56 protein-coding genes, 5 tRNA genes and 1 riboswitch (1 of these 62 cut by a window edge) are annotated in these 57,210 nt (G+C 49.1%); of the genes, 35 read left to right on the forward strand and 26 right to left on the reverse strand.

The features are described from left to right. Positions 1-221: 221 nt before the first annotated feature. Complete coding sequence (locus tag AC3WQT_RS04760; protein ID WP_492702682.1) at positions 222-1,124, reverse strand: pseudouridine synthase; 903 nt, start codon at positions 1,122-1,124, stop codon at positions 222-224. A gap of 192 nt (positions 1,125-1,316) precedes the next feature. On the opposite strand from AC3WQT_RS04760, the gene gltX reads away from it, so the two are divergent. The 5 genes from gltX (at position 1,317) to AC3WQT_RS04785 (ending at position 3,672) form a co-directional block, all read left to right on the forward strand. Further along, a complete protein-coding gene (gene gltX / locus AC3WQT_RS04765; protein WP_492702683.1) occupies positions 1,317-2,711 on the forward strand; it encodes a glutamate--tRNA ligase in 1,395 nt (464 codons plus the stop codon). Between the two features lie 66 nt (positions 2,712-2,777). Next, positions 2,778-2,853, forward strand: a tRNA-Ala gene (locus AC3WQT_RS04770). A 30-nt stretch (positions 2,854-2,883) separates the two neighbouring features. Next, positions 2,884-2,959, forward strand: a tRNA-Glu gene (locus tag AC3WQT_RS04775). 69 nt (positions 2,960-3,028) lie between these two features. Then, a tRNA-Glu gene (locus AC3WQT_RS04780) sits at positions 3,029-3,104 on the forward strand. 133 nt (positions 3,105-3,237) lie between these two features. Continuing rightward, positions 3,238-3,672 carry a DUF1801 domain-containing protein gene (locus AC3WQT_RS04785; protein ID WP_492702684.1) on the forward strand — a complete coding sequence of 145 codons (435 nt, stop codon included), beginning with the start codon at positions 3,238-3,240 and terminating at the stop codon, positions 3,670-3,672. Between the two features lie 55 nt (positions 3,673-3,727). On the opposite strand, the gene AC3WQT_RS04790 is transcribed toward AC3WQT_RS04785, so the two are convergent. After that, the gene (locus AC3WQT_RS04790) at positions 3,728-4,780 is read right to left on the reverse strand and encodes a sulfate ABC transporter substrate-binding protein (RefSeq protein ID WP_492702685.1); all 1,053 of its coding nucleotides are present in this window, start codon (positions 4,778-4,780) and stop codon (positions 3,728-3,730) included. A gap of 233 nt (positions 4,781-5,013) precedes the next feature. Between AC3WQT_RS04790 and AC3WQT_RS04795 the strand changes: the two genes are divergently transcribed. Then, the gene (locus tag AC3WQT_RS04795) at positions 5,014-6,588 is read left to right on the forward strand and encodes a thioredoxin family protein (protein ID WP_492702686.1); all 1,575 of its coding nucleotides are present in this window, start codon (positions 5,014-5,016) and stop codon (positions 6,586-6,588) included. Between the two features lie 92 nt (positions 6,589-6,680). Here AC3WQT_RS04795 and AC3WQT_RS04800 read toward each other — a convergent pair whose 3' ends face one another. Then, a complete protein-coding gene (locus AC3WQT_RS04800; RefSeq protein WP_492702687.1) occupies positions 6,681-8,246 on the reverse strand; it encodes an ABC transporter substrate-binding protein in 1,566 nt (521 codons plus the stop codon). 313 nt (positions 8,247-8,559) lie between these two features. Next, positions 8,560-8,853, reverse strand: coding sequence for a hypothetical protein (locus AC3WQT_RS04805; RefSeq protein WP_492702688.1), 294 nt, complete (start codon positions 8,851-8,853; stop codon positions 8,560-8,562). Positions 8,854-9,138: 285 nt separating this feature from the next. Between AC3WQT_RS04805 and AC3WQT_RS04810 the strand changes: the two genes are divergently transcribed. The 3 genes from AC3WQT_RS04810 to AC3WQT_RS04820 all read left to right on the forward strand — a co-directional run bounded on the left by AC3WQT_RS04810 (position 9,139) and on the right by AC3WQT_RS04820 (position 11,722). Beyond that, the gene (locus tag AC3WQT_RS04810; RefSeq protein WP_492702689.1) at positions 9,139-10,170 is read left to right on the forward strand and encodes a methionine ABC transporter ATP-binding protein; all 1,032 of its coding nucleotides are present in this window, start codon (positions 9,139-9,141) and stop codon (positions 10,168-10,170) included. Next, entirely contained in the window at positions 10,170-10,829 is a 660-nt protein-coding gene (locus AC3WQT_RS04815; protein ID WP_492702690.1) for a methionine ABC transporter permease, read from the forward strand. Before AC3WQT_RS04810 ends, AC3WQT_RS04815 begins: the two co-directional genes overlap by 1 nt. Before the next feature lie 83 nt (positions 10,830-10,912). Further along, positions 10,913-11,722: a MetQ/NlpA family ABC transporter substrate-binding protein gene (locus AC3WQT_RS04820; protein WP_492702691.1), complete on the forward strand. Its 810-nt coding sequence runs from the start codon at positions 10,913-10,915 to the stop codon at positions 11,720-11,722. Between the two features lie 79 nt (positions 11,723-11,801). Here AC3WQT_RS04820 and AC3WQT_RS04825 read toward each other — a convergent pair whose 3' ends face one another. The 4 genes from AC3WQT_RS04825 to gloB all read right to left on the reverse strand — a co-directional run bounded on the left by AC3WQT_RS04825 (position 11,802) and on the right by gloB (position 17,234). Then, a complete protein-coding gene (locus AC3WQT_RS04825; RefSeq protein ID WP_492702692.1) occupies positions 11,802-14,192 on the reverse strand; it encodes a fused MFS/spermidine synthase in 2,391 nt (796 codons plus the stop codon). A 330-nt stretch (positions 14,193-14,522) separates the two neighbouring features. Further along, positions 14,523-15,098 carry an elongation factor P gene (locus AC3WQT_RS04830; RefSeq protein WP_110254008.1) on the reverse strand — a complete coding sequence of 192 codons (576 nt, stop codon included), beginning with the start codon at positions 15,096-15,098 and terminating at the stop codon, positions 14,523-14,525. 115 nt (positions 15,099-15,213) lie between these two features. After that, entirely contained in the window at positions 15,214-16,410 is a 1,197-nt protein-coding gene (earP, locus tag AC3WQT_RS04835) for an elongation factor P maturation arginine rhamnosyltransferase EarP (RefSeq protein ID WP_492702693.1), read from the reverse strand. 11 nt (positions 16,411-16,421) lie between these two features. After that, positions 16,422-17,234: a hydroxyacylglutathione hydrolase gene (gloB, locus tag AC3WQT_RS04840; RefSeq protein WP_492702694.1), complete on the reverse strand. Its 813-nt coding sequence runs from the start codon at positions 17,232-17,234 to the stop codon at positions 16,422-16,424. Here gloB and AC3WQT_RS04845 point away from each other — a divergent pair. The 4 genes from AC3WQT_RS04845 to AC3WQT_RS04860 all read left to right on the forward strand — a co-directional run bounded on the left by AC3WQT_RS04845 (position 17,212) and on the right by AC3WQT_RS04860 (position 20,380). Beyond that, on the forward strand, positions 17,212-17,985 hold the full coding sequence (locus AC3WQT_RS04845) for a methyltransferase domain-containing protein (RefSeq protein WP_492702695.1): 774 nt from the start codon (positions 17,212-17,214) through the stop codon (positions 17,983-17,985). The two genes, gloB and AC3WQT_RS04845, sit on opposite strands and share 23 nt — an antisense overlap. After that, positions 17,978-18,412, forward strand: coding sequence for a ribonuclease HI (rnhA, locus tag AC3WQT_RS04850; RefSeq protein WP_492702696.1), 435 nt, complete (start codon positions 17,978-17,980; stop codon positions 18,410-18,412). Before AC3WQT_RS04845 ends, rnhA begins: the two co-directional genes overlap by 8 nt. Before the next feature lie 84 nt (positions 18,413-18,496). Further along, positions 18,497-19,321 carry an AraC family transcriptional regulator gene (locus AC3WQT_RS04855; protein WP_492703112.1) on the forward strand — a complete coding sequence of 275 codons (825 nt, stop codon included), beginning with the start codon at positions 18,497-18,499 and terminating at the stop codon, positions 19,319-19,321. 90 nt (positions 19,322-19,411) lie between these two features. Further along, positions 19,412-20,380 carry a DMT family transporter gene (locus AC3WQT_RS04860; RefSeq protein ID WP_492702697.1) on the forward strand — a complete coding sequence of 323 codons (969 nt, stop codon included), beginning with the start codon at positions 19,412-19,414 and terminating at the stop codon, positions 20,378-20,380. A 72-nt stretch (positions 20,381-20,452) separates the two neighbouring features. On the opposite strand, the gene AC3WQT_RS04865 is transcribed toward AC3WQT_RS04860, so the two are convergent. Beyond that, positions 20,453-21,253, reverse strand: coding sequence for a MipA/OmpV family protein (locus AC3WQT_RS04865; RefSeq protein ID WP_492702698.1), 801 nt, complete (start codon positions 21,251-21,253; stop codon positions 20,453-20,455). 416 nt (positions 21,254-21,669) lie between these two features. On the opposite strand from AC3WQT_RS04865, the gene AC3WQT_RS04870 reads away from it, so the two are divergent. Genes AC3WQT_RS04870 through AC3WQT_RS04895 form a run of 6 tightly spaced genes read left to right on the forward strand, consistent with a single transcriptional unit; the run spans position 21,670 to position 27,021 of the window. Beyond that, the gene (locus AC3WQT_RS04870) at positions 21,670-22,704 is read left to right on the forward strand and encodes a ferritin-like domain-containing protein (RefSeq protein ID WP_492702699.1); all 1,035 of its coding nucleotides are present in this window, start codon (positions 21,670-21,672) and stop codon (positions 22,702-22,704) included. Positions 22,705-22,721: 17 nt separating this feature from the next. Then, complete coding sequence (locus AC3WQT_RS04875; protein ID WP_492702700.1) at positions 22,722-24,419, forward strand: PQQ-binding-like beta-propeller repeat protein; 1,698 nt, start codon at positions 22,722-22,724, stop codon at positions 24,417-24,419. After that, positions 24,412-24,951, forward strand: coding sequence for a manganese efflux pump MntP (locus AC3WQT_RS04880; protein ID WP_492702701.1), 540 nt, complete (start codon positions 24,412-24,414; stop codon positions 24,949-24,951). The genes AC3WQT_RS04875 and AC3WQT_RS04880 overlap by 8 nt, the downstream gene beginning before the upstream one ends. A 17-nt stretch (positions 24,952-24,968) precedes the next feature. After that, positions 24,969-26,270 (forward strand): PQQ-dependent sugar dehydrogenase, encoded by a 1,302-nt coding sequence (locus AC3WQT_RS04885; protein WP_492702702.1) that lies wholly within the window; start codon positions 24,969-24,971, stop codon positions 26,268-26,270. Continuing rightward, positions 26,267-26,491, forward strand: a complete 225-nt coding sequence (locus AC3WQT_RS04890; RefSeq protein ID WP_492702703.1) for a hypothetical protein — start codon at positions 26,267-26,269, stop codon at positions 26,489-26,491. Before AC3WQT_RS04885 ends, AC3WQT_RS04890 begins: the two co-directional genes overlap by 4 nt. A gap of 32 nt (positions 26,492-26,523) precedes the next feature. Beyond that, positions 26,524-27,021, forward strand: a complete 498-nt coding sequence (locus AC3WQT_RS04895) for a lipocalin-like domain-containing protein (protein ID WP_492702704.1) — start codon at positions 26,524-26,526, stop codon at positions 27,019-27,021. 19 nt (positions 27,022-27,040) lie between these two features. On the opposite strand, the gene AC3WQT_RS04900 is transcribed toward AC3WQT_RS04895, so the two are convergent. From AC3WQT_RS04900 to AC3WQT_RS04915, 4 genes are all read right to left on the reverse strand, one after another. Beyond that, positions 27,041-27,520, reverse strand: a complete 480-nt coding sequence (locus AC3WQT_RS04900; protein ID WP_492702705.1) for a GNAT family N-acetyltransferase — start codon at positions 27,518-27,520, stop codon at positions 27,041-27,043. An 18-nt stretch (positions 27,521-27,538) separates the two neighbouring features. Next, positions 27,539-28,459 carry a hypothetical protein gene (locus AC3WQT_RS04905; protein ID WP_492702706.1) on the reverse strand — a complete coding sequence of 307 codons (921 nt, stop codon included), beginning with the start codon at positions 28,457-28,459 and terminating at the stop codon, positions 27,539-27,541. 92 nt (positions 28,460-28,551) lie between these two features. Beyond that, the gene (locus tag AC3WQT_RS04910) at positions 28,552-29,100 is read right to left on the reverse strand and encodes a cytochrome b (RefSeq protein WP_492702707.1); all 549 of its coding nucleotides are present in this window, start codon (positions 29,098-29,100) and stop codon (positions 28,552-28,554) included. A 93-nt stretch (positions 29,101-29,193) separates the two neighbouring features. Beyond that, entirely contained in the window at positions 29,194-29,589 is a 396-nt protein-coding gene (locus tag AC3WQT_RS04915) for a VOC family protein (protein ID WP_492702708.1), read from the reverse strand. Positions 29,590-30,004: 415 nt separating this feature from the next. Here AC3WQT_RS04915 and AC3WQT_RS04920 point away from each other — a divergent pair, with 415 nt between their 5' ends. From AC3WQT_RS04920 to AC3WQT_RS04955, 8 genes are all read left to right on the forward strand, one after another. After that, a complete protein-coding gene (locus AC3WQT_RS04920; RefSeq protein WP_492702709.1) occupies positions 30,005-30,811 on the forward strand; it encodes a TonB C-terminal domain-containing protein in 807 nt (268 codons plus the stop codon). 15 nt (positions 30,812-30,826) lie between these two features. Beyond that, positions 30,827-32,104, forward strand: a complete 1,278-nt coding sequence (gene tolB / locus AC3WQT_RS04925) for a Tol-Pal system beta propeller repeat protein TolB (protein WP_492702710.1) — start codon at positions 30,827-30,829, stop codon at positions 32,102-32,104. Positions 32,105-32,148: 44 nt separating this feature from the next. Continuing rightward, positions 32,149-32,676, forward strand: coding sequence for a peptidoglycan-associated lipoprotein Pal (gene pal / locus AC3WQT_RS04930; protein WP_492702711.1), 528 nt, complete (start codon positions 32,149-32,151; stop codon positions 32,674-32,676). A gap of 95 nt (positions 32,677-32,771) precedes the next feature. Beyond that, complete coding sequence (gene ybgF, locus AC3WQT_RS04935) at positions 32,772-33,533, forward strand: tol-pal system protein YbgF (protein ID WP_492702712.1); 762 nt, start codon at positions 32,772-32,774, stop codon at positions 33,531-33,533. Positions 33,534-33,705: 172 nt separating this feature from the next. Then, positions 33,706-33,781: transfer RNA gene (locus AC3WQT_RS04940), tRNA-Lys, on the forward strand. Positions 33,782-33,846: 65 nt separating this feature from the next. Beyond that, positions 33,847-33,922, forward strand: a tRNA-Lys gene (locus AC3WQT_RS04945). 170 nt (positions 33,923-34,092) lie between these two features. After that, positions 34,093-34,974: a class I SAM-dependent methyltransferase gene (locus AC3WQT_RS04950; RefSeq protein ID WP_492702713.1), complete on the forward strand. Its 882-nt coding sequence runs from the start codon at positions 34,093-34,095 to the stop codon at positions 34,972-34,974. A gap of 151 nt (positions 34,975-35,125) precedes the next feature. Then, entirely contained in the window at positions 35,126-36,583 is a 1,458-nt protein-coding gene (locus AC3WQT_RS04955; RefSeq protein WP_492702714.1) for a Ppx/GppA phosphatase family protein, read from the forward strand. Between the two features lie 61 nt (positions 36,584-36,644). On the opposite strand, the gene AC3WQT_RS04960 is transcribed toward AC3WQT_RS04955, so the two are convergent. The 13 genes from AC3WQT_RS04960 to AC3WQT_RS05020 all read right to left on the reverse strand — a co-directional run bounded on the left by AC3WQT_RS04960 (position 36,645) and on the right by AC3WQT_RS05020 (position 47,165). Then, positions 36,645-37,163, reverse strand: coding sequence for a hypothetical protein (locus AC3WQT_RS04960; RefSeq protein WP_492702715.1), 519 nt, complete (start codon positions 37,161-37,163; stop codon positions 36,645-36,647). 159 nt (positions 37,164-37,322) lie between these two features. Further along, the gene (locus tag AC3WQT_RS04965) at positions 37,323-39,452 is read right to left on the reverse strand and encodes a TonB-dependent siderophore receptor (RefSeq protein WP_492702716.1); all 2,130 of its coding nucleotides are present in this window, start codon (positions 39,450-39,452) and stop codon (positions 37,323-37,325) included. Positions 39,453-39,520: 68 nt separating this feature from the next. Next, positions 39,521-39,619, reverse strand: a riboswitch (TPP riboswitch). Between the two features lie 49 nt (positions 39,620-39,668). Then, entirely contained in the window at positions 39,669-40,565 is an 897-nt protein-coding gene (gene rarD, locus AC3WQT_RS04970) for an EamA family transporter RarD (protein ID WP_492702717.1), read from the reverse strand. An 82-nt stretch (positions 40,566-40,647) separates the two neighbouring features. Further along, the gene (locus tag AC3WQT_RS04975) at positions 40,648-41,550 is read right to left on the reverse strand and encodes a cobalamin-binding protein (protein WP_492702718.1); all 903 of its coding nucleotides are present in this window, start codon (positions 41,548-41,550) and stop codon (positions 40,648-40,650) included. Beyond that, positions 41,550-42,389, reverse strand: a complete 840-nt coding sequence (gene panC / locus AC3WQT_RS04980) for a pantoate--beta-alanine ligase (RefSeq protein ID WP_492702719.1) — start codon at positions 42,387-42,389, stop codon at positions 41,550-41,552. Before panC ends, AC3WQT_RS04975 begins: the two co-directional genes overlap by 1 nt. Positions 42,390-42,428: 39 nt before the next feature. Beyond that, the gene (locus AC3WQT_RS04985) at positions 42,429-43,286 is read right to left on the reverse strand and encodes a segregation and condensation protein A (protein ID WP_492702720.1); all 858 of its coding nucleotides are present in this window, start codon (positions 43,284-43,286) and stop codon (positions 42,429-42,431) included. A gap of 39 nt (positions 43,287-43,325) precedes the next feature. Further along, on the reverse strand, positions 43,326-43,535 hold the full coding sequence (locus tag AC3WQT_RS04990) for a DUF3460 family protein (protein WP_110253987.1): 210 nt from the start codon (positions 43,533-43,535) through the stop codon (positions 43,326-43,328). A gap of 105 nt (positions 43,536-43,640) precedes the next feature. Next, complete coding sequence (locus AC3WQT_RS04995) at positions 43,641-44,222, reverse strand: LOG family protein (RefSeq protein ID WP_492702721.1); 582 nt, start codon at positions 44,220-44,222, stop codon at positions 43,641-43,643. Then, positions 44,219-44,890: a TetR/AcrR family transcriptional regulator gene (locus tag AC3WQT_RS05000; RefSeq protein WP_162041829.1), complete on the reverse strand. Its 672-nt coding sequence runs from the start codon at positions 44,888-44,890 to the stop codon at positions 44,219-44,221. Before AC3WQT_RS05000 ends, AC3WQT_RS04995 begins: the two co-directional genes overlap by 4 nt. Positions 44,891-44,952: 62 nt before the next feature. Continuing rightward, positions 44,953-45,471 carry an RDD family protein gene (locus tag AC3WQT_RS05005; protein ID WP_492702722.1) on the reverse strand — a complete coding sequence of 173 codons (519 nt, stop codon included), beginning with the start codon at positions 45,469-45,471 and terminating at the stop codon, positions 44,953-44,955. 4 nt (positions 45,472-45,475) lie between these two features. Then, on the reverse strand, positions 45,476-46,177 hold the full coding sequence (locus AC3WQT_RS05010; RefSeq protein WP_492702723.1) for a DUF3106 domain-containing protein: 702 nt from the start codon (positions 46,175-46,177) through the stop codon (positions 45,476-45,478). A gap of 2 nt (positions 46,178-46,179) precedes the next feature. Next, positions 46,180-46,596: a DUF3619 family protein gene (locus tag AC3WQT_RS05015; protein WP_492702724.1), complete on the reverse strand. Its 417-nt coding sequence runs from the start codon at positions 46,594-46,596 to the stop codon at positions 46,180-46,182. Further along, entirely contained in the window at positions 46,593-47,165 is a 573-nt protein-coding gene (locus AC3WQT_RS05020; protein WP_492702725.1) for an RNA polymerase sigma factor, read from the reverse strand. The genes AC3WQT_RS05015 and AC3WQT_RS05020 overlap by 4 nt, the downstream gene beginning before the upstream one ends. A 538-nt stretch (positions 47,166-47,703) precedes the next feature. Between AC3WQT_RS05020 and AC3WQT_RS05025 the strand changes: the two genes are divergently transcribed. From AC3WQT_RS05025 to AC3WQT_RS05060, 8 genes are all read left to right on the forward strand, one after another. Then, positions 47,704-49,419, forward strand: a complete 1,716-nt coding sequence (locus tag AC3WQT_RS05025; protein ID WP_492702726.1) for an acetolactate synthase 3 catalytic subunit — start codon at positions 47,704-47,706, stop codon at positions 49,417-49,419. Continuing rightward, positions 49,419-49,910, forward strand: a complete 492-nt coding sequence (ilvN, locus tag AC3WQT_RS05030) for an acetolactate synthase small subunit (RefSeq protein WP_162041823.1) — start codon at positions 49,419-49,421, stop codon at positions 49,908-49,910. The genes AC3WQT_RS05025 and ilvN overlap by 1 nt, the downstream gene beginning before the upstream one ends. Positions 49,911-49,969: 59 nt before the next feature. Continuing rightward, positions 49,970-50,986: a ketol-acid reductoisomerase gene (gene ilvC / locus AC3WQT_RS05035; protein ID WP_162041822.1), complete on the forward strand. Its 1,017-nt coding sequence runs from the start codon at positions 49,970-49,972 to the stop codon at positions 50,984-50,986. A gap of 357 nt (positions 50,987-51,343) precedes the next feature. Further along, positions 51,344-52,207 carry a CDP-diacylglycerol--serine O-phosphatidyltransferase gene (pssA, locus tag AC3WQT_RS05040; RefSeq protein ID WP_492702727.1) on the forward strand — a complete coding sequence of 288 codons (864 nt, stop codon included), beginning with the start codon at positions 51,344-51,346 and terminating at the stop codon, positions 52,205-52,207. 501 nt (positions 52,208-52,708) lie between these two features. Then, the gene (locus tag AC3WQT_RS05045; RefSeq protein WP_492702728.1) at positions 52,709-54,247 is read left to right on the forward strand and encodes a 2-isopropylmalate synthase; all 1,539 of its coding nucleotides are present in this window, start codon (positions 52,709-52,711) and stop codon (positions 54,245-54,247) included. Positions 54,248-54,385: 138 nt separating this feature from the next. Next, positions 54,386-54,655 (forward strand): 30S ribosomal protein S15, encoded by a 270-nt coding sequence (gene rpsO / locus AC3WQT_RS05050; protein ID WP_110253976.1) that lies wholly within the window; start codon positions 54,386-54,388, stop codon positions 54,653-54,655. Positions 54,656-54,870: 215 nt separating this feature from the next. Beyond that, positions 54,871-57,027, forward strand: a complete 2,157-nt coding sequence (gene pnp, locus AC3WQT_RS05055) for a polyribonucleotide nucleotidyltransferase (protein WP_492702729.1) — start codon at positions 54,871-54,873, stop codon at positions 57,025-57,027. Positions 57,028-57,174: 147 nt separating this feature from the next. Then, a protein-coding gene (locus AC3WQT_RS05060; RefSeq protein ID WP_492702730.1) for an NAD(P)H-quinone oxidoreductase crosses the window boundary here: on the forward strand, positions 57,175-57,210 show its beginning. The gene runs 945 nt beyond the window's last position; only the first 36 of its 981 coding nucleotides appear in the window; it begins with the start codon at positions 57,175-57,177; the stop codon falls past the right edge of the window.

Genomic DNA, 57,210 nt, shown 5'->3' on the forward strand with positions numbered 1-57,210 from the left:
AAGACCGCAATATTACTGCTTTAGGGACTTGCTGTCAACCCGTTTGCCTGTGTAGCCCTCTAAGAACCTGTTTGCGATCTTACTGCGCGAGCGTGATCGGGGGCCATGTGCTGCTCAAAATGCTCATGTACCAGAGTACATTCCGCTTTTTGCGCTGCGTTTTTGTTACCCCAACCCCGCTGACGCTCGCTACAGATCGTAAAAGGTTCTGAGGAAGGTAATCACAGCGACTTTCTGCTTTCAAAATAGCGTTGCTGACCAGTAATCGGATCATCAAAGCAGATGGATTTTGCCAGTAACTGCAAAGGCGCAGAAAAGTCATCCGCCTTGCAGGGGAGGGCGAAGGGATAAAATGCATCATTCAAGATAGGCGCGCCAAGGCTGCTCATGTGCAGGCGCAATTGGTGTTTTCTACCGGTCACTGGCTGCAATTGGTACAGGCTATTTTCGCCACGTCTTTCCTTGATATCGACCAGGGTTTCTGAATTAGGCATGCCTGCCACTTCGCGCATGACAAAGAACTTTTCTGCTTCTTCCATGTGGCTGTAATGACGTAGCGGGAAAGACAGTGCTGGCAGATGCTTCGCTACTGCGTGATACGTCTTTGCCATGCTTTTACGCTGGAATAGGGATTGATACTGCCCACGGGTGGCTGGATTGTGCGAAAACAGCATGACGCCTGCCGTTTCCCTGTCCAGCCTGTGTATGGGGGTCAGATCCATCAAGCCTGTATTTTTCTTCAGCCTGACCAGCAGGGTTTCCTGCAAAAATCGTCCTGAAGGAATGACAGGCAGGAAATGCGGTTTATCTACTACCAGCAAGTGCTCATCCTGGAACAGGACTTCTTCATGAAACGGGATGGGTGTTTCATTTTCTATTTCGCGATAATAGTAAATACACATGCCGCGTTTGACCATGCTATCGGCAAACAAGACTTTGCCATGCTGATCAACCACCTCTTGTTTGTCCAGCCGTGCTTGCCAGGTGCTGGCACTCACATCAGGGAAATGATCTTGCAAAAAACGGAAGACATTGTCCCAATGACCTTCTGGTATCCATATGTAACTGGGGGCGATGCCATCGCGTACAGGTAGTGGCAGAGGTGGGGCTGACTGGGCTTGCATGTCTGATCGTTTATCGGGTGGACTATTGGCGTCGCCATATTATCATGCAGGCATTGACCCGGAGTTCAGTAGGTTAGCCGATATCATGAAAGTATCCGTCCCGGATGTTAAAACGGTAAAATGCTGGTTTTAACCATTATCGCGCTTTTGCATGTCAGCTTCATTGGCAGCAGGGCGCAGGCTTGTGATCTCATGACTGTACGTACCCGTTTCGCTCCCAGCCCTACCGGCTATCTCCATGTTGGCGGTGCCCGCACTGCCTTGTTCAGTTGGGCATTTGCCCGTCATTTTGGTGGCACTTTCGTGCTGCGCATCGAAGATACCGATCTTGAACGCTCTACGCCTGAAGCCGTGCAAGCGATATTGGAAGGTATGAACTGGCTGGGCTTGCAGCATGATGAAGGTCCGTTTTATCAGATGAAGCGCATGGAGCGTTATAGCGAAGTGCTGGCTGACATGCTGGTAAAAGGTACGGCCTATCACTGCTATTCCTCACCGGATGAAGTTGAGGCCATGCGTGAGCGGCAGCGTGCAGCAGGTGAAAAACCGCGTTATGACGGTACCTGGCGTCCTGAAGCTGACAAGACTTTGCCAGCTATTCCGGCTGACCGCAAACCGGTTATACGTTTCAAAAATCCCCTGGACGGTGAAGTCAGCTGGCTGGATGTCGTCAAGGGACAAATCACCATAGGTAACCGTGAACTGGATGATCTGGTCATAGCCCGCCCTGATGGCACGCCCACTTATAACTTCTGCGTCGCGGTCGATGACTGGGACATGCAAATTACCCACGTTATCCGTGGTGATGATCATGTTAATAACACGCCACGCCAGATCAATATCTTGAATGCACTGGGCGCGACCCTGCCGCATTATGGCCATTTGCCTATGATCCTGGGTGCGGATGGGCAAAAGCTGTCCAAACGTCATGGTGCTGTTAGCGTCATGGATTACCCACTGCAAGGCTACCTGCCTGAAGCCATGCTCAACTACCTGGCACGCCTGGGCTGGAGCCATGGTGATGACGAGATATTCTCCATGGAGCAAATGTGCAGTTGGTTTGATTTAAGCCATTTGTCTGGTTCTGCTGCCCAGTTCAATCCTGAAAAACTGGCATGGATCAATAATCACTACATCAAGGCAGCCGACAATCAGCGCCTGGCTGATTTGATCGCACCGCAAATGTTGAGCGAAGGCGCGCAGTTCGACAATGCCCCGCCATTAACAGCTGTGATCGCGCTGTTGAAAGAACGCGCCAATACCACAGTGGAACTGGGACAGGCGGCCATGCTGTTTTACCGCCAGCCAGCCGCAGATCCGGCATTGATGACTCAGCATGTGACTGAAGCCGTATTGCCGGCCTTGCGCCAATACGCCGAGCTGTGCAAAACCGTGGAATGGAATAAGGCAGCCCTGTCTGCTGCCATGAAACAAACTCTGGCTGACTTCTCGTTGAAGATGCCGCAACTGGCCATGCCTTTGCGCCTGCTGCTCACAGGCCAATTGCAAACACCATCCATCGATGCAGTGATAGAGTTGTTTGGCCGTGAAGTGGTTTTGCAGCGTTTGAGCGTTATTGCTGCTTAGAAAGCGGTAGGGGGCTTTACATCCGGGTAAGCTTCCCCTATAATCTCGTTTCTGTTCTGCAGCGTCGGGGGTATAGCTCAGCTGGGAGAGCGCTTGCATGGCATGCAAGAGGTCAGCGGTTCGATCCCGCTTACCTCCACCAAAAAATGTGGCAGAGCAGAACATACTTGTTGTCCCCATCGTCTAGAGGCCTAGGACATCACCCTTTCACGGTGAGTACAGGGGTTCGAATCCCCTTGGGGACGCCAATCAACTTCATCAAGTTATTGTGGACAACAAGTTGTTAGCGATTTAGGTCAGTAACACGGACAGAATCTGTCCCCATCGTCTAGAGGCCTAGGACATCACCCTTTCACGGTGAGTACAGGGGTTCGAATCCCCTTGGGGACGCCAGTAAGTTCTCGTTAAGAGAGAGAAAAAAGCCTTGAGAAATCAGGGCTTTTTTTGTTTTTGCGGTATGCTTTTCTCTTCAGTTTATTTCGACATAAGCATTCAGCACGATGTGTCAGCGAGGAGGAGGGGAGAAATGGATAAAATTAAAAATCCACAGGTCGCCAAAGTATTCAGCAACTACCCAACGCATATACGGTACAAGCTGATGTACCTGCGTCAATTGGTTTTGGATACCGCATCAGAATGTAAGTTTGCCGACACGCTGGAAGAAACCCTGAAATGGGGTGAGCCAAGCTATCTCGCGAAGACTGGCAGCACCGTCAGAATGGATTGGAAGAGTTCAGCACCAGAGCAATACGCCATGTATTTTCATTGTCAGACGCGGCTGCTTGATACATTCAAAGAGCTTTATAGCGATAAGCTAAAGTTCGAAGGTAACAGAGCAATTATTTTTCATCTGGACGATGAAATCCCGGTTGATGAAGTGAAGCACTGTATTCTTTTGTCACTGACTTATCACGACAGAAAACATCTTCCCATGCTCGGTGTATTAGGAAAAACCAAATAAATGTTTTACTTGAATTGATTTCTGTCGTGCCGTCTATCTTGAGATTAATACAAACCTATTTTTTTACATAGATACGGTCAAACTCACCACCATCATCAAAGTGTTTTTTCTGTGCCTGCTTCCATCCACCGAATACATCATCGACAGTAAACAAATTCACAGTCTTGAAAGAAGCGGCATATTTTTTTGCCGCGATTTCTGAGCGTGGGCGCAGGTAGTGTTTGGCAATCAGGTCCTGGCCAGCTTCGGTGTATAGGAATTGCAGATAAGCAGTCGCGACTTTGCGGGTGCCCAGTTTGTCTGCGACTTTATCGACTACTGCGACCGGGGATTCTGCCAGGATGGAGATTTTTGGATAGACAACTTCAAAGTTGTCACCAAATTCCTGGCGCACCAGTTGTACTTCATTTTCAAATGTCACCAGTACATCACCAATTTCACGTTGTGTGAAAGTGGTGGTCGCACCACGTCCACCGCCGTCAAGCACCGGTACATTCTTGAACAGGTTTTCCACGAGTTGCCTGGCTTGCGCTTCCGTGCCACCGTTCTTGATGACTGAGCCCCAGGCGGCCAGGTAGCTATAGCGACCATTGCCAGACGTTTTTGGATTGGGAATGATGACTTTCAAGCCGGGTTTGCCAAGGTCGTCCCAACTGGCGATATGTTTGGGATTGCCCTTGCGCGTCAGGAACACCATGGTCGAATAAAACGGTGCAGCATTATTCGGGAATTGCTTGGCCCAGTCTTGTGGCAATAAACCTTTGTCCGCCAGGATGTCGATATCATTGGCCTGGTTCATGGTCACTACCGATGCTTCCAGTCCATCAATGACGGAGCGGGCCTGTTTGCTTGAGCCACCATGAGACTGGTTGACGCTGATGCTTTCGCCGGTTTTCCTTTTCCAGTCAGCGACAAAGGCTGGATTGATATCCTTGAACAATTCCCGCGTCACATCATAGGACGCATTCAGGATGCCAGTAGCAGCCTGTGCCGTACTGTAGAAGGCGAACAGGCTGATGCCTGCGATCAACAAGGTTGCAGTAAAAGTGGTGCGGCGCTGGCGTTGGCGTGTTTTGATTAATTGTTTTACATGGGCGATTTTGCTCATTTTTTACTTTCCAGTTTCAGATCAGCCATCATGCGTAATAATGCCTGGCTTGTGAACGATGATATTTTTACTTACTTAGATAGAAATGGCATAAGCGGGCTGTGCTTTCTTTGCTGGAGAAAAACAAATATGCATGCTCAAAATTAGTCTGATATCGGACCATGTTCGCCGCACAACAAGTACATTAATTTTGTTACACTGAGTGCCTGATATATTTATCCGGGTCCAAATCCATGAAGATGACTTCCTCCCTGATGCTGGCCTTATTGGCTACGAGTGCGGCTACAAATATTGCATCGTTTCCAGCTTATGCTGCTGACAACAAAGCGGCCAGTGCCTCTGCTCACGCTGCACAAGCCGGTATAGACTGGCGCAAAGACAATAATGTGGATGCGGCTTTTGCCCAGGCGAAAGCCAGCAACAAGCCCTTGTTCCTGTATTGGGGGGCAATCTGGTGTCCGCCTTGTAATCAGGTGAAGGCAACGATCTTCAATCGTCAGGAATTCATCGATAAATCACGCCACTTCATTCCCGTATATCTGGACGGCGACACGCCAGGTGCGCAAAAATTTGCTTCGCAATTCAAGGTGCGCGGCTATCCGACCATGATCTTGTTCAAGCCTGACGGCACCGAGATTACCCGCCTGCCTGGGGAAGTTGATTCTGAACGCTATCTGCAAGTCCTGACCCAGGCCCTGAATACTTCACTGTCGGTGCAGGAAACGATGAAGCTGGCGCTGGCGGGCAACAAAAACCTCAAGGAAGAAGACTGGAGTTTACTGGCTGACTATTCATGGGATGATCCTGAACAAAAACTGGTACCCGCTAAAGAGCTGGTTGCTACCTTGTTGAAATTATCTGAACTGAGTCCTGCTGGCTTGCATGCGACACGTTTGTACCTGCGCGGTATTTATGCAGCAGCCACGGCAAAGCCTGGTCAAACCTTGCCAACCATAGACAAGGCACAGGCAACAGAGAAAGTCTTGAAAGCCATCGCTGACGCAAAAACAGCGCGTGACAATATGGATCTATTGAGCAACGCAGCTGGCGAAATCACAGAGTTTCTGACCACGGCCAAATCAGAATCGCGCAACAAGCTGGTACGTGCCTGGAACATTGCCCTGGTCAAGCTAGCTGATGATGCCACGATCTCCAAGACCGACAGGCTGGGCGCAGTTGGTGCCCAGGTAGCCTTGGCTAGTCTTGACAATGCCAAGCCAGAAGCAGCATTGCAAAAGGATGTGCAAAAACGCGTAGGCTTGATAGAGCAGGCAACTACCGATGCTTATGAGCGCCAGTCTGTCGTCAATGCTGCTGCGCATGCGCTGGGTGATGCTGGTTTGCTTGATGATTCTGACAGCTTGCTCAAGGCTGAACTCAAGCGTTCACATTCACCTTACTATTTCATGTCTACCCTGGGTTCAAATGCCAAGAAACGTGGCGACAAGGTGGGCGCAGCAAACTGGTATGAGCAGGCTTATAACGCCGCCAAAGGCCCGGCCACACGTTTGCAATGGGGTTCCAACTATGTCAGCAATCTGGTTGATCTGGCACCGAATGATGATGCACGCATAGAAAAAGCAGTACAGAACGTCTTTGGTGAAGCAGCAAAAGTCGATAATGCCTTCTATGAGCGTAACCGCGCTTATCTGGAAAAAATGGGTAAAAAACTCACAGACTGGAATAAGGAAGGCAAGCACCAAGTTGCTTACCAAAAAGCCCGTACGCAACTTGATGGCATTTGCGGCAAGTTACCTGCGAGTGATCCGCAAAAAGCAGTTTGCCAGGGTGTGCTGAATAAATCCTGATCAGCTAAATTAAGGTAAATAAAAATCCCGCGATTGCAAAGTCGCGGGATTTTTCTTTGCTTCATTAATTTGCTTAATTAATTTTGCTTCATTTAGTCTGGCTTGAATTGATGCGCAAAAGTAAATTCATCCGTTCTTGCTTTGTAATTCAAACCTTTGCGCAATGCCCAACTGGCATATTGATGGTGCAAAGGTATAACGGCGTAATCTTGCATGGCTGTGGCCATTGCTTTCCTGGCAAAGCCTTCTCGTTTGTCGGCTTCGACAGAAGCCAGGGAAGATTCTATCGCCTCATCCACCGCACGATTGCTGTATTTACCCCAGTTCCAGCTACCCCAGCCATTCTCGGCGTTGACGGTACCTAAAGTTGTGCGCAGAGCAAAATCACCGGCAAGTGAACCCCAGCCCAGCAAAGCCATGCTGTAATCGCCTTTTGCTGCCTTGGGGAAGTACACCGCCAGCGGTTGTGTCTCTACCTTGGCCTGTATGCCCACCTTGCTGAGAAATTGCGCCACTGTCTGCACAATTTGTTCATCATTGATATAGCGGTTATTCGGCCCGTGCAAGGTGATGGTAAAGCCATTTGGGTAACCAGCTTCAGCCAGCAATTTTTTTGCACCTTCGGGATCGTAAGCTTCCACCTTTAAACTATCGTTGTAGCCAAACACGCCAGGGGCGACGAGATTGGATGCGGGCACTGCCAGGCCTTCCAGTATCCGTTCTGTCAATGCCGTGCGGTTGATGGCCTTGGCAATGGCCTTGCGTACACGTATATCCTTGAGCGGATTGGCAGCAAGGGGTTTGCCAGCTTTGTCGGTGATAAAAGGTGAGACCCTGGCCTGATGATCAAGTTGCCAGAACAGGGTGCGCCAGGAAATTTTTTGTTCCAGCTTGAATTTGGCATTGTTTTTGAGCTTGCTCAAATCTGCTGGCGGTATGCTTTCTATGGCATCAACATCACCAGACAACAGGGCGGCCATGCGTGGTGCACCTGCAGTGATGATGCGGAAGGTGACTTTATCCCAGGCCGATTTCTCGCCCCAGTAAGCATCATTTTTTGTCAGTTCAACGGCATCGCCGCGTTTGAAGCTGGCAAATTTATAAGGACCTGTGCCTATTGCTGCCTTGCCGCTGTTGAAATCATCCGTGCTGGCCTGCAATGCAGCTTTTTTTGAGATGATGAAGACAGAACTCATGTCCAGTGGCAGTGGGCCATACGCAGTTGCAGTCTTCAAACGTAGCGTGTACGGGTCAACAATTTGTTTGCCGACGATTTGCTTGGTAAAGCTGGTGTAAGGACCTGGGCTGTTCTTTATCTGCGCTGGGCGGTCTAGGGAAAACACGATATCTTCTGCCGTCATTTCGCTGCCATCATGAAACTTCACACCATGGCGCAACTTGAATTCCCAGGTAGTGGGATTGATCGCCTTCCATGAGAGTGCCAGACCAGGTGCAACCCGCCCGTCAGAGTCAACACTGACCAGTGCCTCGAACAAATGCGAAGCCATGGCGTTATTCGGGCCGCTATTGAAATAATGCGGGTCCAGAGAGTTCACATCCGCCGCCAGGCCAATTTTTAAATTGGCAGCAAAACTGAAGCTGGCCGTTGTCATAAACAATGCGGCGATGGAAGTGGCGAGTAGATTTTTTATATTCATAAATTGCATTATTAACGTGATGTACTTCTGGCACTGTCTGATGGCGCACAGAGTGAGAAACCGTTGCAAAATTAACCTGGCGTTGTTGCGCCACCTTGCCGTACTAAAGTATTGTCTGAGCCGGCGACGCCTGGCCGGGGGCGCTTGACCATCTTAGTTTTGCAGCAGTTTCTTAGAGCTTAGCATTCGCTGGCATTATGTGCTGATCACTTGTCTTTGCTGCAAATAATCTTTGCTTATGAGCTTATGACAGATTTGGGAAATAAAAAACCGCCAGGCATTTCTGCTGGCGGTTTTCGAGGCGAAGACTAATTCAGGCTGTAGTATTAATCCTTGTTCCTGTTATCTGACCACTGGTATTGACCACGGGTTTAGGCTGATCTGGCGGCGGTTCGGGCGACTTTGCTGCCTGCTTGCTCAACTGTGCTTGCTGTGCAGCTTGCGCATCTGTGACCCTTTTTGCATCTGCAATGGCATCAGCCGTGCCGGAATCCCTGTCAGGTGCAGCGCCTATGGTTTCACTATTTTGTTTTGCGCGCGCTTCTGCAGCTTGCTGAAGCAACTGCTGGGTTTGCGCTGAACTGGAAGAATTGACTGAAGTTACCATTATTGCACTCGCTTTTTGCTCACATGGAGCGAAGATTGAAACTCATTCCAACATAGTATTCTGGCTTGGAATATACAAGCGATTTAAACACAAAATCACGTTTCTTGCTTTAGATAAACTTGGTGGAAGGCAAGTTAATCATTTGTTTTTCATCTGAGTTTCATCCGATTTTCTTCTTACTTTAGACATTTTTTTGTATATACAAATTCGATTATATGATTGGAAAAGCTTGATTCCTTTCGTTACAGTGCTCCCCATCGGTTACATATTTTGTTTGGGAAATCAGTGTTACGTATTGAGCAATTAGGTAAGTATTACAAGGTCAACGGTCAGTCAGTGCTGGCCCTCAACAATATCAATCTGGAAATTAATAAAGGACAAATTTTTGGCATCATAGGCCGCTCAGGTGCGGGTAAAAGCACCTTGCTGCGAACTTTGAATTTGCTGGAGCACCCCAGCCAGGGCAAGGTGTGGATAGAAGGCGAAGACATCACCGCATTTGACGGGCCGCAGTTGCATAGTTTGCGCCAGCGCATAGGCATGGTCTTCCAACATTTCAATTTATTGTATGCAAAAACCGTCTCTGAAAATATTGCCTTTCCTCTCAAATTGAGCGGGAAATATACAGCACAGGAAATCCAGGCAAGAGTTGTCGAACTGCTTGAACTGGTGGGTTTGCAAGACCAGGGTGGCAAGTATCCTTCGCAGTTATCGGGTGGGCAAAAACAGAGGGTGGGTATTGCCCGCGCGCTGGCAAATTATCCCCATCTCTTGTTGTGCGATGAAGCGACTTCTGCACTTGACCCTGAGACCACGCAGGCCATCTTGCACCTGTTATTGGATATCAATCAAAAGCTGGGTCTGACCGTCGTTTTGATTACACATGAAATGCAGGTGATACGAACGATCTGCGACAGGGTAGCAGTGATTGATGCCGGTGAAATTGTTGAGCAGGGTGAAGTTGTCGATGTATTCCTGCACCCTCAGCATGCAGTGACGCAAAGCCTGGTTGCTGAAAATCAGGCACTGGATTTGTCAGCGCTTGAACGCAGTGATCAGGACCCGGATCGTCATTTGCTGCGCCTGAGTTATGTTGGTGCCAGCACGAATGAGCCCATCATTACACGCATCGCAGCACAGACAGGGATTGATATCGCGATCTTGCAAGGGGTGATAGGACGCATCAAGAATACGCCGTACGGACAGTTGCTGGTTGAGTTGCATAGTACGGAAGAGCAGTCTGAGGTTGTGGAGAATCTGTTCATCAATGCAGGTGTCAGGGTTGCAAGAATCAGCGCAGCGGCAGGAGTGCATTGATGGACTTCTCTCAAATTGACTGGAGTGATATCGCACTGGCGACACTCGATACTTTAACCATGACAGGTGCCTCGCTGCTATTCACGGTGCTGCTGGGTTTGCCTTTGGGTGTATTGCTGTTTTTGACGGGTAAAAAACAATTGCTGGAACAGGGAGTGCTCTACGCGGTGTTGTCTGTCGTGGTGAATATTTTACGTTCCATCCCTTTCATTATTTTGCTCATCGTGCTGATTCCTTTCACATTGCTGTTAATGGGAACATCGCTGGGAGTACCGGGCACGATACCGCCGCTGGTAATAGGAACAACACCATTTTTTGCACGCTTGGTGGAAAACGTTTTGCGTGAAGTGGATAAGGGAATTATCGAAGCCTGCCAGGCCATGGGTGCCAAGACCTGGCAAATTATCTGGCATGCCTTGTTGCCGGAAGCTTTACCGGGTTTGCTGGCAGCAGCGACTGTAACGACGATAGCCCTGGTGTCTTATGCAGCCATGTCGGGAGTGATTGGTGGTGGTGGCCTGGGTGACCTGGCGCTGCGTTATGGTTACCAACGTTTTCAAACCGAAGTCATGGTGGTCACGGTATTTATTTTGATTGTACTGGTGCAGTTGCTGCAGTTCGTGGGCGACAAGCTGGTGTTGAAATTCACACGTAAGTAAATTGCTAAATAACTAGCGAAATAAGTAGCTAAGTAACTAGGTACATAACTAAGTAAGTTTTTATTTTTTAAATTGGAGCCTGTATGTCTTTTAACTTGAAACGCCGTTTCTCACTTATTCTTGCAAGTGGCCTGATAGCCGCTGCTGTATTTTCACCGGCAGCATTTGCAGTGGAAACCTTGAACATTGCTGCCAGCCCTGTGCCGCATGCAGAGATACTTGAATTTATCAAACCGCAACTCGCCAAAGAGGGTGTTGATTTGAAAGTGAAGGTTTTCACTGACTATATACAGCCGGCAGTGCAGGTCAATGAAAAACACCTGGATGGCAATTTCTTTTTGCATCAGCCATACCTGAATGAATTCAAGAAAAGTCACAAGAACGATATAGAAGTACCTATCGCCAAGGTGCATGTAGAGCCCTTTGCTGCCTACTCAAGCAAGTACAAAAAACTGGCTGACTTGCCAGACGGCGCTACGGTCGCTATTCCAAATGACCCATCCAATTCAGGCCGCGCCTTGCTGCTGCTGGCCAAACAGGGTTTGTTGAAATTGAAGGACCCCAAAAATATCTCTGCTACCCAAAAAGATATTATTGAAAATCCGAAGAAATTGAAATTCAAGGAGCTGGAAGCCGCAACTCTGCCACGTGTATTGAATCAGGTTGATCTGGCTTTGATCAATACTAACTATGCGATAGAAGCAAAACTCAATCCTGTGAAAGATTCTTTGTTTATTGAAGATGCAAATTCACCATATGCAAATTTGCTGGTGGCACGTGAAGACAATAAAAACAGCCCGGCATTCAAAAAACTGGTTGCCGCTTTGAATTCACCTGAAGTTAAAAAATTCATCGAAGATAAATACAAGGGAGCGGTCGTACCTGCTTTTTAATCGTTCGTTGATATAAAAAACATCCCTGCAAAATTTCTTTTGCAGGGGTGTTTTTTTGAAGCTCAACTTTTGCCGCCTGTTATCTGTTGAGCGATGCAGGTTCAGTCGCTGCCTGTTTAAGTGATGGTTTTGACGCAAAGCTTTTCAGATAATCAAGATTGTCTCTGAAATCAACCTCTCTCATCGCATTGCCTTTTGGCGTACTGTATTCCAGTAAGAGATTGTTGTCATTTGACAGCAGTAATTCCTTGGATGAAATCATGGACTTGACTTGCTCTGGGTTCAGTATCAGTGCTTCGGAAATACTTCGTATTCCATTGGGATACAGATCCAGATATGCTTTCATCTTCGCATTCGTGCTCATGGACAGCAGGCGCTCTTGCTTTTGACTATTTGGAAATGCACCTGGACTATTGCTGCCTATCATGACACCTTGCGTACCTACTGCGTATACCCATACATAGCGAAATGTATTGGATGCACTGGCGATGATGACATCTAAATCTCGTTTTGACATGTGCTTTAGCTGTATCCATTGTTTCAATATGCCATCGCCATTGAGTTTTTTTGCCGCTAAAGCATAAAATTCCTGATTGTAAAGTGATGCTGCGCCAGCAAACCAGATGGACGTGAGTTGTATGGCAATCAGGTCGTACTTGTCATGCGTCAGTGATAAATAATTTCTGCCATCGGTGTAAAAAAAAGATACACCTGTTTGTGACGCAACGTGCTGATTAACGTCGGCAAAATGGCGATTGGAAATATTTACCAAGTCGCGGCTCAGGTCGACGACTTCCATGGATTTGAAACCGGATTCATGTATCGCCATCGCCGTAATACCCGTGCCGTATCCTATTACCAGGGCCTTATCATAATTGTTCAGGTGGAGCACGGGAATAAGTCCGTAACCTATCTGAGGCGCCATTTCAGTGCCCCGTTCCATGGCATTATTGCCCTGGAATTTACCATTGGTAGTAAGGGTTTTAAATTCTTTGCCCTCTATGCCTTGTGCCACGACCGCGGTCAGGCCGCCATCGGCACTTTCTGCATGATCTATCATTTTCCAGCCCGCATAATAAGTAGATCTGAAATAAGTATTGATGCCAGTGGCGATGACATTCAAGTCCAGTTGTTTGGGACAGACAATCAAAAGTACTGTGGCGGCAATGGCGCTGCCATACTGCTGGAATGCCGGGGCAGATTTATCGCGTGTATTCCATGTGGAAATCAGCAGCAACACGAAAGCGACAATGCCGCATAGCAGGCTGGTATGAAATCCACCGATGGCAGGCAAGAGTACAAATCCCGCAAGCAATACGCCAGCGATGTTACCCAGGGTATTAATGGCTGACGGAAAACCTATGCCATCATGCCGCCCTCTGGACGCAATGTTCATGCTGACAGGGTAGAGGGCGCCGATCGCGAATGCCGGTGGCAGCGCAATAATGATGGCGGGAACCGCACGCAAGAACTCACGGAGCCAGAACGAATATGGAACTGAAATTTGTGCCAATCCATAAAAATACAGAGAAGAAAGGTGCCACAAAAATGTAGAGCACAAGATAGTGCAGGTCAGCAAGAACAAGGCTTCGTTCAAATGTTCATTGGCTGAGCGCCTGGATGCCTTGCCTGCATATCTGCCACCCAGAGCCAGGCCCGCGAGAAAGCAGGTCAGCATAAGGGAAAATGCATATGTGCTATTGCCTATGACAACGGCGAGTAAATGGATGGTCGAGACTTCCATCATCATCGTGAGTGCACCTACGACAAGCAAGACAAACAGACCAAAGCGGTGTGAGCCATGTAAATGTGGATTCGCTTGCCCATGTTTTTCTGCTGGTAATGCATTTGAAGCTTTTGCCTCACTAACCAGCAAGAATGCCAGTAAGGCCACCAGAATATCAATTGCTGAAGAAAGCCAAAGCGTTCCATTCATACCCAGCGCAGGAATGATCAGGTAGCCTGACAATAAGGCACCAGACGCTGCACCAAAAGTATTGGCGGAATAAAACCAGGATATAGAAGCGATACAGGATTTGCTGTCTGCAATGGCACGCACTAGCAAGGGAAAGGTCAGGCCCATCAGGATGGTAGGAAAAAGCAAGACTAGTGCGCCCAGTAAAACCTGATAAATGACGAGAGCAGCAGAATCAGGCCTGTAGCTTATTGCAATCATCAGATAGATATCGTGTGCGAAAGAAAATATGTAGGGCGTGCACAGGCAATATAAAGCGATAGCCAATTCTGCCATGGCATACATACGCACAGGAAAACGTGTTCGTTTAGTCAGACCTGCACCTATCGCTGCGCCGATTGCCATTCCTGCCATGTAAATCGCCAGGACGGTATAAGTAGCGCTGGACTGGCTGCCAAATACCAGGGCAAGTTTTTTTGCGAAATAAATCTGATAAGCGAGTGCAGCAAAACCAGAGGCAAAGAAAATTCCAAACAGCGTGTTGATTTTTTTCACAGGTATATTTTTTTATAAGGAGCGTTGCCCGGACGCTTGTTAATAAGCGGTCTATTCTTTGCTTATCATATCGTCTTAATGACCGGTTTTAATGAATGATAGTAAAAATAATTTGATATTAAATTTATAATTTTAGATCATTAAGTGATTAGTAAGCACAGTGCTTGCATATCCTTACCGTAGGATTCTTGATGCTTTTAGAGTGGATTGTAGCGGTGCTGATGAGTGGCTAAGGTTGTGCAGGTATTGAGGCCAGGGAGGAGGGGAGCAGGCAAAAAAAACGCCGCTATATTCAGCGGCGTTTTTTGCACGGTCTTTACGTCTTATTGCTTAGTTACGTACGACTTTTTTGTATTCGTTAGTGCGTGTATCGATTTCGATCATGTCGTCCTGGCTGACGAACAGTGGAACTTGAACGATATGGCAATATTCTTCGATCGCGTTTTCGATCTTGGCTTCTTTCAGGACGTTGCCTGAAGTGTTGCCTTTAACTGCTGGTTCAGAGTAAATAACCTGACGAACGATGGTTGTAGGCAATTCAACAGAGATAGCTTTACCGTCATAGAACACGGCTTCGCATTCCATGCCATCTTTCAGGTAGTTGATGGATTCGCCCATGTTTTCTGCTTCGATTTCATACTGGTTGTATTCTTGATCCATGAATACGAACAGTGGGTCAGCGAAGTAAGAATAAGTAACTGGTTTTTTGTCCAATACAACTACGTCAAACTTGTCGTCGCCACGGAAGACGTTTTCTTGTGGGCTATTAGTCAACAGGTTTTTCATTTTCCACTTGTAAGTGAAACCTGTACGGCTGGAGCCGTTGACATCAGAGCGCAATACGATCATTGGTTTGCTGTCGACCATAATGATGTTGCCAACACGAATTTCTTTTGCAAATTTCATAGCGAGTATACGTAAAAAGTAGGTTGCATAAAAATCATCTGTTGCCTACTGGCAAAAAATCACCGCAAGCCCACGTTTGATTGAGATTTAAAACAGGTTAAAAATTAACCCAACATTATACTGCATCTTTTTGGCTTGCTACCCGAAGTGTATTGACGAACTTTAATAAATTGCCCGTCATATCCCCATTTTCGTGCATTTTTTCCTGCCAGCCGTCAGAAAGCCGTGTAATTTCAGACAGGTCGGCTTGAAAGGTTTGCCATATTTCTGGCCAGTCCAAGGGCGGATGGCTGACACCATTCCAGGCATGTGACAAGGCAATCAGGCTTGCTGTCGCAGATGTAGTGGTTTTTAAAAATGCATTCAATTTCACATGATGCAGGTTTTCATCCTGAGGATAGATATGCCAGATGAAGGGTTTGTTAGCCCACTGCGCCCGCACGAATGAGTCTTCACCACGGACAAAGTTGACATCGCAAGCCCACAGCAATTTGTCGTAATCGGCTTGCGGGATGAAGGGCAGTACACGTACTGTCAATGCACCTTGACTGCAACTGACACCTGCTTTGGATGCTTGCCCCAGAAACGCTTCGATTGCTTCACTTGCGACGCCTTCAGGCACCAGGCAAGTCATGGATTGATCGCCGGTTCGCCATGTTCTGAGCAAATCAGCTACAGGTGCATGCGGGTAACAAAACAGCGATACTTTTGTGCTATTGATCTCGGTTTCAGTCAACCCCAATTGCCTCAGGAAGACAGCGACAGCCTGAGTATCAGCTTGAAATGCGGCTCTTTCATGGTCCAGGCTGGCTTCGCGCAACAGGCCACCGGTTTTGTTGTTGAAGCCAGGAAAAAAGAAATGCTTGGTCAATGACAAGGAAGGATGCGGCGAAGGCAGGGTATGGCAGCCTTCCACCCATTCTTCAGCCGTCAAACCCTCAAGATTGAGCCAGACCGGGCGCGGATCACACTTTGCCATGGCCTGGATATAGCCAGGCGGTATATCACAGGCAAAAAATTCTATGACGATATCGGCAATATCGGCCACATTAAATGTACCCTGCTGATCACGCCAGTGTCTGACGGTAACGCCCGCAATTTCCTGCACTTCAGCATCAATATTCACTTGCGGGCAGATCCGCTGGAAACTGCGCAAATCGTCCACCCATAGTGCGACAACGATGCCATGCTCCCGCTGCAGTTGCCTGGCCATGCGCCAGCAAATGCCTATATCGCCGAAGTTATCGACCACCTTGCAGAAAAGGGCCAAAGATTTTGCTGTGGGGTTTATATTTTTTTCTGTTGAATGCATTGCAATGTTTCTTAAAAACGGTTTTTCCATTCACGCAAGGCAGCGAAATGGCTGACTTCATTTTGTGCTGCAGGAATTTTGCCGCTTTCCAAAAGGCGGCTGATGACTGTACTTTCGCGGCTGCGCAAGAATGGATTGGTCTGTTTTTCCAGTCCTATCTGGGTAGGCACGGTAGGTATGCCTTGTTCACGTCTGGCTTGTTCACGTTTGATGCGCTCCAGCAAATCCTGGTTGCCAGGCTCGACCTCTTTGGCGAAGCGCAGATTGGACAAGGTGTATTCATGGGCGCAATATACAGCCGTATCATCAGGCAAAGCGGCCAGTTGATCGAGCGAATGCAACATCTGTGCAGGCGTACCCTCGAACAGGCGGCCACAGCCACCGGCAAACAGGGTGTCACCACAAAACAGCCAATGCTGCTCAGGTGCGAAGTAAGCAATATGCCCTAAGGTATGTCCGGGTACATCCAGCACTTTCAATTCCAGATTGATGCCGGGCACAGTCACTACATCATCTTGTTTCAGCTTTTGCGTAACGACAGCTATCTTGTCATTGGTGGGGCCAAACACCGGTACAGTCGCATGTTCCAGCAGGCGCGGGACACCGCCAATATGATCTGCATGGTGATGAGTGAGTAAAATAGCGGACAATGTCAGTTGGTGCTGTGTCAGAGCTTGTAAAATTGGCATGGCATCGCCAGGATCAACCACGACAGCATGCTGGCCGTCATGGATAATCCATAGATAATTGTCGTCAAAGGCGGGGACAGTCAATATACTCAGGGAATTCTTCATATCAGGCATGGATGCTTTGGAAAAAAACATTATAGACCTCGGAGCTTGGTTAGAGCTGCCAGCCGGTAGCTATATCCGTCAATGGGAGCAGGCCATGCTCGATAAATTGACGGTGGACATCTTTGGTTTCAATGCCTTACAGATAGGTTTGCCGCAAATTGATGCACTCGCAGCCAGCCGCATGCCACATCGCTGGCTGACCAATTCCGGTATGCCGGATGAAAATCAGCCCGGGCACAAGCGCCCTGTCGTTGTTATTCATGATTTTGCTGAGCTGCCCTTTGATGCGCACAGCATAGATTTGATCGTTTTGCCGCATGTGCTGGAATTTGCTGAGGAACCGCATCAGATATTGCGCGAGGTCGAGAGGGTATTGATACCTGAGGGGCGGGTCATTGTCACCGGCTTTAACCGTGCCAGCCTGTGGGGGGCAAGGCAGGCAACCGGGCGTTTGAGCAAAAATTATTTCTTGCCCAAAGAAGGCGAATTCATCAGCCCACCGCGTTTGAAAGATTGGCTGAAATTATTGAATATGGAAGTGGGTAGCAGCGATTTTGGTTGCTATGCCCCTCCCGTTAAATCGGAAAAATGGTTGCAACGTTATCGTTTCATGGAAAAAGCAGGGCAACGCTGGTGGCCTTATTTTGGCGCAGTGTATATATTGCAGGCCGTAAAAAGAGTAAAAGGCATGCATTTGATAGGGCCCGCATGGAAACAAAAGCGGGTGTCCAGTGCACATGCCTTGCCAGTTGCAAACAAATCAAAAGAATCAAATGGATAATATAGAAATTTACACAGATGGTGCCTGCAAAGGCAATCCCGGTGTTGGTGGCTGGGGTGCTTTGCTGGTGGCTGGCAATAAAGAAAAAGAATTATTTGGTGGCGAAAAAGAAACGACGAATAACCGCATGGAATTGATGGCGGTGATACAGGCGCTGGGTGCATTGAAGCGTCCCTGTCATATCACTCTGCATACTGATAGTCAGTATGTATTAAAGGGCATCACTGAATGGATTACAGGCTGGAAAGCCAAGGGCTGGAAAACAGCTTCCAAGGCGCCGGTAAAAAATGTCGACCTGTGGCAGCAACTCGATGTTGCACGTGCCATCCATGAAATCGACTGGCGCTGGGTGCGTGGTCACACTGGCCACCCTGGTAATGAAAGAGCCGATCAACTGGCTAACCGAGGCGTTGAATCGGTATTGTAAAAGCAGGCAAGATATCTCATGGACATAGCGAACATCCATACCAGCATACAACAAGGCCTTCAGCACAATGAAGGCGCTTTGTCCATGTCTGGTGTGCCTGAAAGCTTTGAACATGCGAGCGATCGTGCTGAATTCAAAAGAGCGCAACATCGCCCAGGTGTAGAGCTATACCGCGCCCATATCGTTGCTCATGCCTTTGAACCGCATACGCATGAAGCATTTGGCCTGGGTTCTATCGCCAGCGGGGTGGAGCGTTTTCGTTATCTCGGTAGCGATCATCTGGCCCCGCAAGATTCGGTAGTGATGATGAACCCGGATGAATTGCATACCGGCAGGGCAGAGACTGATACCGGCTGGCGCTACCGCATGATGTATATAGACCCTGAAGTGGTGGCAGAAGTGACGGGTGAGCGTGGCTGGTGGTTCAAGGATGCCGTTGCCCGTGATGCCATCAGTGCGCGCAAACTGGGTGTCATGCTTGAACAAATCTGGCAAGCCACTGACAAGCTGAGTTTTGACAGCCTTCTGTTTGATATCCTGTCTGAATTCAAGCGCTTTGCAAGTGCGCCGCAAGCACCTGCATCTCTGACCAAGCAACGTTTCACCGCCGTGCTCGATTACATGCGCGCCAGTATGGCTGAGCGCATCAGCCTTGAGCAACTGGCTCTGGTTGCAGGCTTAAGTCCTTTTCATTTCTTGCGCAGCTTCAAGGCGCAATATCATGCTACGCCACAGCAAATGCTGATGGCCTTGCGTCTGTATGAGGCAAAATGTCTGTTGGGCAAAGGCTTGCCTCCGGCGCAGGTGGCAGCTGCAACTGGCCTGACAGATCAGTCTCATTTGAACAAGGCTTTCGTGCGCCGCTATGGCGTGACACCTGCACGTTATCAGCAGCAGATGCGCGCATAAATTACTGCTTCGATTGCTTGTAAGCGCAATCTGGTACAAGACTGCCATTCCATGATGTTCTAAGCTGGCTCTTTTTCAAGGGTGGACTTTATGGGTATCGGCGTTTTATATGCAATGGCAGCAGGTTTGATGTGGGGTCTGGTATTTATCGGGCCTTTACTCTTGCCTGAATACCCGGCGGCTTTACAATCATTTGGCCGCTATCTGGCATTCGGCTTGATTACTTTACCTATAGCCTGGATGGACAGGCGACAATTGCGTTTGCTGAACAAGTCAGATTGGATAGAGGCATTGAAGCTGGCAGCGGTCGGCAATATCCTCTACTACCTTTGCCTGGCCAGTGCCATACAACGCTCTGGTGCGCCGCTGCCCACCATGCTGATAGGGACGCTACCGGTCGTTATCGCCATCACTGCCAATTACCGTAATGCCCAGCGCGATGGCAGCATTGCCTGGAGGCGCATGCTGCCATCGCTATTGATTATTTTTGCTGGCGTTGCCTGCGTCAATAGCGTGGAAATAGCTGCATTGCGGGCAGCTTCTGACAAAGATATCCAGACCTATATCATTGGTGGTTTATTCGCCTTGGTTGCCGTTGCCTGCTGGACATGGTATCCCTTAAGAAATGCTGACTGGCTGCGTCACCACCCTGACCGCAACCCCAGGGTCTGGGCCACTGCGCAAGGTATCGCCACTTTACCACTGGCCTTGCTGGGCTATGTGGTGCTATGGATATACATGAGTGTGACCGGACAAGACTTTTCCATGCCGTTCGGACCCCGGCCACAATACTTCATCACTCTGATGCTGATCATAGGTTTGTTTGCCTCATGGCTGGGCACGATGTGCTGGAATCAGGCCAGCCAGCGCTTGCCTACCAATCTCGCAGGGCAACTCATCGTGTTCGAAACACTGGCAGCGTTGGCCTATGCATTTATTCTCAGTAAGCGCATGCCAGAGCCCATGGTTTTGCTGGGAATTATTTTATTGATTGTTGGCGTTGTCACTGCCTTGCGCGTCAAACCAGTGACTGCCGCAGTGCCATCTCCGGCCCATTAATGATACAGGCCCTGATGATAATGTCTCTCTATCATCACGGCCTGTACTCAAGCAAGAATTACGTTCTAAAAATCAGAAAGCATAATTGACCGTAGTCATCAATATCGGGCTTGTTTTCTTTTTCGTCAGTGGACTATCCGCAGCGTCACCCATCACTTGCGATACACCGGCGGCACTGCGTACTGACCAGTTTTTATCTATCACGTGTGTCCATGCAACTGTTGCCATCGCCTGGGAGAAACCTGCTTTAGGAGCAAAGGTTTTATAACCGGAGTTGGTGCTTTGCGTCGGCGTCACGCCAAAATAAGTCTGGTTATATTTCGCATCGCTGTAAGTCAGGTTGCCCGCAATTTCTACTCTGTCTGTTGCTGTCTGGAATACAGGTGCTGCCAGACCAAATTTGTAGGCATTGCCATTTTCTCTGTGCGACAGTGCCAGGTTGGCATCAATACTTGCCTTGATGCCTGGGCCAAATGTAGTGCCTGCATGCAGGTTGGCTGTTGCTGAGCCAGAGATATTGCCCATGCCTTTCAAATCATCTGAACTGAACAAAGATTTTGAATCGCGTGAATCTTCGCGGCCTGGACGATAACCCAAGGCTGCGCTGAATGAGAAATCATCTACTTTCGTACCGAAACCCACACCACGCATGGTGCTGGCAAAGAAACCGTTCTTGTTTTGGTATTCAGCAAAGATAGCTGGGCCAAAGCGATTTTTCTTCGCGCCTATATATTCGGGTGCATAGAACACACCAGCACCTACCACTGCCGTTGACTCAGGCTCTTGTGCCGTTTTGTCTTGTGCATGGGCAGAAAATGACATCGCCATCAAGCTGGAGAAAGCGATGGCTGTCAGTTTAAAAATATGTTTCATGGTGATCCTTTAATCAATATAAGCAATGGAAGCTAAACATTCCTGGCAGCATCTTCGCCGCACAATTACTCTCCGGCGGAGAGCTCGGAGCGAAGTCTCGCAAATTAAAAAAAACTATGCCAATGGAAAATCGCAGGCCCTGTGTGCTTGCACAGCAAGTATTGAAATCCGGTACTTATGATGGATTTTCAGCAAGCAGGGGATTTGGAAAGTAGCGGACAGATGCCATGCTTTTCTGGCATGAGTTACATGAAAGATACAGGAGTGTGATTTTTTATTTGTTTTTTAGATAATCACTTGCGCATTTTGCAATCATGATGGATGATGTTAAATAGACTATTAAAAATGTTAAATATGTCTTTCAAATTACAGGAAGACATTAAGCGTTAGTGGACTGTTACCCATCGGGAGAATTCATGATTCGCCTCAAACATGCATTAATTGAATGCCATGACAATAGCTTCGATCATCGCTTGAAGTTGCTTAAGCATTCCATGCAAACTGCGATAGAGCTTGAGCATTCCACCATCCCGCCTTATCTGTATGCCTTGTACTCGATCAAGACAGACCAGAATCTGGAAATAGCCCATCTCATCAAGTCCATCGTCAAGCAGGAAATGTTGCACATGTCGCTGGATTGCAATGTCCTCAATGCCATCGGTGGGCATCCAAAAATCGATCATCCCCGTTTTATTCCTCACTACCCGGGCAACTTGCCAGGTTCTGTGGAAGACAGTTTGATTGTGCCCCTGGCCGCGCTATCCAAGCAATTGGTGCTGGATGTATTCATGGTGATAGAAGAGCCGGAAAAAACCATGGATGGCGATACGCCACCAGCGGAAGGCGTGACCATAGGCGAGTTTTATGCGCACATCAAAAAAGAGATATGCGAACTGTCCAAGATGGGCAATATTTTTACTGGCCCGCCAGAAAAACAATTGGTGACAGGCTTCAGGGAATTGCAAAACAAGGGTGTCTACGATGAGGCAACGGCGCTGGCTGCGATAGACATGATCGTTGAGCAGGGCGAAGGCAGTGATATCAGCCCTCTGGACCCTGAGCATGAACTCGCGCATTACTACAAGTATGCAGAGATTTATCATGGCCGCAAGCTGATCGCCAATCCCACACCAAAACCAGGTCAGCCAGCCTGGGTATTTGAAGGCCACCGCATAGAGTTTGATGCCTGCGGCATTTACCCCGTTATCAGCAATCCAAACCGGCATAGCTATGGCGGCAAGCCGCGTATTGCCGATTTGAACCTGACTTTTAACCGTACTTACTCTGACATGTTGCGCAAGTTGCACAATGTCTTTAACGGCCAGCCTGACAACCTTGCCCTGGCTTTGCTGTCCATGCAGTCACTCAGAGAGCAGGCACAGTTGCTGATGACGCAGGAAGTCGTACCTGGCCAGACTGCTGGCCCCACATTTGATTATATTCCCGCCTGATATTCTGGAGAGCAGCAATGACGCAAACTAACTGGTGGATGTTTCATGGCGATACTGCGCACACGGGTGAAGTGCAGGGTAGTGATATCAGTCGTGACACACTTGATCAATTTAAATTATTGCACGATATAGCCATCCCTGGCCCGGTCCTGTCCGTGCCTGCTATTGTCGACGGTTATCTATACGTAGGACTAGCCAATAATCATGAGTTGCCTGGTGCGAATGGTGGAAAGTTCATGAAGATAGAATTGTCCAGCGGCATGACGGTGGCGCATTATGAATGGCCGATAGATCCCACTGAGGGTGATACGCATGGCTTCATGGGCATGGGTTGTACGCCGGCTATCTGGGACAATAAAGTCTATTTCAGCGCCTTCAATGGCAAGTTCTATTGCCTGAATGCGACAGACCTGAGTTTGAACTGGGTCGTGGATTTGCGCCATGCTGATCCTGATTTCAATCAGCCTACATCCAATCTTGGCGATGTTTCGGCAGGTGTGCCTGCAGCGGGCTGGTCATCTCCGGTGGTAGCGGCTGCAGACGGCAGTAATGGCCTGGTTTTTGTTGGCATGGGGGAAGGCGAAAACCCCGGCTGCTTTGGCTTTATTTATGCGATGGATGCCCAGACCGGGCAAGTGCAATGGATATACTGCACTTGCCAGTACGAAGAAGGTGTACCCAATTTACCCAATGTCTTGCCGCCAGAATCTGTGAGTGGCACCTTGCCAGCCATGTATTCCATCGGGCCGAATAATCCTGCCATACGCGGTGCTTCGGTCTGGTCGTCTATTGCTTACGATGAGCGGCTCGATCGCCTGTACTGCGCAACCGGCAACCCCGTACCTGACAGTTCCTTGCCCAGCAAGGGGTTTTCCAACGGCATCCTGTCGCTGGATGCATCCAGCGGCGAATTCCGCGGCTTTAGCCAGCCTCCGGCAGAAAGCAGTTATCGTGCTACTGACGTCGATGTTGATTTCGGTGGCTCACCGACACTAATGACGATCAATGGCCGCCGCATCGTCACTGCTGGTTGCAAGAATGGTGGTTTCTTCAGGTTTGATGCAGCGACGCTGGAATTGCTGAACTGGCGGCAGTTGCTGCCTTTCTATAACGATGGCACTCAGATACCCACGGTAGATCCGCATGTCTCTCCCAATGACCAGCGCATGGACCCCTATGTGCCAAATCAGGAGTCAGATGAAGAAGACCAGGAAAATTATTCCGGTACCTATAGCACGGCAGCGGTGCACACTGCGCTGGGGCGTTTGTTCATAGGGGTGGGTGGCAATAATTATCACAATGTCGAAGCGGGCATTGATTACCGCACGACCCCCTTCATGCGCGCCCTGGATTGGGAAACCCTGGAAGATGCCTGGGCCATGGATGACAGTGACCCGCGCCTGTATATAGAGTCACAACCACCCATGTACAGAACACCAGGTGAGTCAGGTTTGAGTTCACCTGTAGTCGTCAATGATCTGGTGTTCTTTTCAACCTCCAAAGTGGCCGTGTATGCCTTTGATGTCTATAGCGGAAAAATGCTTTGGCATGATGATCTGGGTGACCAGACTGGTGGTATGAATGGTGGCTATGGTTATTGCCTGGGGCCGGCAGTGGCAGGCAATTACATGGTGGCTGGTGCGCTGGTATTTGGTAAACAGGGCGGAGTATTACGTATCTATGGTTTGAAGGATAAGGAGGAACAACATGCTTGAAGTTATCTTATTTGGTATCGTTGCCGGGCTGGATAATTTGCAGGCCAGTACTTCCCTTGGTCTCTTACCCATGCAGCGCAAACGCATGCATATGCTGGCAATCGCGTTTTGTGCCTGTGAACTGGGTGCTGCCATACTGGGGTTGTTTCTTGGGCATGGCCTGACCGCGATGCTTGGTCCGATTGCATCAAGCATCGCACCATTTGCCATGCTGGCTTGTGGCATCGCTATCTTGTGGCTGGCCTGTCGTAGCGAATCTAAAGGCTTACCCGAATTTGTAAATCACCAGGCATTTTTATTTGGCTTGCCTCTGGCATTGAGTCTCGACAATGTCATCGCCGGTGCCGGTGTCAGCTTTTCCAGTGCACCTGTGCTGACATCGGCCATCATCATTGGCGTTATCAGCGCTGGCATGGCTTGCTTTGGCCTGTATTTCGCCAACTGGATACGCAATTTTTTACCCAAACGCGTGGAATTGCTGGCCGGTGCCTATATGTGCTTTCTGGCCGTGCGCATGATGTATAACGACTGACTGGCGAGCACTTCACAATGCCAAAAGACCAGAGCGAACGCACGGCTATGCATGCCTATGTGCGCAATCTAAATTTCCCCAGCAGCGTGGCAGTTTCTCCTGCGGGGCAGGTATATATTGCTGAAACGGGTTTGCCATTTGATGGAGCTGCCAAGGGCGGGCGCATACTGGGCATCAATGAAGATGGCAGTGTCCGGGAATTATTGAATAATTTGCGCCAGCCAGTGAACGGCCTGGTCTGGCATGACAACAGCCTGATCATCTCCGAAGGTGGTTACCCAGGCCGTATCAGCCGTCTTGATCTACATACAGGTGCGTGGACAGTATTGCTGGATGACTTGCCTGGCTTTGGCAATTACCACACTAATATGGTGGCGGTAGGACCAGATAATAAAATGTATTTTGGCCAGGGTGCCATGACCAATAGCGGCATTATAGGAACAGATTCGCACGACCTGGCGTGGTTGCGCGAAACCAGACATGCGCCTGATATACCTGGCTATGACATTGAGCTTGACGATCATGTTGCGACAGTTACCGCCCCTGAGGGTCAGCAAATTTCTACCAGCGCGTTTGCCCGCTTTGGACAGGTGCATGCAGGTGGAACCCGCTTGAAAGGCCAGACACCATGCACCGCCAGCATCATGCGTTGCAATCTGGATGGTACAGGGCTGGAACTGGTCGCCTGGGGGATACGCAATGCCTTTGGTTTGCTGTTTCTGCCGGACGGCAGGCTCATTGCGACTGAGCAGGGCACGGATGTACGCGGTGTGCGGCCAGTCTGGAATTGTCCTGACTTTTTGTTTGAGGTAAAACCTGGTGCCTGGTATGGCTGGCCAGATTATCTGGGTGGCCTGCCGATCAATGCGCCTGTTTATCGCAATCCGCAAGGTGAGGGGCAAGCATTTGTATTGCGCAATCATGCAGAATTGCCAGTACCTGAAAGGCCTTTGCTGGCCTTCGATGTTAACGCCTGCGCAGTCAAGATGGCACAGATACCTGCCGGATTGCGTCATGCCGGTGATCTCATCGTCGCCCAATTTGGTGATGAACGTCCCATGACCGGGCCACCGGGCCCCAGGGTAGGGCGCAATCTTATTCGGGTTGATGCCAGTGACTGGAGCAAACATAGCTTGCCTGCATTGGCATCTGTACCCTGGCACCGGCCCATTGATGTCGCCTTCTCGCCTGATGGCAACTTCATGTATGTAGTTGACTTTGGCGACTTTGAATTCACTGCAAAAAAAGATATACGCGCACGTGCCGGCAGCGGCTGTGTCTGGAAAATTCCTGTTGATAATATGGAGCTGACATCATGAGCCAGGTTTCATTTGAAAAAGATATTGCACCTTTGTTCAATCAGTTTCGTGCCTCCATGATGTGGCGACTGGACCTGACCAAATATGATGACGTCAGGCTCAATGCCAGCATGGTGTTGAGTCAACTGCAGGGCGGCATGCCGCCACCGCCTTATCCACCTTTTACAAAAGAACAGGTTGCGATGTTCCAGACCTGGATTAATGAAGGTTTCCCAAAATAGTCAGTTGATTAAATTTGCAGAAGGAGTTTCAAATGAGCCTCAATGCACAAACCCTTATCGGTAGCTGGGAAATGGTCGAAGCCTGGGATATCGGTGACGACCCCAGCGACCCGACCAAGAAAACCTACCCATGGGGCAATCCATCTGCAGGTTACTGGGTCTATGACAAGAGCGGCCACTTCAGCCTGATGATCTCGCAAAATCCGCCTCTGGCGATACCTGTAGACCCTTTCAGTGGTCAGCCACAATCATCCTGGCTGACACCACAAAAACCCTGGGAAGTCCCGCATTCCCTGCTGATAGACAGTTTTGCCACTGCCAGCCCATATGCCTATTTCGGCACCTATACAGTGGAAATGGATACCCATCACCCTCATCTGGGTGGCACGATAGTCATGAATGTATTTGCCGATGTCATGCGTGCCTATACAGGCACAGTGCAAAAGCGTAGTTTTGTCTTTGATGGCAAGGATTACCTTAACGTAGGCACACCGGGTCAGTACTTGCGGCGTCTGAAGCGCCTGACCTGATTTATGGCCAGCGAGTAGCTCAGGGCATGGATGAGCCAGCCAGCTTACGCAAAGCCTCGCCCTGTACACGGCGTACCATCATGTGGCTCGCCTCCACTGCGCCGATGGAATCATAAAACTCTTTGCTCATTTGTTTGTCCCTGACTGTCAGCCATTCTATTCTGGAGCAGCCTTCATCGACAGCGATACTGGCAAGGTATTGCATGATGGCGAGCCCCAAACCCTGACGGCGAAATTCCGGGCGTATGTAGATAGCTTGCATATACATGTCGCGCACGCCTGTGAAGGTGCCCCATTTCCAGGAGTAAATGACAAAGCCAGCAATGGCTTCATTCGCCACCATAAATTTGGCGGTAACAGCAGGGTTTTCACCAAATAGCGCCAATTTCAGAGCTGCTGCGTCTGTGCGTATTTCTGCGACGCCGTCACTATGTCCCAAGGCGATGAGCATGTCCAGCAAGACATCGATATCCGCTATTGTCAGGTCTTTTAATCGCATTATTCTTTGGCGACCACTTTACTGTGCAGTTATTTCTTGCGTTGTCAGACAGGTTTGTAGCGCCATTGCTAGCTGTCCTGGTTCGTCAACATAGAGATAAATCTGCTGAACATCAGTTTTTTGTAATTGAAAATGATTTATCTGCACCTGCGCATTTGCATGCAGCCTGATGAGCAGATTTGGTTTGTCAAAAGGCGTGATGACGACAGAATTTTCTGGATAATCCAATTTTTTCCATGATGGCTGCTTATCATCGGCAGCAAATCTTTCACAACTACAAATGGCTGCGTAAGGAATCACACCTGAGCTTCTGCTGCCAAGTTGCAGGTTCAAGGCGTCAGCCGTCAATACATGACAGCTGTTCTTGACCCAGTAACGGTCACCAAGTAACCAGACCATGGAATACATGGTCAGCGTCAGCATGATGCCATGCACGAGCGTGCGAGTATGCGCGTTGGGTGCTATCAAACTGACCATCAGGGCTGAGAATGGTACTTCAGTGGCGAGGGCAAGCAGAATGACTATGAAGATAGTGCTGTAACTACCCTTATCCCAAAAACCAAAGATCTTGCCTGAGGCAGGTGCTGCAGGTGTGGTTCTTGTCAGCCATTGCCAGCATCCTGCCCACATTGTGCGCTCCAGGCGCAATACAGCTGGAAATTCTGGAGGCAGAAGCGCGGCGAGAAATTGCCGCCAATTGCCGCCGTGCTGCCGGCTTGCCTTTGCCCTGTATATGGCAGCAGGTGCTTCCAGCAAGTCTTTCAAGACAATCATGAGCAACAAGGTAATCGTCGTCACCTTCTTTAGCAGCGCTGCATGTGATGGCAATGCGAGAGTCAGCGAGAGACTCCCTATGAAAACCATCATCAGTATTTTTAGAAAGCCAAACCAGCTCATCCCTGTCAGTTGCTGTCTTAGCGTAGAAATGGCACGGTGCATGGTTGCGGCTTTTTAAAAATGAATTGTTGGCGTTCAAAGAAGATGCATGCAGCAATTTTTCAACATCATAAATATCTCTTCCATATGATAAATTATTTGCCCAACATGCGCTTTAAGGTGGCATCTTTATCGATGAAGTGGTGTTTGAACGCGCCAGCCAAATGCAAAAGAATGGCAGCAATCAGTATGTAGGCAGTTGCCTGGTGCAGGCTTTCACCAGTTTTTGCCCAGAATTCGCTGTAGGCTAATACCTGGTCGGGGTCGCCAGGCATATGCTGGGTTGGTACGATGACCAGGCCAAATACGCCAAAGCCATGACCGCTGGCACCTGAGAACAGCATGCCGGTGATGGGTAAGGCTAGCGTGGCCATGATCAATACCCATTTGACGAGCTTTGCCATTCGCTGCTCAATTTGGGAATAATCTGCCGCTGCTGCAGGCCAGCCATTTCTGATGCGCCAGATGACACGCAACAAGGCGACAAAAAAGATCAGTACGCCCATGGATTTATGTACTGGATATAAAGCCCAGGCCTCAGCACGCGTCATATATACGCCCACAGCACATAGGGCCATAATGACGACCGCTGTGATCCAGTGCAAAGAAATAGTGATCTTGCCGAGCTCGTTTGCTTTGTCCATTATCTTATTCTTCCATCTGCTAAAGATGGAATGGACAGGTGGCAGAACTTAAAGTTTCAAAACAACTCGCAAGATTCAGACTTGCTATTGCACTTATCTGGGTAAAATTTCCCTGACCTGTATCACATTGCCTTCAGGGTCGTGCCCATCACAGATGCGGCAATGCTGGAACTCCCACTCGTAATTTGACCCATCTATTTGCCCGCCAAGGCTGGCAGCCGTATTCCTGGTTTTGCTGATGCTGGCAACCGGCAGCATTAATTTGATGGCGGTATCTGAGCGGCGCTGCGGCGGAATCGATATCTCAAAAGTGCTTGCTATCTGCGCAGGTATGGCATGGATAACTAATTGAAAATGTGGCAATTCAAGAATGGTGTAGTCGTCATTGGCATGAGTTGCGGTCGGTTGCAAGAGCTGTTCGTAAAAACAGCTGAGTTTGCTCAAGTCCTTGGCATAAATGACTGCGCCCGGGGTAGGTAAATGTGACATGATTTTCCTTGGCTCGTTGAGATGAATAAGCGCTGATCTCAGCACCGAAACCAGCACTGAGTGAATTAATCATTTTTTTGAAACTTTTAACATCATCTGCACGCAAACAGATGGACAGGTGGGGGTATATTTGCCCCATCTTCTCCAGCATATACGCAAATCGCTTACAAATTTTACACGGATTGGTTTTTTGTTATGCGTTAATATAGATGTCAGACTTCGTACTTTGTGACGAACTCTGGGGGAAAAGCCAGTTGCGGTTTATAATTTCAGCTGTTACAACTTTAATGCGCATTTTTTGTCACTGACGTGGTCAACATTTCCGGAACCAAGTCGGGCAAATAAAGTCTTAAGGACTATGAATCAGGTTTCCAAGCAAGCACATCCGGATCTTCATCAGCATCAGAAAGGGCAATTGCGATCCATCGCACTGGCCGCCCTCGTGCATGTTGTTTTATTAAGTTTTTTGTGGATAGGTGTGCGCTGGCAGAATAAACCCAGTGAGGCTCAGGACGTAGAGGTCTGGGATACGACCTTCCGCGAAGCCGCTCCCAAACCTGTTCCCGTACCTGAACCCATCATAGAAGAAAAACCGAAAGAGCCTGTACCGGTCAAGGAAGAAGTGCGTCAGGAAGACCCTGAAATCGCCCTAGCACAGGAAAAAAAGCGTAAATTGCTCGAAAAGAAAAAAGAAGAAGAGCATCAGCGCGAACTGGCTGAGAAAAAGCGCAAAGAAGAGCAGCAGGAAAAACTTGCCGAGCAAAAACGTAAGGAAGAAAAACTGGCTCAGGAAGCGGCAGAGAAAAAGAAATTGCTGGCCAAAGAAAAAGAAAAGACCGACAAACTGTTTAAAGATGAACTGGCTCGTGTCACTAAACAGGCAGCAACTACTGGTAGTGGCGGCTCTGGGACAAGTGAAAAATCCACCGGAAACAACCGTGGCGACCCAAGTTATATCGCAAAAATTGCTGCCAAGGTCAGATCCAACACCAATTTCAGCGGAATTGACAGCACGGCCGGTAATCCTACAGTGGAATACAGCATTAACCTATTGCCAGATGGATCACTCCGTGGTGGAATACGCAAAGTTAAATCCTCTGGGATTCCCGGTTTCGATGACGCGGTGGCTGCAGGCATAGAAAAGTCTGCTCCCTTTCCACGTGACAAGACTGGTCAAGTCCCTTCCAGCCTGACGCTGGTTTATCGTATGAAGGAAGAATAAACTCCGATGATGTCCATGTTGAAAAAAATTGCCGTGACTGCAGTGATCGCTGCTGTCGCTAATTTATCGGGCCTTGCCCCAGCTTATGCCCAGATCAGGGTAGAAGTGTCAGGCGTAGGTTCTAACCAGATACCTATCGCTATTGCCGGTTTTACCGACGAGGCTCTTACTCCTCAGCAAGTGACCAGCATCATCAGAGATGATTTGACCCGCAGTGGCTACTTCAAAATTATCGATACCAATGTCGTCCTGAATGAAAATGCGGTCGTCAATTTCGGTGACTGGAAATCCAAAGGGGCAGATGCGCTGGTAGTCGGCAGCGTACAAAGCCTGGTCGATGGCCGTTTTGATGTGCGTTACAAGCTGTTTGATACAGTTAAATCCAGTACCTTGTCCGGTTTCTCTGTGACTGCACCACCAACCAATGTACGTCTGACTGCACACAGGATTGCAGATGACATCTATGAAAAACTGACTGGCGTACGCGGTATTTTTTCTACCCGCATCGCCTATGTGACCAAGGCTGGTTCTGAATATCGTCTGGAAGTGGCGGATGCCGATGGTGAAGGTACTAAAATCGCCTTGCGTTCTTCTGAACCTATCATCTCCCCATCATGGTCACCAGACGGCACCAAGGTTGCCTATGTGTCCTTTGAAAAGCGTAAACCTGTAATTCTGGTGCAAAACCTCATCACGGGTGAAAGAACTGAAGTTGCTAATTTCAAAGGTAATAACTCAGCTCCGGCATGGTCGCATGACGGCAGTAAACTGGCGGTCGCATTGTCGCGTGATGGTCAGACCCAGATTTTTACAGTGAATGCCAATGGCGGTAACCTGCAAAAATTGACGACCAGTTCTTCGATTGATACCGAGCCGCAGTTTTCTGCAGATGGCCAGTCGATTTACTTCCTGAGCGACCGCAGTGGCGGTCCGCAAATCTATAAAATTAGTGTTAGTGGCGGTGAACCTAAACGTGTAACTTTTAACGGCACGTATAATATCACCCCAAGAATATCCCCTGACGGCAAGACTTTGGCTTATATTTCACGTCGTGATGGCAAGTTCCAGTTATATGCATTGGACTTGGCCAGCGGCCAGGAATTAAGACTGTCTGATACCACCAAGGACGAGTCACCTAGTTTTTCACCAAATGGACGTTACATTATGTACGCAACCGAGTCTGGCCGTCGTGGCGCGCTCGCAGTAGTGTCTATTGATGGCAAGGTGAAACAGAAATTGACGGTCCAGGCCGGAGATATTCGGGAGCCCACCTGGGGTCCTTTCATGAAATAAGCGGTATTGACTAATTGCTTATCTATTTTAAATCAGGAGAGAAAATGCGTACTACATCCCAATCCAAAACCCTGGCAATCTTGATTTCCAGCGTTGTACTGATGACAGCTTGCGCTTCCAAAGTTCCTCTGGAAGACAAGAAAGTCGAAGACAAATCTACGACTACGACAACAGCATCCAACACAGATACGAATACAGTGAAACAAGTCACTGCAACTGTCGATCCATTGACACAAGGTGCATTGGCCAAACGTAGCGTGTATTTTGACTATGACAGCTATGCTGTAAAAGAAGAATTCAAGCCAGTGATCGACGCACATGCCAAGTTCCTCAGTACAAACAAAAACCGCAATATCCTCATCCAGGGGAATACGGATGAGCGCGGTGGCCGTGAATACAATCTGGCGCTGGGTCAAAAGCGTGCAGAAGCAGTACGCAAATCCCTGACATTGCTGGGTGTTTCCGATGCGCAGATCGAAGCAGTTTCTTTGGGCAAGGAAAAACCAAAGGCAACAGGTAGCGATGAAGCTTCCTGGGCAGAAAATCGTCGTTCCGATATTCTGTACAAGTAATCTCGCGTTTGAAAGCCTCAATTGAGGCTTTCTTTGCATTTGGCGCTGCATCTTTGATTTGAAGGTGCAGTGCGTATCCATTTTTTCAGATTGCCATGAAACTCAATTCCATACGCACTACCATTCTTGCTGCCGCGCTGTCTTGCGCATTTTTGCCTTCCATGGCATCTGCCGGTATTTTTGACGATGATGAAGCGCGCAAAGCCATACTCGACTTGCGGGCAAAAGTGGATGCGGTCAATGCCAGGCTCGATTCCAAACTGGAAACCAAGGCAGACAAGGGCACTGCTCTGGAACTGGCAAATGAAAATGAAGCGTTGCGCGCAGAGATTTCCAAATTGCGCGGTCAGATAGAAGTCTTGTCGAATGACCTTGCAAATACCCAAAAACGCCAGCAAGACTTTTACGTGGACCTCGATAACCGCGTGCGCAAGCTCGAACCCAAGCGCATGACTGTTGACGGACAAGAGGCGACGGTAGACGTCAATGAGCAGCGTACTTTTGATGCGGCCATGGCCCTGTTCAAGGCGGGTGACTATAAGGCGGCAGCACCGGCTTTTACTAACTTCCTCACTAATTATCCGCAATCTGCATTTGCCGGATCTGCACAATACTGGCTGGGCTTCTCTTACTTCGCGCAGCGTGATTTCCGCAATACGATCCTGAACATGCAACAAGTGGTAAAAAATTATCCTGATCATCCCAAGGCACCAGATGCCTTATTGAATATCGCTTCCTGCCATATCGAACTCAAAGAAAAACCCGCTGCCAAAAAGGTACTGGAAAGCGTGTTGGCTAAATACCCGGATACTGAAGCTGCCCAGGCAGCCAAGAGCCGTTTGGCCGCATTGAAGTAAGCCAGGTTTCATAGCGGCCGTTGCATAATGACGACGGCCCGGTGCTGCTCTTGCGGACCTCGCTTTCCTATGACAGGGCGATCAAATAAGGCCAGCCTGATTGGCCTATAGTTTCTTATTCCTTAGTCGGCGTTGACAGGGTGCCCGAAACACACTATAATTTCGGTCTTTCGGGTCGTTAGCTCAGCTGGTAGAGCAGCGGACTTTTAATCCGTTGGTCGCAGGTTCGAATCCCGCACGGCCTACCACGAATACCAAAGACTTAGGTCGCACTACTAAGTCTTTAAATTTTTTAGCAGTATGTAGCAGTTTTGGGTCGTTAGCTCAGCTGGTAGAGCAGCGGACTTTTAATCCGTTGGTCGCAGGTTCGAATCCCGCACGGCCTACCAAAACAAAGGACTCAGGTGTCATGCCTGAGTCCTTTTTTGTTTTTGTATCACGACTGATGGCATACTCGCCATAAAGCGCAATGGATGCTAAGGCTGTTTCGTGTGCGCCTTATGTCATATTATTCATCGAGGGACTATCATGCCCTTATCCCTTGAGTGAGCTTATTACCATGAAAAAGAAATCTGGCAGCGCAAACAAGCAGGCCACGCCTGAGACCCAGGAAAAGCATGAGATACGTCCTGGCCAGTCGCTGGAATTGCTCAAGGAGCTGCACATCCTGACGCGTGATGGCAAGATGAATCAGGATAGCCGTCGCAAGCTCAAGCAGGTTTATCATCTTTACCAATTTATAGAACCTCTATTGCAGAAATTGCAGCAAGACCATGCCGATATCAGTCTGGTGGATCATGGTGCTGGCAAGTCTTATCTTGGCTTCATCCTGTATGACTTGTTCTTTAAATCAGAGCAGGCGCAAAGCAAGGCCAGGATTTATGGCATAGAAACCCGTGATGAGCTGGTGCAGCGTTCCACCGAACTGGCACAACGCCTGGATTTTCCCGGTATGTCTTTTTTGAATTTGTCTGTTGTCGATTCGATTACTTCATCTGCCTTGCCAGAAAAAATCGATATTGTCACTGCCTTGCATGCCTGTGATACGGCTACTGATGATGCGATACAGTTTGCTCTCAAGAAAAAAGCCCAGTTCATGGTGCTGGTACCATGCTGCCAGGCAGAAGTGGCAGCGGAGTTGCGCAAGTCCAAGGGCGATGCAGTAAAGAATAATCCTTTGTCAGAAATGTGGCGTCACCCTATCCATACGCGTGAATTTGGTAGCCAGATCACCAATGTGCTGCGTTGTTTGCAACTGGAAGCGCACGGATATCAGGTCAGGGTCACAGAACTGGTAGGATGGGAGCATTCGATGAAGAATGAGCTGATCGTGGCAGAATACAAGGGTTTGCCAGCAAGGCGACCCGCAGAGCGCCTTGCTGAAGTATTAAAAACGACTGGTCTGGAAGCAATGCAGAGAAGATTTTTTGTGCAGCCCTGAGATTTGTGGTGCACTGACCACCGCAGTGGGACAAGGTCACTGTATGGTCATAAAAAATGATTAATATCATTTATGCTTATTCTGTAATTCATCTGGTTTTTCTACGCGTTTTTTTAATGACTACATTCATACTCAGTAAAGGATAAAAAGCATGCTGGCCGCCGTTGATCTGGGTTCCAACAGTTTTCGCATGCACATTGCCAGGCATGAAGGCGATGTCATCAAAGTTATCAAAAGCGCGCGCGACCCCATACGCCTTGCAGCAGGGCTGGACAAGAATGGCAACCTGACGCCAGAGGCCATGCAAAAAGCGATCAATTGCCTGGCGCGCTTTCGTGAAATCCTGAATGCCTATCCGGTAGAAAGCCTGCGGGTAGTCGCCACCAACACCATACGCATCGCAAAAAATGCTGCGCAATTATTGCCACTGGCCGAGGCTGCCATAGGTTGTCCCATCGAAGTGATTTCTGGCGAGGAAGAAGGTCGCCTGATATACATCGGTGTATCGAATGCAGTGGCGATACCTGGCGAGCGTCGTCTTGTCCTTGATATTGGTGGCGGTTCGACTGAGGTGATTCTCGGACATGGGCATGAGATACTGAAGGTAGAATCCTTCAGCATAGGCACGGTCAAGCACAGCGCCAGCTTTTTTCCGGATGGACGTTTGACGGATGCTGCATTTGAAGCTGCCATCCTGTCCGCCCGCTCCATGTTTGAAGATGCAGCGCCACCTTACCAGCCGCAACACTGGCGCAAGGCTTATGGTTCCTCAGGCACGATGCGGGCAATTTCTGATGCCATCAGCAAGGGTGGCCTGGGTGACGGTACCTTGACACTGAAGAGCCTGAATGCCCTCAAACAATATTGCGTGCAATGCGGGCAGTTAGACCAGCTTGAGCTAAGCGGTATCAAACCTGAGCGTGTCGCCATGGTGGTTGGTGGCCTGGCCATACTCATCGGTCTCATGACGGAATTTAACATCAGTGTCTTGCTACCGATAGAAGCCGGTCTGCGCATGGGGGTGATGTGGGATTTGTATTTGCGCGCAACCAAGCGTGATCGCCGCGAAGTTGCCGTGCAGTCGTTTGCCAATTTGTTCCGTACAGATATGTCCCGGGCAAACCGGGTGGCGGATATGGTGAAGTCCCTGTATCTGCAATTGAAACCTGCTGGCGACACTTATGTGCGCTTATTGCAATGGAGTGCGACCTTGCATGAAGTCGGCATGGCGATCTCGCATACCGGCTACCACAAGCATGGTGCTTACATGATAGAGAACGCTGATATGGCGGGCTTTACCACGCGCGAGCAAAGAGTGATGAGCAAGCTCATCCTCAGTCAGAAAGGTAATCTGCGCAAAGTCGGCGATGGCCTGGCTGACCAGGATTTTGCCAAGGCAGTGCTGGCACTGCGCCTGGCAGTGATGCTCATGCATTCACGCGCAGAAATTGATTTTGAAGATGTGCGCCTGAAGATGAAGGGCAGGGTTGAATTGGAAATGAAACGCGACTGGGTCAGCGTCCACCCTACAGTTGCTTACTGGCTGCAAAAAGAAATTGAAGCCTGGCGTGAGATAGGCATAGATTTTCTGGTCAGGGCAAACGTGTAATTTTTCCAGCGCCTTGCTTCTCATTCCTTGCCTTCACGATTGTGCTGGGCAAGGGGCGCAATCAAATGCAGTCAGCGACCATGATGGACCTGAATACGCGGCCCAGGCGTTTGCCTGACTTGTTATAGACTTCAAAAATTACAGTGCCGCCAAATTTGTTGGCTTTACTACCCGCCCCGCCCACCATATCGTAATAATGAACCTTGCTCACTTCTTTTAAAGGGAATGAGACGAGTGGCTTTTCTCCGGCATAGGGGTTTTGCTGCAATTTATGGATATGAATGAGGGACGTCTCTGCCTCATTGAGCTTGCCAAAGGCGGCTGAATAGGGGTCTGTCTCATAGTCCAGTGCAGGCGATATCAAATACTCTTTCATCTTTATATCCGGATTGGCGGGCTTGCCGTCAATTTCCCCTGCGAGCCTGCCATCTGCCAGTTTGTCTATCCGTATTTCAAACTGCCGTTTGCCATTCCCAAAATCGGGGAAACTGGCGCGGCATTTAAATACTTCTTCCGCGCTTGCAAGGCTGGCGAGCAGGCTGCCTGCGATCACAAAAATATACTTGAAGGTATTCATCATGTCCTTACCCATAGGTTTGCTTGAATGCGAGCCTTAAGGATGACATAGTCTGTATCTAATGCCACGTATAGACTGAAAAGTATTAAATAGCAGTACTGCGGGCAATAAAAAAGCGATGCCAGATAAACTGGCATCGCTTTTTGAGCAAGGCATGCTGTATCAGAAATCGAATTGTGCCGACACTTTATAAGTACGTGGAGCACCAGGGAATAAATACCCACCCAGTGATTGCGTCACATCACGCCAGTAAAACTTGTCCAGCGCATTATCGATATTAAAGCGCAGGGTAGTGGCAGTACCACCAATTTGCGTTGCATAGCGCGCACCCAGATTGACGACATGATAGCCAGGCACGGTAACGCTGTTGTCCGGGCTGAATGCCTTGCTGCTGGCATATTGCCAACTTGCATTCACATTCAAACCCTTGACTTCAGCCACTGCATAATCAGCATACACAGTCGATTTGAAGCGTGGCACATTCATGACACGTTTGTCGTCCAGGCTGCTGATGCCGGTGTTTTGCTGTTTGGCATCCAGTGCAGTCAGGCTGGCACCCAGATTCAATTGTGAGGTCAGCTTGCCCTGGGCAGAGAGCTCCAGACCGGTATGCAGGGCTTCACCATTGCTGACGTAGGTATTGCTGCTATTGGTATATTCCAGGGGCTTCTTGATGCGGAAGATGGCTGCAGACAGGCTCAGGTCACGCTGCACATCTGCCTTCACGCCAAATTCAATTTGTGTGGATTTGCCCGGGTTCAGCATTTTGTTTTCATTGCTGGTGCCAAAAGGGGCGATACCACCATGTTCCAGGCCTTGCGCAAAACTGCCGTATACAGAAACTTGCTGTACTGGTTTGAATACCAATGCGACCGTCGACAGGAACTTGTTCTGGTCATAGCCAGGATTATCGAATTGCGTGCGCGAGATATTCAGATGACGCAGACCCAGATGCAACTTCAGATTGTCTTGCAGGCTGATAATGTCTTGTACAAATACTGACCATTCCTTGTCAGTGCGACGCAAGAAGACCGGGCCTGTTTTATTTGCCGATGGCATTACGCTGATAGGGCGGAACAAATTGCTGCTGCCAGCATAGTCATACACATAGTCACCAAAATAATCTTTACGCTGTGAATTGCTAAGACCAACAGCCAGTTCGTGCTGCATGCCACCCACATTGAATTTGCCATTCAACAGGGCCTGCGTACCCCACAGTGATTTGGACTCATTTACGCTTTGGTAGTCATACACATCATAGTCACCGTTCGCGCAATAACCTGGATACAGATTGGTGGCACCACAGCCGTATGGGAAGGCTGTGTAGTCGTCGCGCTTGAATTCATGCTTGTTGGCAGAGACACTGGCGCGCCAGTCTGCATTGATCTGGTATTCAAAACGCAGACCCAGATTGCTGTTACGGGTATCTACCGGTCTTGCCCACGGCTGGGCATTCAGCATCAAGTCAGCAGGTACACCACGCGGCAATTCAGTGCCATTGAATAATTGAAAACCTGGTACCGACAATTGCGATTTGTGCTGGTAGTCAGCATCGATTTGCAACAGGGCTTGTGGTGTGATGTGCCAGTCAAATGCGGCAGAGACAAATTGGCGGTTACCGTCGGCGCCTTTGACATAAGAGCGCAGGCGTTCACCCGCTGCATTGATGCGGAAGCCAAATTGCTTGTCGCTGGAATTGTCGCTAATATCGGCGGCGCCATATACAGTGCCGCGCTCGCTGATTTCAAATGTGGCAGAGCGAACTGCATAGCTGGCAGGGCGTTTGATCACATAATTAATGATGCCGCCTGGTGTGCCAAAGCCGGCCTGGAAGCCTGCTATGCCCTTGAGTATTTCTACACGCTCCTTATTTTCCAAAGGAATGGAAGCATCACCAGGAATGGCAAAACCGTCCTTGCGGTAGCTGCTGGAATTATCCAGGGCAAAGCCACGTATCGAGAATTGCTCGGCATAACCAATGGCGTTATACGCATCATTGACACTGGCATCATATTTCATCGCATCCGTGGTCTGGCGTATGCGCAGGTCCTGCATCTGCGTTACGCTGAAGGCATTGACTGAGTTAGGCGTATCCAGCAATGCCGCATCAATAAAGCCTGTGACCTTGCTGCGTTCGACCTTGGTTTCGGTACCCTTGCTGCCTGTGATCGTCACTTCTGGCAGCGATTTATCATTGCCAGGTGTATTTTGGGCATGCGCAGATGATAGCAACAGGCAAGCCTGGGCGATGGAGAGGGCGATGACGGTGGGGCGTACAGTAAAGTCAGACATGGTGTGCTCTTGGTTTGCTTTTAATGCGTTGTGGATGACAGCGCGGGAGCAAACAAAGAAGCAGGAGGGACCGGGACTTTGCGCTTCCCTTCGCTGGCATTATCCAGATCAGGTAGAAGGGACTCTCTCACCCGGAAATATTATTTCCAGGACCCCTAGCGTAGGCTGCAGTTTAACACGAAACCATTTATATAGCCTTTTTGCGGCAATTGGCGCTTAGCTGCCTGGCTTTACTTCCATTTTGACAGTACGGAAATTGCGCCACAAACCTTCAGCTGAATAGACGACCAGCGCTGCCCAAATGGCGATAAAGCCTGCCAGTTTGTTGGAGTCGAAAGGCTCGTGATATAGCCAGACGCCCAGCAGTAACTGCACCAGCGGCGAGATGTATTGCAGCAATCCTAGTGTCGTCATCGGTATGCGCCTTGCACCGGCAGCAAACAATAATAAGGGAATGGCAGTGATAGGGCCGCTGATGAGCAGCAGCATCTTGATATCCATACTGTTGGCGATGAAGCTGTTTTGCCCTTGCAAAGTCATCCAGCATAGCCAGCCAAACGCAAATGGGAAGAGCAGGGCGGTTTCCAGTGACAAGCCTTCCAGCGCACCCAGGGCAGAGGTCTTGCGCAGCAAGCCATAAGTGCCAAAGGTCGCTGCCAACACCAGGCCTATCCATGGCAGGTGACCAGTCTGTATGGTCAACCAGGCGACGCCGACAGCAGCCAGGGCTACTGACAGCCATTGGCCAGGGCGCAGTTTTTCACGCAGCAAGACTGAGCCTATGAGAATATTGACGAGAGGCGTGATGAAATAGCCAAGGCTGGCATCAACGATGTGGCCATGATTGACGGCCCAGATATAGACGAACCAGTTGGCGGACAACAGCACCGCACTCAGGGCAAAGCCGCCTATCAGTTTTGGTTGTCTGATTGCTGTGCTGACCCAGGCCCATTGCTTGCGCCAGGTCAGAACACCAACCAGGAATAGCAATGACCACAGCATGCGGTTCAGCAAGATTTCCAGGGCAGGGACGTCGTGCAGGGTTTTGAAATAAATGGGGAACAGGCCCCAGAGGAAATACGCGGAGCCTGCAAACAAAATACCTTGGCGCATGAGTAGCAATCAATCTGTAAGGCTTGCGGCAGCAAGCAAGACAAACATTATCGCTTGAATAGAAATTGTTTGCTGCCAGCGCCTATTTGCTTCTTGCTGTGGCCAGGTGCTTGCATAGAGCTTCGGTACCATCGAGTATGCGCGGCCCGGCGCGATTCAGCCAGTCACCTTTGATTGTGTAGAAGTTGTTTTTCTTTACGGCTGTCAGGATGGGGTATTGCTTCCAGTCTGCCATGCTGTCGATATTTTCACCGCTGCTGAAGATGACATCAGGGTTCGCCGCCAGCACTGCTTCATTGGTGATGGTGGAGCTCAATTCTTTGAGCTGGCCAAATACATTTTTGCCGCCGCACAAACGTATGGAGTCGGACACCATATGCGTGTCATTGATAGTCATCAATGGCCTGCGTATCATTTGATAATACACGCTTACCGGTGTCGCCCCGCTTGGCAATTGATAAGTCTTGCGCAGATTATCGAGACGCTGCCTGAACTTTTGGGCATTGGTTTTGCCAGTACTTTCAGTGCCAGCCAATGTCGCCAGTCTTTCTATTGATGTTGCCACCATTTCAAAATTATGGGGCTCACTTTCAAAGACAGTGATGTGATTGCTGCGCAATTTATTGGCCAGGATTTTGGCATTGCCCGTACCCCAGACAATGACCAGATCTGGTTTGAGGGAGAGCAGACGCTCCAGGTCCAGTGCGAAAATATTGCCTATCGAAGGCAGTTTTTTTGCCGCCTCGGGATAGTCGCTGTAATCGGTCACTGCGATGATGTTATTTGCCGCACCAGCCTCGAACAGCATCTCGGTAATATGCGGCGCCAGGCTGACGATGCGTTGCGCGGGTTTCTCTACAGTAACCTGGCGTTGTGCATCATCCAGTACCGTGATGGATGCATGGGCAACAACAGGTAAGGCCAGGCTCACGATAAGGCAGCTTGCAAGTGCAAGGCTGCCTGTTAGCAATTGAAAGCGACGCATCAAATTTCCAGATTGTCGATCAGTCGCGTGCCACCTAGTTTAGCAGCCGCCACCACAACCAGCGGTGATTGCTGGGCGATATCACCAGCAGAAGGTGGTTGCAGATCGGCGCGTTTGCGTATCGAGATGTAATCGGGTTTCCAGTTACGGGCCGCCAGTTTTGCCATGGCCTGACGTTCAAGTTCAAACATATCCAGATGGCCGGCGCGCACTTCTTCTGCGACTTCATTGAGTGTTTTGTACAAGGCAGGTGCTTCGGCCCGCTCTTCTGCCGAGAGATACATATTGCGGGAAGACAGGGCCAGGCCATCTTCTGCCCTGAAAGTTTCCGCGGCGATGATTTCGGTAGGCAGGGCAAATTGCTTGCTCATATTGCGCACTATCATAAGCTGCTGATAATCTTTTTTGCCAAAGACAGCAACGCGTGGTTGTACGCAGGAGAACAATTTCAGTACAACGGTGGTTACGCCGGTAAAGAAGCCGGGACGGAACTCACCTTCGAGTATGTTGCCCAGATCATCCGGTGGGCGCACGCGGTATTCCTGCGGCTCTGGATACAAGTCTTTTTCAGTTGGTGCAAACAGGACATACACGCCTTCTTTTTCCAGTTTCTCTACGTCAGCCTGGAAAGTGCGCGGGTATTTGTCGAAGTCTTCATTCGGGCCAAATTGCAGGCGATTCACGAAAATCGAAGCGACTACCGGATCGCCATGTTTTTTTGCCAGCCGCATCAGAGAGAGATGCCCTTCATGCAAATTGCCCATGGTTGGCACAAATGCGGTACGCAATTGTCCGCTCAACTGGTCGCGCAATTCTTCAATGGAGGAAATGATTTTCATGTTACGGCTCTTTAGTGAGGAATAGTTTTATTCTTGCGATCAGGCTGGTGAATACGCCAGGCGCACGTAGATAGGTGCAAAGGCTTCTGCCTGGGTGATTTCTATCAAGGTTTCTTTGGCTAGCTCAAGCAGGGCGACAAAATTCACGACCAGCACTGGCGCACCACGGCTGACATCAAACAGGTCGGAGAATTCAACAAACTTGGATGACTGCAGCTTGCGCAAAATACCTGTCATGTGTTCACGTACCGACAGTTCTTCGCGGCTGATCTTGTGATGGGCGACAAGAGTCGCGCGCTTCAATACATCAGCCCAGGCAGATTGCAGGTCAGCTATGTCGACATGCGGCCAGTGCAGCACGGTGTTTTGCTCGACAAATACCTGGGCATGTAAAAAGTCGCGGCCCAGTTGCGGCACTGCATTGAGATCGTAAGCAGCCAGCTTCATCTGCTCGTATTCAAGCAGGCGGCGCACCAGTTCTGCGCGCGGATCATCAGCCTCTTCACTATCTGCGCTCTTGTTGGAGGGCAGCAGCATGCGTGATTTGATCTCGATGAGCATGGCGGCCATCAGCAGATATTCGGCAGCCAGTTCCAGATTGTGTTTGCGTATCTGATCGACATACTGCAAATACTGCAGTGTGACTTGCGCCATCGGGATATCAAGGATATTGAAGTTTTGCTTGCGTATCAGGTACAGCAGCAAATCCAGCGGGCCTTCAAAGGCTTCCAGGAATACTTCCAGCGCATCGGGTGGGATGTACAGGTCATTCGGCAGCTTGAAGAGCGGCTCGCCATAGAGTTTGGCAAATGCCAAACCATCGACAACATCAGGCGCGCTGTCGGTTGCGCCAACCAAAGGTAAATCGGTTGGGGTTAACGCTGCTGTGGTGCTCACAAGCTTTCCGGATTGATCAGGGTATCAAGGCAGGCTGCATCAGCCTTTGTTTTGATACACGTAGGCTTGCTGATTGATGCGCGATTCCTGGTTGCGTTTTTGCGTATCCAGATCAATTGCCTGCTTGTCCCATAACAGGGCACGGCCATCACGCTGGCTTTGCTCCAGTGCGGGATTCGCTTTTTTCAGGTCTTTGATGAAGTTGGTTGCTTCGGATTCGTACAGCGAGAATTGCTTGGAGAATTTCATAATTTGAAATAAACACGAAAAGTCGGATGAAGCCGCATTTTACTCTGCTTTTGGCCTTGTCATATGGTTTTGGCCCTTGAGTAAAGCTTCAGGCGTGCAGAGAAATCACAGGTCTTTGACTTCCAGCCATTTTTTCACGTGCATGGGGCGATAGCTTGCAAATTTTTGCAAGAGCTGGGCTGGGTTGGTTTCTATATACAGCAAATCCAGGTGTGCAGGGCGCAAGAAGCCCTGTTCTACCGTGTGCAAGAGAAAATCATGCAATTTCCGGTAAAAATCATTGATATTATATAAACCAACCGGCTTTTCATGAAAACCCAATTGTGACCAGGTCAGCACTTCAAATAATTCTTCCAGCGTACCTATACCGCCAGGCATGGCGATGAAGGCATCAGACAAGTCTGCCATCATGGCTTTGCGTTCATGCATATTGGCAACGATATGCAGCGAGGTGAGGGCGGTATGGCCGACTTCCTTATCCATCAACGCTTTGGGGATGACGCCCGTAACTCTGCCACCCAGTCGCATGACTTCATCAGCGATCACTCCCATGAGGCCGACATTGCCGCCGCCGTACACCAGGCCAAGGTTTTGCCTGACCAGTTCGGCAGCCAGTTGGTGTGCTGCAATAGCGTAGTCGTCAGTGATGCCGGGAGAGGAGCCGCAATAAACGCAAATATTCTTCATGCGGGATTGATCTTGCGCAAATAGTCTTGCGACAGTTTTTCGAAGACGTTCTTGGTTTCGCCGCGCAGGTAAGGGCTGATCAGCACAATCACTTGGTAGCAGCCACGTGCCAGCGACTCTGACATGGTTTGCAGTTCAGTATACTTGCGCGGATTGCGTACATATTCATACGACAGCCAGTAAGTTGCCACTACTACCATATTAGTGGCCAGGGCATCAATATCAATGTCGCTGGCCTCAAACTCGCCGTCAGCGCGCAGGCCGTTACACAGCTCGGTCGCTACCTTGATTTTGTGCGTCAGTATTTCTTTGAAGTTCAGTTCCAGCTTGCGGTTCCTGGACAGCAAATCATTCAGGTCGCGATAGAAAAAGCGATAACGCCAGACCAGCTCAAAGGTCAGGTGCAGGTAAGTCCAGATATCCTGAATATTGGCTTTGCGCCCTTCGGGGAAAGCCAGCTTCTTGTTAATTTCTGCCTCGAACTGCACGAAGATGGAATTAACGATATCGTCTTTATTGCGAAAATGATAATAGAGATTGCCTGGGGAAATATTCATTTCCTCGGCAATCACGGTCGTGGTGATATTGGGCTCACCGAATTCATTGAAAAGGCGCAGGGATAGCTCAAGTATGCGTTCCCTGGTGCGACGAGGAGCTTTGTGTTGCATGTCATTCTTCTCGATAATTTATTTCATAAGAATAACATTGAATACGCAACATCAAAAGAGTATCAGGCTTTTGACTGTGCTTTCAGCTCAATTTCTGAGGGAATATGAATCAATCTGGTCTTGGCCAGACGATCGTGCAGAAATTGCCCTTGTTTGTCAAAACGAGCGGTGCAAGCCCAGGCCAGCATGCCGACGATCACTACGGCAGCCATTTGCCATTCTTTGAGGCCCAGTTGGTAGTCCAGCGCCATGGCAGGCAAAAACCACATCCATGCCAGACAATAACGGACGACGGCTTTGATGACAGGGAGTTTGCCGCCATCCAGGTCAACCACCTTGATACGCCAGGTTTGCATGGCAAGGGTTTGACCGCTACGGCTCCAGCAAAAAACAAAATAGGCACCTATCACCAAAAACAACCAGAACTGGCGTGCGTGACGCAACATCAGGGCATGCCTGCTTTGCGTGATGACGTCAAAGATAAAACTGGAGACAAAAACGATACCAAACAAGAGCATGGCCTCATAGACCATGCAAATCAGGCGACGACGTAATAGTGGTGCGGTCAGATCAGAATTCACAGGATTACTTGCTTGTAGAGGCGGGAATGCTGGCAGCAGTTACATCTGCCACATTGGATGCGGGGCTATTAATTGCGGTTGATGCCGGTGCCACCGTGACAACGGCAGGCGGTGTAACTACCTTGGCGGCAGGTGCAGTAGTGGAGGCGGGTTTAGGTCCGACCTTGATTGGTGCCAGAATTTTTGGGTTCTTGACAGATTCCGATGGCAGATTGGTTACACTTTTCTTTTTTTGATTCTCATCAGCCAGGCGTTTTTTTTCTTCTTCGCTCAGTTGCTGGTATTGCTGCCACTGGGCGGATTTATGCTCGGGCTTGAGTTGTGTTGATTTTGCGTAGTTTTCACGGGCAGCCATACGTTGCTCTGGTGTCAATTTGACCCAGTCGCGCATACGTTCTTGTAGTCTGGCCTGCTCATCTGGCTTCATCGTTGCATAACGATTGGCGATCTCCAGCCATTTTTTCTTACCGAGCTCAGACATCTTGTCCCACTCCGGGCTCAGCGGTGCCAAAGCCAGCTTTTGTGCCGCGCTAAGCTCTACCCACAGCGGCTTGCTCAGGGTGCTGCCACCCAGCAAACTGGTACTGGCTTTACTTGCGGCTTGTGCATTGGACGCAGGAACAGAAATACCGCCGGCAAAAGCCAGCGGTATTGCAAGAGACAGAATAATGAAAAAGACAGAATTCGGTATTAACGCAAACGTCACTACTACTCCTCCGTTTTGTTCAAATAAGCACTGAACCCGGTATCAACATAAGCGGCTGGAGGCAATTCATCAACCAGAACCGCAGCATCAATATCTGCCAGTTCATTAATGTTTTGCTGCTGCTCGTATTCATAAATGCCCAACAAGCCAATTATCAATACCAGCAAGGGCAAGGCTAAACCCAGTTTGCCCATCCAGGAACCCGGTCCCTGGAAAGAAAAGCCAGAATTACCAGCCAATACGCCTTTAAATACCTGTACTGCTACAGGTGCTTCCTGCTTCTTGCGGGCCAAAGCCTGCTTGCGGGCTTGTGCCAGCCTGTCCAGAGTGGGGGCAGGCAGGTTTTCCGCTGACTCATTCAGCGCCCGTCTTACCTTGTAAGCAAACTCAAGGTCTTTCGCTTCTTTTGAATAGTTCATAGGTGAATTCCTTTAGCCTTGAGCGTGACGGCCAATGCGTGTGTCGCCCTGGAGCAGTGTGTTTTGACGCTGCCTTCTGAGCAACCCATTGCAGCGGCGGTTTCCGCTACATCCATGTCTTCCCAATAACGCATGAGGAAGGCTTCCCGTTGACGTGCTGGAAGTTTTTTTATTTCTTCGTCAATTATGTTGAGAACTTGCTCACGTTCTATCTTGTCGGCACTGGATTCTGATGATTCTGAACCCTCTTCGGCAGCATAACTTTCCAATAAGTCAAAATTGTCATCGTCCTGGTTATTGGACGGTGTAATACTGGAAAACAAACTGACCCAGGTGTTTCTGACTTTTTCCCGGCGGAAAAAATCCAGAATGGTATTTTGCAGTATACGCTGAAACAGCATGGGCAATTCTGCGGCCGGCTTGTCGCCATATTTTTCGGCGAGCTTGATCATCGCTTCCTGGACGATGTCCAGAGCAGACTCTTCATTTCTTACTGTATAGACAGCATGTTTGAAAGCGCGACGTTCTACACCTTCCAAAAAGCTGGATAATTCTTTGTCTGTGGCCATTGTTGGCAGTTACGTTGTGATAGCAGGCACTGCTTCTTCTTGAACATTGAATAATGTCATTGAACTTTTTAAAGAAGCGGGCCATGCAAAATTGCGCACATGCTAGCAAAAATACGTGCTTATGTCCTGAATTTTGTGCTTTCTTGTCATTTGATAACATTGTAAAGTTAAATAAGTTTCTTTTCTTATAGAATTTTCCTTGACCAAATTGCTGCGACGCAGTACCTTGTGAGTCCGCTCCAAAATCTCGGGGCACAAAATACTTGTCCGGAACAGCCCACAATGCTGCAACCGACAAGTTCGCTTTAAGAAGCTGTTTGTTCTGACCCATGCCACAAGCGTGAGAAGTCTGTCGTTGTAAAGCCTTAATACTGATTGAACGAGTGCACTAAGCTTTGCCTGGCACCATATCCAACGGATGTGTAAAGGGGAATGTGACCGCACATAAAGGGATCTCAGCTTTCCGGTATTTACATGTCGATTTCGCCAGGAAAGAACATCCGATCAATCTCCTATGGACCTTGAAAGGACACAATTTATGAGTTCAGAATTTACAGGCGCAGAGATACTTGTCAAGTGTCTGGCCGAAGAGGGTGTTGAGCATGTGTTCGGATATCCGGGCGGTGCCGTACTCTATATCTATGACGCGATTTTCAATCAGGACAAGTTCCAGCATATCCTGGTGCGTCACGAGCAAGCTGCAGTGCATGCTGCTGATGCTTATTCCCGTTCCTCCAATAAAGTAGGCGTGGCTCTGGTCACTTCCGGACCTGGCGTTACCAATGCGGTAACCGGGTTGGCAACTGCTTATATGGATTCGATCCCCATGGTGATCATTTCGGGTCAGGTGCCCAGTGCCGTTATCGGCCAGGATGCTTTCCAGGAATGCGATACCGTTGGTATTACCCGCCCATGCGTAAAGCATAATTTTTTGGTGAAAGACGTCAGAGACCTGGCCGAGACCGTCAAGAAGGCATTCTATATTGCAACGACAGGTCGTCCTGGTCCTGTGCTGGTGGATATCCCTAAAGATATCAGCATGCACAAAACTACCTATAGCTACCCTAAAGAAGTCGAAATGCGCTCTTACAAGCCAGTCGACAAAGGGCATGCAGGGCAAATTCGCAAGGCTGTGCAACTGTTGTTGCAGGCTGAACGTCCCATGATTTATACCGGTGGCGGCGTGATACTCGCGCATGCGGCACCGGAACTGAACAAGTTGGTTGATCTGCTCGGTTTCCCATGTACCAATACCCTGATGGGTCTGGGTGCCTACCGTGCCAGCGATGAAAAATTCGTCGGCATGCCAGGCATGCATGGTACTTACGAAGCCAATATGGCCATGCAGCACTGCGACGTGTTGATCGCCATTGGTGCCCGTTTTGATGACCGCGTGATTGGCAACCCCAAGCATTTTGCTTCGCATCCGCGCAAGATCATTCATATTGATATTGATCCTTCGTCGATTTCCAAGCGCGTCAAGGTTGATATTCCTATCGTCGGTAATGTCAAAGACGTGCTGCAGGAAATGTTGTCACAACTGAGTACGGTTGAGACACGTCCTGATCCCAAGGCACTGGCTGCCTGGTGGAAACAGGTCAATGAATGGCGTGGTCGCGAATGCCTGAAATACCCGACTTCAAATGAAGTCATCAAGCCACAGTCCGTGGTTGAAAAAGTGTGGGAAGTGACCAAGGGCGATGCCTTTGTTACCTCGGACGTAGGCCAGCATCAGATGTGGGCTGCACAATACTACCGCTTCGACAAGCCACGTCGCTGGATCAATTCCGGTGGCCTGGGCACCATGGGGGTCGGTTTGCCGTATGCCATGGGTGTGCAGATGGCTAATCCTGATGCGACTGTTGCCTGTATCACTGGCGAAGCCTCGATACAGATGTGCATACAGGAGCTCGCGACCTGCAAGCAATATCACCTGACGCCAAAAATCATCTTGTTGAACAACCGCTTCCTTGGCATGGTCAGGCAGTGGCAGCAGATTGATTATGGTTCACGCTATTCTGAATCTTACATGGACTCCTTGCCTGACTTTACCAAGCTGGTGGAAGCCTATGGTCACGTTGGCATGAAGATAGAAAATCCGGCGGATGTCGATGGTTCCATACGTGAAGCCTTCGCCATGAAGGACAGGCTGGTATTCATGAACTTCATTACTGATCAAACCGAGAATGTCTGGCCTATGGTCAAGGCAGGCAAGGGTTTGACTGAAATGTTGCTGGGTTCGGAGGATCTGTAATGAGACATATTATTTCCATCCTTCTTGAGAATGAAGCCGGTGCCTTGTCCCGCGTGGTTGGTCTGTTCTCTGCCCGTGGCTATAACATTGAAACTTTGACGGTTGCGCCAACTGAAGACCCGACCCTGTCACGTATGACTATCGTGACTTCCGGCTCTGACGACATCATCGAACAGATCACCAAGCATTTGAACCGTTTGATTGAGGTGGTCAAGGTGGTTGATCTGACCGAGGGCGCGCACATAGAACGCGAACTGATGCTGATCAAGGTACGAGCGGTCGGCAAGGAACGCGAAGAGATGAAGCGCACCGCAGATATTTTCCGTGGCCGCATTATCGATGTCACCGAAAAGACCTACACCATAGAATTGACCGGTAATAAAGGTAAATTGGATGCTTTCATTGATTCCATAGACCGCGCGGCAATTCTGGAAACGGTACGTACCGGTGGTTCAGGCATAGGACGCGGCGAACGCATCCTCAAGGTTTAAAAAATAGTTTCAGGCATACGCCATTCCCCTACAAAAATACTTAATTATTAGGATACAAAATGAAAGTTTTCTACGACAAAGATTGTGATCTCTCTCTGATCAAAGGCAAAAACGTTGCTATCATCGGCTACGGTTCTCAAGGGCATGCACACGCACAGAACTTGAATGATTCCGGTTGTAAAGTAACTGTCGCCCTGCGTAAAGGCGGCGCATCCTGGGACAAGGCAAAAAATGCCGGTCTGAACGTGGCTGAAGTGAATGATGCAGTTAAAGCTGCTGACGTCATCATGATCTTGCTGCCAGATGAAAACATCGCCCAGGTTTACGCTGAAAACGTTGCTCCTCATGCTAAACAAGGCGCAGTGCTGGCATTTGCCCACGGCTTCAATGTTCACTACGGTCAAGTTGTGCCACGCGCCGATCTGGACGTCATCATGATCGCTCCTAAAGCACCAGGCCACACTGTGCGCGGTACTTACAGCCAAGGTGGTGGTGTGCCTCACCTGATCGCTGTGTATCAGGACAAATCCGGTTCTGCCCGTGACATTGCCCTGTCTTATGCGATGGCTAACGGCGGTGGCCGCGCTGGTATCATCGAAACCAACTTCCGTGAAGAAACGGAAACTGATTTGTTCGGCGAACAAGCTGTTCTGTGCGGTGGCGCAGTTGAATTGATCAAAGCTGGTTTTGAAACCCTGGTTGAAGCTGGCTACGCGCCAGAAATGGCTTACTTTGAATGTCTGCATGAACTGAAACTGATTGTTGACCTGATCTATGAAGGCGGTATCGCCAACATGAATTACTCGATCTCCAACAACGCAGAATATGGCGAATATGTAACTGGCCCTAAAGTCGTTACAGAAGACACTAAAAACGCTATGCGCCAATGCCTGAAAGATATTCAGACTGGTGAGTACGCGAAGAGCTTTATCCTGGAAAACAAAGCTGGTGCACCAACTTTGATTTCCCGCCGTCGTTTGACTGCTGAGCATCAGATCGAAGAAGTGGGCGCGAAATTGCGTGCCATGATGCCTTGGATCGCTAAAAACAAACTGGTTGATCAATCGAAGAACTGATCTTCAAGATTGCCGGCCATCATCCTGCGTGCGCTTGCAGGCGCACGCAGCTCGAAGGCTAAAAGTCGTCCACTTGGACGACTTTTTTTACGCCTTCAAGTACGCTTGGATTGCTAAAAACAAACTGGTTGATCAATCGAAGAAATAAATTTTTAGGTTGAACTTCAAGAAAGCAAAAATCGCTCATCAAAGTGTGATTTTTGTTTATGTAGCTGCTGTTCTGCCGCCTGCATGCTGTCACGAGCATGTCATTCAATTATGCGAATTGTTTTCGCAGTCAATAATCACGGTTATACTTCCCACACTTTTGACTTCTATTGTCTGGCATTGCCGGGCAAGTTTTTACGAAATAACCGCATGTCCACACCTAATCGACGCAAGCCTAAGGGGAGTTTCAAGCTTTTTCCCAGGGGTATACGCAAAACGCAACAATCTGCTGAAGTCGTTGCCGCTGAGGTCGCTCCTAAGAGGCGGCGCGGCATTTATTTATTGCCGAATGCATTTACCACGGCAGCCCTGTTTTGCGGTTTTTATGCCATTGTCATGGCAATGAATCAACGTTTTGATCAGTCTGCCCTGGCAATTTTCGTGGCCATGGTGCTGGATAGCCTGGATGGTCGCGTTGCCCGTATGACCAATACCCAGAGTGAATTTGGAGCGCAATACGATAGTTTGTCGGACATGATTTCCTTCGGCGCGGCGCCCGCATTAGTGGCTTATGAATGGTCACTCAAAGGCATGGGCAAGCTGGGCTGGCTCGCAGCCTTCGTCTATTGTGCCGGCGCAGCTTTGCGTCTGGCGCGTTTCAATACCAATATTGGCGTAGTTGATAAGCGTTACTTCCAGGGCTTGCCCAGTCCTGCGGCAGCCGCCCTGGTTGCTGGGTTCGTATTGTTGATGGAAGACTTGCATTTCCTGGGGCGCGACCTGAGCTGGAGTACCTGGAGTATCACCTTGTTCGCTGGTTTGACGATGGTGACCAATGTGCCTTTCTATAGTTTCAAGGACGTGAACCTGCGTAAGTCAGTGCCATTCATTGCACCTTTCCTCATCGTGCTGGCTTATGTTGCCGTGGTCAGTGATCCGCCCAAGGTTTTGTTTGGTTTGTTTGTTTTGTACGGCTTGTCTGGTTATGTAGTCTTGCTGTGGCGCTGGCGCAAGGGCAGGCCGGTCAGTATCGTGCAGACCAGTGTTGATGATCATCACCATGATGATAAATAGGACTTACGCAAAACCGCCCCAGCTGCGTTGCAGCTCCTAGCCGTACTAAAGTACTGTCTTCGTCGCTACGCCTTGCTGGGACAATTTTGAGTAAGTCCTAATAAATAGGGCAGCATCAAAACCCGCAATGCCAGATTAAATTCGGTGCTTTTCAAGAAAAGTCGCAATACGGAAAATGTATCGCGGCTTTTTTGCTTTTATACCTGAGAAAAGAAGGATTTTCCTGCTATAAATTCTTGCACTTTTGTGTCTTTGCGCTTATAGTCTTTTGCATGAACTCCGCATCTACATCAATAGCAAAAAACACTACGGCAGGCCTGTCTGGTCTGCTATCGCTATTGCTGGCATCTCTACTAGCGTTCACGCGCTAAATCCCCTACACCCACAATTCGAGTAGTCTCACCACCCATGTGCGTCTTGCAAGGGTAGGCTAAAGAATATTCACAGTGCAGCTTTATATCTACAACATTTCAGACTTAAATTCATATCAGGAGCAATAACATGGCCGACAAACTCATCATATTCGACACAACCTTGCGCGATGGCGAGCAATCCCCTGGGGCATCCATGACCAAGGATGAAAAAATCCGTATTGCCAAGCAACTGGAGAGAATGAAGGTCGATGTGATTGAAGCCGGTTTTGCTGCCGCTTCACCAGGTGATTTTGAATCCATCAAGGCGATTGCATCCGTCATCAAGGACTCGACGATTTGCTCTTTGTCGCGCGCCAATGACCGCGATATTGCCCGTGCGGCAGAAGCCTTGCAAGCCGCTCAACGTAAGCGTATTCATACTTTCATTGCGACTTCGCCTTTGCATATGGAAAAGAAATTGCGCATGACTCCGGACCAGGTATTAGAGCAAGCAATACAAGCCGTGCGCTATGCCCGCAATTTTACTGACGACGTGGAGTTCAGTCCTGAAGATGGTAGCCGTTCAGATATGGATTTTCTCTGCCGCGTGCTGGAAGCAGTTATTAAAGAGGGGGCAACAACGATCAACTTTGCTGACACAGTCGGTTATGCCGTGCCTGAACTGTACGGCAATATGCTGAAATCTTTGCGCGAGCGTATCCCTAATTCTGACAAGGCGATCTGGTCTGTGCATTGCCACAATGACCTGGGCATGGCAGTGGCCAACTCACTGGCTGGTGTCATGATAGGCGGAGCGCGTCAGATTGAGTGCACCATCAATGGCCTGGGTGAACGTGCAGGTAATACCGCACTCGAAGAAATCGTCATGGCCGTTCGCACTCGCAAGGATTATTTTGACCTGCAACTGGGCATAGACATCAGTCAGATCGTGCCTGCTTCCAAACTGGTGTCGCAAATCACCGGTTTTGCCGTGCAACCGAATAAAGCTGTCGTTGGTGCAAATGCTTTCGCCCATGCATCCGGCATCCATCAGGACGGTATCTTGAAGGCGCGTGATACCTACGAAATCATGCGTGCCGAAGATGTGGGCTGGAGTGCCAATAAACTGGTGCTGGGCAAATTGTCTGGCCGTAATGCCTTCAAGCAGCGCCTGGAGGAATTGGGCATAGCCCTGGAGTCGGAAACTGAAGTCAATGCAGCCTTTGCGCGCTTCAAGGAACTGGCCGACAGAAAGTCTGACATATTCGACGAAGATATTCTCGCTCTTGTGTCTGACGAAGAGCACGCACATAACAATGACGCCTTCCACTATGTGTCTTTGTCGCAGCGCTCAGAAACGGGTGAGTTGCCTTATGCCAAAGTCGTATTTACTTCGGAAGGCAAAGAAGTCACTTGCGAAGGTAATGGCAATGGCCCGGTAGATGCCATCGTCAATGCCATCGATTCCAAGGTGCAGAGCGGGGCGGAGCTGTTGTTGTTCTCGGTGAATGCGATTACCACTGGGACCCAGTCACAGGGTGAGGTCACCATGCGTTTGTCCAAGGCTGGCCGCATCGTCAATGGCGTAGGCGCAGATCCTGATATTGTTGTTGCTTCGGCGAAAGCTTATTTGTCGGCATTGAATAAATTGCAATCAAAAACCGAGAAACTGAATCCGCAGATTTAAACCAGATTTGATTCTGGCTAAAAACGGTGTTATAGTCACGCGTTCCGTCATTCCGGCGGAATTGTTATGTCACGATAATGATGGTTTTGTAGCTGTTTTATAAATAGCGACTATTGTTATCGCATGTTAAGGAAAATCATGTCTATCGAAAAAAATGCAAAAGCCGCTATCGTAGCGGACAATGCCCGTGGTCAAAACGACACAGGCTCCCCTGAAGTGCAAGTTGCTCTGTTGACTGCACGTATCAATGATCTGAATGGTCACTTCAAAGCTCACTCTAAAGATCACCACTCACGTCGTGGTTTGATCATGATGGTTAACCGTCGTAAGAGTCTGTTGTCTTACCTGAAAGGTAAAGACTTGAATCGCTATCGCTCACTGATCGAAAAACTCGGCTTGCGTAAGTAATTCTTGCTGAATTTAGCAAAAGATTTGTAGCAAAAAGCCTGCGTCAGTTCACTGTCGCAGGCTTTTTGTCCATCTAGAGTTTTAGTTTTACCCAGTTTTAGCCCGGTTTTTGATGTAAATATTAAAAAACAGGCAAAAAGCAATCCAGGCGGGTTGCTCGCGGTGAGGTGAACGACAGCGCCTGAAAATCTGTCGGCAAATAGAAAGGACACATTGTGTTTAATAAAATTACCAAAACCTTCCAATATGGTCAGCACCAGGTAACACTGGAAACCGGCGAAATCGCTCGCCAGGCATCGGGTGCAGTCCTGGTATCCATAGAAGATACCGTTGTACTGGCAACTGTCGTTGCCAAGAAAGATGCAAAACCAGGTCAGGATTTCTTTCCTCTGACCGTGGACTACATGGAAAAAACTTACGCTGCCGGCCGTATTCCTGGCGGTTTCTTCAAGCGTGAAGGTCGTCCATCAGAAAAAGAAACATTGACTTCCCGTTTGATCGATCGTCCTATCCGCCCTCTGTTCCCAGAAGGTTATCTGAACGAAGTTCAGGTCATCATCCATGTATTGTCCGTCAATCCAGAAATCGATCCTGATATCGCTGCAATGATCGGTGCTTCTGCTGCGATCTCTGTTGCTGGCATCCCATTCAGTGGTCCGGTTGGTGCGGCACGAGTTGGTTATATTGAGGGTCAATATGTATTGAACCCAACAGCAACTCAACTGAAACAATCCAAGCTGGATCTGGTTGTTGCTGGTACTGAGCAAGCCGTGTTGATGGTTGAGTCCGAAGCACAGCAATTGTCTGAAGAAATCATGTTGGGCGCGGTTGTCTACGGCCACACGCAAATGAAAGCTGTGATCGATGCGATCCATGAACTGGTACGTGACGGTGGCAAGCCTGAAGTGCAATGGGCGCCTGCTGCAAAAAATGAGCCGCTGATTGCTGCTGTTACAGCAGTGGCAGAGCCTCTGTTGCGCACTGCGTATCAAACCAAAGAAAAGCAGGCGCGTACTGAGCAATTGAAGGCGGCAACGTCTACAGTTGCTGCGGCGCTGGCTGAGCAAGCTGCTGCCAAAGGCGAAGCTGCTCCTGATTCATCTGAAGTTGGCAATATCCTGTTTGATCTGGAAGCGAAAATCGTTCGCTCCCAAATCCTGGAAGGCGAGCCACGTATTGACGGTCGTGATACGCGCACTGTGCGTCCTATCACTATCCGTACTGGCGTTTTGCCACGTACGCATGGTACAGCCCTGTTCACGCGCGGTGAAACTCAGGCTTTGGTGATTGCTACTCTGGGTACTGCCCGTGACGAACAAAAAATCGATGCGCTGATGGGCGAATACTCCGATCGCTTCATGCTGCATTACAATATGCCTCCGTTCGCTACTGGCGAAACAGGTCGCGTTGGTACGCCTAAGCGTCGTGAAATTGGTCATGGCCGTCTGGCTAAACGTGCATTGCAAGCTGCGCTGCCTGATCCTGAAGATTTCAGCTACTCCGTTCGTCTGGTATCCGAAATTACAGAATCCAATGGTTCATCTTCCATGGCTTCCGTCTGCGGCGGTTGCTTGGCGTTGATGGATGCTGGCGTGCCGATGAAAGCACACGTTGCCGGTATCGCGATGGGTCTGATCAAGGATGGCAACAAGTTTGCCGTTCTGACAGATATCCTGGGTGATGAAGATCACCTCGGCGATATGGACTTTAAAGTAGCTGGTACTGCAGAGGGCATCACTGCCTTGCAAATGGATATCAAAATCCAGGGTATCACTAAAGAAATCATGCAAGTCGCTTTGGCGCAGGCCAAAGAAGGCCGTATCCATATCCTGGGTAAAATGCAGGAAGCCGTACCTGTCGGTAAAACCGAATTGTCTGACTTTGCTCCGCGCCTGATCACGATCAAGATCAACCCTGAAAAAATCCGTGATGTTATCGGTAAGGGTGGTGCAGTGATCCGTGCTCTGACAGAAGAAACTGGCACGCAAATTGATATCAGTGATGAAGGTGTCGTTACTATCGCTTCTGTTGATGCAGCCGCTGGCCAGGAAGCCAAGCGCCGTATCGAAGAACTGACTGCAGAAGTTGAAGTTGGCAAGATCTATGAAGGTACAGTATTGAAGTTGCTGGACTTCGGTGCAATTGTGCAAATCATGCCAGGTAAAGATGGTTTGCTGCACATCAGCCAAATCGCCAATGAGCGCGTGAATGCAGTTGCTGATTACCTCAAAGAAGGTCAGCAAGTACGTGTAAAAGTACTGGAAACTGATGACCGCGGTCGCTTCAAGTTGTCGATGAAGGCAGCAGCTTCTGAGTCTGAAGCGCAAGCTCAGCCTCAACAACAACAACAACAGCAACAGCAGCAGCAGTAATAAATTCACGCAGCCTTTGGGTTGAGTGAATTAATAATAAGCTGCAAATGAGTTGAAAACGCCCGTCTCGCACGGGCGTTTTTTTATTGGCTTACAATTGCGTACTGTATCGCTGGACCCATACAAAGGCTGAAGATGAAAACTGAAATGCGCGCAATTGAAATTACCCAATATGGCAAACCT

The organism is Undibacterium sp. FW305-107 (assembly GCF_058788535.1).

Bases quoted from the DNA above. Each gene is read 5' to 3' on its own strand.
- AC3WQT_RS04880 (WP_492702701.1), top strand. From the start codon at position 24,412: ATGCTTGAAGTTATCTTATTTGGTATCGTTGCCGGGCTGGATAATTTG.
- AC3WQT_RS04855 (WP_492703112.1), top strand. From the start codon at position 18,497: ATGTCTGGTGTGCCTGAAAGCTTTGAACATGCGAGCGATCGTGCTGAA.
- AC3WQT_RS04955 (WP_492702714.1), top strand. From the start codon at position 35,126: ATGCTGGCCGCCGTTGATCTGGGTTCCAACAGTTTTCGCATGCACATT.
- earP (WP_492702693.1), bottom strand. From the start codon at position 16,410: ATGCATTCAACAGAAAAAAATATAAACCCCACAGCAAAATCTTTGGCC.
- ilvC (WP_162041822.1), top strand. From the start codon at position 49,970: ATGAAAGTTTTCTACGACAAAGATTGTGATCTCTCTCTGATCAAAGGC.
- ybgF (WP_492702712.1), top strand. From the start codon at position 32,772: ATGAAACTCAATTCCATACGCACTACCATTCTTGCTGCCGCGCTGTCT.
- AC3WQT_RS04905 (WP_492702706.1), bottom strand. From the start codon at position 28,459: ATGCACCGTGCCATTTCTACGCTAAGACAGCAACTGACAGGGATGAGC.
- AC3WQT_RS04890 (WP_492702703.1), top strand. From the start codon at position 26,267: ATGAGCCAGGTTTCATTTGAAAAAGATATTGCACCTTTGTTCAATCAG.
- AC3WQT_RS04815 (WP_492702690.1), top strand. From the start codon at position 10,170: ATGGACTTCTCTCAAATTGACTGGAGTGATATCGCACTGGCGACACTC.
- rpsO (WP_110253976.1), top strand. From the start codon at position 54,386: ATGTCTATCGAAAAAAATGCAAAAGCCGCTATCGTAGCGGACAATGCC.
- AC3WQT_RS04830 (WP_110254008.1), bottom strand. From the start codon at position 15,098: ATGAAATTTGCAAAAGAAATTCGTGTTGGCAACATCATTATGGTCGAC.
- ilvN (WP_162041823.1), top strand. From the start codon at position 49,419: ATGAGACATATTATTTCCATCCTTCTTGAGAATGAAGCCGGTGCCTTG.
- tolB (WP_492702710.1), top strand. From the start codon at position 30,827: ATGTTGAAAAAAATTGCCGTGACTGCAGTGATCGCTGCTGTCGCTAAT.
- AC3WQT_RS05020 (WP_492702725.1), bottom strand. From the start codon at position 47,165: ATGGCCACAGACAAAGAATTATCCAGCTTTTTGGAAGGTGTAGAACGT.
- AC3WQT_RS04960 (WP_492702715.1), bottom strand. From the start codon at position 37,163: ATGATGAATACCTTCAAGTATATTTTTGTGATCGCAGGCAGCCTGCTC.
- AC3WQT_RS04760 (WP_492702682.1), bottom strand. From the start codon at position 1,124: ATGCAAGCCCAGTCAGCCCCACCTCTGCCACTACCTGTACGCGATGGC.
- AC3WQT_RS04820 (WP_492702691.1), top strand. From the start codon at position 10,913: ATGTCTTTTAACTTGAAACGCCGTTTCTCACTTATTCTTGCAAGTGGC.
- AC3WQT_RS04800 (WP_492702687.1), bottom strand. From the start codon at position 8,246: ATGAATATAAAAAATCTACTCGCCACTTCCATCGCCGCATTGTTTATG.
- rnhA (WP_492702696.1), top strand. From the start codon at position 17,978: ATGGATAATATAGAAATTTACACAGATGGTGCCTGCAAAGGCAATCCC.
- pal (WP_492702711.1), top strand. From the start codon at position 32,149: ATGCGTACTACATCCCAATCCAAAACCCTGGCAATCTTGATTTCCAGC.
- panC (WP_492702719.1), bottom strand. From the start codon at position 42,389: ATGAAAATCATTTCCTCCATTGAAGAATTGCGCGACCAGTTGAGCGGA.
- AC3WQT_RS04950 (WP_492702713.1), top strand. From the start codon at position 34,093: ATGAAAAAGAAATCTGGCAGCGCAAACAAGCAGGCCACGCCTGAGACC.
- AC3WQT_RS04975 (WP_492702718.1), bottom strand. From the start codon at position 41,550: ATGCGTCGCTTTCAATTGCTAACAGGCAGCCTTGCACTTGCAAGCTGC.
- AC3WQT_RS04895 (WP_492702704.1), top strand. From the start codon at position 26,524: ATGAGCCTCAATGCACAAACCCTTATCGGTAGCTGGGAAATGGTCGAA.
- AC3WQT_RS04900 (WP_492702705.1), bottom strand. From the start codon at position 27,520: ATGCGATTAAAAGACCTGACAATAGCGGATATCGATGTCTTGCTGGAC.
- gloB (WP_492702694.1), bottom strand. From the start codon at position 17,234: ATGTTTTTTTCCAAAGCATCCATGCCTGATATGAAGAATTCCCTGAGT.
- AC3WQT_RS05045 (WP_492702728.1), top strand. From the start codon at position 52,709: ATGGCCGACAAACTCATCATATTCGACACAACCTTGCGCGATGGCGAG.
- AC3WQT_RS04790 (WP_492702685.1), bottom strand. From the start codon at position 4,780: ATGAGCAAAATCGCCCATGTAAAACAATTAATCAAAACACGCCAACGC.
- AC3WQT_RS04870 (WP_492702699.1), top strand. From the start codon at position 21,670: ATGATTCGCCTCAAACATGCATTAATTGAATGCCATGACAATAGCTTC.
- AC3WQT_RS04995 (WP_492702721.1), bottom strand. From the start codon at position 44,222: ATGAAGAATATTTGCGTTTATTGCGGCTCCTCTCCCGGCATCACTGAC.
- AC3WQT_RS04875 (WP_492702700.1), top strand. From the start codon at position 22,722: ATGACGCAAACTAACTGGTGGATGTTTCATGGCGATACTGCGCACACG.
- AC3WQT_RS04805 (WP_492702688.1), bottom strand. From the start codon at position 8,853: ATGGTAACTTCAGTCAATTCTTCCAGTTCAGCGCAAACCCAGCAGTTG.
- rarD (WP_492702717.1), bottom strand. From the start codon at position 40,565: ATGCGCCAAGGTATTTTGTTTGCAGGCTCCGCGTATTTCCTCTGGGGC.
- AC3WQT_RS05000 (WP_162041829.1), bottom strand. From the start codon at position 44,890: ATGCAACACAAAGCTCCTCGTCGCACCAGGGAACGCATACTTGAGCTA.
- AC3WQT_RS04990 (WP_110253987.1), bottom strand. From the start codon at position 43,535: ATGAAATTCTCCAAGCAATTCTCGCTGTACGAATCCGAAGCAACCAAC.
- AC3WQT_RS04860 (WP_492702697.1), top strand. From the start codon at position 19,412: ATGGGTATCGGCGTTTTATATGCAATGGCAGCAGGTTTGATGTGGGGT.
- gltX (WP_492702683.1), top strand. From the start codon at position 1,317: ATGACTGTACGTACCCGTTTCGCTCCCAGCCCTACCGGCTATCTCCAT.
- AC3WQT_RS04915 (WP_492702708.1), bottom strand. From the start codon at position 29,589: ATGTCACATTTACCTACCCCGGGCGCAGTCATTTATGCCAAGGACTTG.
- pssA (WP_492702727.1), top strand. From the start codon at position 51,344: ATGTCCACACCTAATCGACGCAAGCCTAAGGGGAGTTTCAAGCTTTTT.
- AC3WQT_RS04795 (WP_492702686.1), top strand. From the start codon at position 5,014: ATGAAGATGACTTCCTCCCTGATGCTGGCCTTATTGGCTACGAGTGCG.
- AC3WQT_RS04865 (WP_492702698.1), bottom strand. From the start codon at position 21,253: ATGAAACATATTTTTAAACTGACAGCCATCGCTTTCTCCAGCTTGATG.
- AC3WQT_RS05015 (WP_492702724.1), bottom strand. From the start codon at position 46,596: ATGAACTATTCAAAAGAAGCGAAAGACCTTGAGTTTGCTTACAAGGTA.
- AC3WQT_RS04845 (WP_492702695.1), top strand. From the start codon at position 17,212: ATGGATGCTTTGGAAAAAAACATTATAGACCTCGGAGCTTGGTTAGAG.
- AC3WQT_RS05025 (WP_492702726.1), top strand. From the start codon at position 47,704: ATGAGTTCAGAATTTACAGGCGCAGAGATACTTGTCAAGTGTCTGGCC.
- AC3WQT_RS04965 (WP_492702716.1), bottom strand. From the start codon at position 39,452: ATGTCTGACTTTACTGTACGCCCCACCGTCATCGCCCTCTCCATCGCC.
- AC3WQT_RS04785 (WP_492702684.1), top strand. From the start codon at position 3,238: ATGGATAAAATTAAAAATCCACAGGTCGCCAAAGTATTCAGCAACTAC.
- AC3WQT_RS04885 (WP_492702702.1), top strand. From the start codon at position 24,969: ATGCCAAAAGACCAGAGCGAACGCACGGCTATGCATGCCTATGTGCGC.
- AC3WQT_RS04910 (WP_492702707.1), bottom strand. From the start codon at position 29,100: ATGGACAAAGCAAACGAGCTCGGCAAGATCACTATTTCTTTGCACTGG.